The following is a 54294-nucleotide window of genomic DNA, read 5'->3' as shown; positions in this document are numbered from 1 at the left end:
ACCGCCGGAGTTGTTGTTTCCGTCGGTGACCGACTTGACGTACGCGATGATGTCTTTCTTCTCTTCCGGCGTGAGCTGCCGCTCGCCGAACTTCGGCATGTTCTGCGGCCCGGTCAGCATCGCCGTGTAGATCTGGTCCTCGGTCACGCCGTCGAGCGTCGGCGCGAACTTGCCGGACGACAGCGCGCCACCACGGCCCGTGAAGTTGTGGCAGCTGGCGCAGTTGAGGCGGAAGAGCTCGCCACCGCGCGCCGGGTTGTCGCCGCGCAGGGCCTCACCGGACTCGGAAGGCTTCTTCGGGCCCTCTCCGCCGTTGGTGGTGATGTAGGCCATCAGCGCGTTGATCTCCTCGGGGGAGAGCTTCGCGGGCTTGCGGATGGCCTGCGCCTCCTGCCGCGCCATGGGCATGCGGCCGGAGGAAGTCTGGAAGTAGACCGCGGCGTCGCCGACGCCGATCAGGCTCGGCCCGCGGTCCTTGACACCCTCCAGGGACTTGCCGTGGCAGCCCATGCAGGTGTTCAGGTAGATCTGCTCGCCCTGGCGAACGAGGGCGTCCTGCTGCTGCGCCTGCGCGGTCTGCGCCGTGGGCGCGAACGCGGCGAACAGCATGCCGGCGCTCAGCAGGCCGAAGCCCAGCGCGAGCAGGCCGGCGACCCTGCGACGCAGCTTCGTGCGGGCGCCGCGGGGGCGTTTCGTAGTGGTGGTCATGGTGTGCGGCAACCCTTGCTGTCAGTTCGGGAGCTCGTGGCTGGGGAGCAGGTCAGGGCACGATGTAGATGATGGCGAACAGCCCGATCCACACGACGTCGACGAAGTGCCAGTAGTACGACACGACGATCGATGCGGTGGCCTGCGCCGGCGTGAACTTGCTGAGCTTCGTCCGGATCAACAGGAAGACGAAGGCGATCAGACCGCCGATGACGTGCAGGCCGTGGAAGCCGGTCGTCAGGTAGAAGACCGTGCCGTAGGCCGACGACGGGATCGTCGTGCCCTCCTGGACGAGGTGGTAGTACTCGCCAGCCTGGCCGCCGACGAAGATCGCGCCCATGATCAGCGTCACGATGTACCAGCGACGCAGACCGAAGACATCACCCCGCTCCGCGGCGAACACGCCCCACTGGCACGTGAACGACGACGCCACGAGGATGATCGTGAAGAACGACGCGTAGGGGACGTTCAGCTCGGTGGGGGGCGGAGGCCAGTGCCCCGTGCTGTTCTGGGCCTTCACCGTGAAGAACATGGCGAAGAGGCCAGCGAAGAACATGAGCTCGCTGGACAGCCAGACGATCGTGCCGACGCTGACCATGTTCGGGCGGTTCAGCGAGTGCACGCGCTGGCCGATTGAAGGCGCTGCCGTGGTCACGGGCAGCATTATTGCTTGCGCTATTTCCGTCCGCCCATCGGGTCCTGGGCGGATCATGGGTCGGCTGGGTCACACAGCCGGTGATCGCGAGGAGATCAACGGATGGGCTTGCTGAGCCGATTGCGCGACAGGCTGCGCCAACGGGACGAGCCGTCGCTGTCGATCGACGACCCGGCGCTCGTCGTGGTCGTCGAGGCGTTCGACATCGCGGAGGCGGATTCGGCCGCTCTGGCCCGTTCCCCGCAGTGGCGAGCGGACGAGCCCGCCGTGTTGCGGCACCACCTGCGCATCCCGTCTGACCAGGTAGAACGTGCGCGTGAGCTGCTGGCGCCGGACGGCTGGGTGATCATCGCCGGTGATATATCGCATATCAGTCGCGTGCAGAAGCTGGACGCTCTGCACTGCGCCCAGGAGCGGTCGCGGATGGCGTCGCTCGCGCAACGGCTCGGCGGGGAAGCCCTGGGGTGGGACGCCCTGCAACCGGCCCGATAGCATCGCGGCGACCTTGGTCACGTTCGCAGCGGAGGATCGCGAGATGAGCACGCAGACCACGAAGATCCTGGTGTTCAGCCACCGCCCCGAGGTGCGTGAGACGATCATCACTGCCGTCGGCCGCCGCCCGGCGCCGGACCTGCCGCGCGTCGACTACGTCGAGGCGGGCGCGATCGCCGACGTCCTCTACGAGGTGGACAACGGCACCGTCGACCTGCTGATCCTCGACGGCGAGGCGCAGCCGACCGGTGGCATGGGCCTGTCGCGCCAGCTCAAGGACGAGATCACGAACTGCCCGCCGATCGTCGTGGCGGTGCGCCGCAAGGACGACCGCTGGCTCGCGACCTGGTCGCAGGCCGACGCGGTGCTCGTGCACCCGCTGGACCCGCTGGCCGCCGCCGAGACCGTGGCCGAGGTGCTGCGGGGCTCGGCTGTCCCCGTCGTCAAGGGCTGAGCTGACGATGAGCGAGCGCACCTGGCCTTCGCTGCTCAACAGACTTCTCGACGGCGTCGACCTGACCGCCGACGACACGTCCTGGGGCATGGACCAGGTCATGTCGGGCGAGGCGACGCCCGCGCAGATCTCGGCGTTCATCGTCGCGTTGCGCGCCAAGGGCGAGACGCCGGAGGAGGTCGACGGCCTCGCGACCATGATGCTCAGCCACGCGCGCCGCTTCACCGTGGGTGTGCGGGCGACGGACATCGTGGGCACCGGCGGCGATCACTCCGGTTCGGTGAACATTTCGACGATGGCCGCGATCGTCACGGCCGCCGCGGGTGTGCCGGTGGTGAAGCACGGCAACCGCGCGGCGTCGTCCCAGTGCGGCACGGCCGACGTGCTGGAAGCGCTGGGCGTGGCGATCGACCTGCCGCCGGAGGGCGTGCAGGAGACCGTGCGGGAGCTGGGCATCGGCTTCTGCTTCGCGCCGGTGTTCCACCCCGGCTTCCGGCACGCGGGCCCGGTGCGGCGCGAGATCGGTATCCCCACGTCGTTCAACCTGCTCGGCCCGCTGACGAACCCGGCCCAGCCGACCGTGGGCCTGATCGGCTGCGCGCGAGCGGCCGCGGCGCCGCTGATCGCCGGGGTCTTCGCCCGCCGCAACAACACCGCCCTGGTGGTGCGGGGCGACGACGGCCTCGACGAGATCACCACGACCACGACGACCTCGGCCTGGCTCGCCCAGGACGGTGTCGTGCGCACGGAGACGATCGACCCGGCCGTGCTCGGCGTGAAGCCCGCGCGCGAGGAGGACCTGAAGGGCGGCGACGCGTCCGTCAACGCCCAGGTGGTCCGCGACCTGGTGGCCGGCAAGACGGGTTCGGTGCGCGACGCGGTGCTCGTGAACGCCGCCGGGGCCATCGCGGCGCACGGCGGGTTCTCCGACGACCTGCACGCCGACCTGACGGCCTCGCTGAGCCGCGCGGCGGACGCGATCGACTCCGGGAAGGCGGCTTCGCTGCTGAGCCGCTGGGTGGAACTTTCAACGGCGCTGAAGGGCTGACCGGCGTTTTCGGTCACGCGTCGTCGTGGACGCGTGACCGTTCTCGCACGGCCGCCGCATCGGCGTAGTCCGAGCGAGTGACGGGCCGGAGATGCGCACCACGTGGTAACGCCTCGGCAATCGGCACCTGGAATGCTTGAGGCATGGTCCTCTACCCGGTGATGAAACATGTCGTCGCGCGCGCAGCCCGTCTTGTCTACCGCCCGGTGGTCGACGGTCTGGAGAACATCCCCACCGACGGCCCCGTCATCCTGGCGGCCAACCACCTCAGCTTCATCGACAGCGTCGTGATCCCCATGGTCGTGCCGCGGCGGGTGTCGTTCCTCGCCAAGGCGGAGTACTTCACCGGTACCGGGGTGAAGGGCTCGCTGTCGCGCTGGTTCTTCTCGTCGCTCGGGCACGTGCCGGTGCACCGCGGCAAGGGCCGGGACGCCCGCGCCGCGCTCGACACGGCCGCCGAGATCCTCGCGCGCGGTGAGGCGTTCGCGATCTACCCCGAGGGCACCCGTTCGCTCGACGGCAAGCTGCACCGCGGCCGCACCGGCGTGGCCCGGATGGCGCTCGAGTCCGGTGCCCCGGTCGTGCCGGTCGGCATCATCGGCACGGACAAGGTGCAGCCCGTCGGCAGCAAGATCCCGAAGATCGTGCCCGTGACGGTCCGCTTCGGCGAGCCGCTCGACTTCAGCCGCTACGACGGCATGCAGGAGTCGCTGCCGGTGCTGCGCAGCGTCACCGACGAGATCATCTACCGCATCCTGGACCTGAGCGGCCAGGAGTACGTCGACGCGTACCAGAAGACCCCAGTCGCCGCCTAGCGCCTCCACAGCGCTCTGAGGACCCTCGAAGGGCCCTTTCCGCCATGACGGCGGGAAGGGCCCTTCGCCTTGCATGCGATATATCGGACACGGCACTGATATATCGGATACCGGATAGCGGGCTGATATATCGCATACGGGATATCGCGTGCTTGTCGGTCGGCTCGTCGACGCCGGAGCGATATCCCATATGCGATACATCACATGTTGGATATCGGCCGCGAACGGCCGCGAACGACTGAGGCCCCCTCCGCTGCGGAGAGGGCCTCAGGGCCGAGCGATATCCGATATACGGGATATCAGTCGTGGTTGGGGCCGGTGTGGTACTCGAACACCAGGCCGCCGACCATGATCAGCACCATGACGATGGCGATCACCAGCAGCCACACGTGCCAGAACGCCACCGCGACACCGGCGGTCGCCGCCGCGGCCGCGAGGCCGACCGGCCAGTACGAGCCAGGGCTGAAGAAGCCCAGCTCACCGGCGCCGTCGGAGACCTCGGCCTCGGGGTTGTCCTCCGGCCGCACCTCGATGCGACGGGCGACGAACCGGAAGTAGGTGCCGCTGATGAGGGCCAGGCCACCGGTCAGCGCGAGCGCCACCGTGCCGGTGGGCTCGACGTGGCCGGTCGCCGCGTGCGTCCAGAAGCCGTACACGACGGCCATCAGGAACGAGAAACCCATCACCAGGTCGAATACGCGAGCTTCGATCTTCATCGCGGGGCTGTCCCTACTTCTGACCCGCGCCGGAGGCCTCGCGGGCCTTCCGGTCGGTGTTGAACGGGGTGGTCGTGGTGGCCAGCGGCGCGCACAGCTCACCGCAGTTGACCTGCGAAAGCGCCTCGGCCGTGGTGTACGGCTTGCCCGTCTTGGAGTTGATCTCCTTGCGGAGCTCGATGTACTTGTCGAAGTCGGCCTCGTTCAGGGCGCGGACCTCGAAGTTCATCACCGCGTGGTAGGAGCCGCACAGTTCGGCGCAACGGCCGACGAACGCACCGGGACGGTCGATCTGGTCGATCTGGAAGACGTTGTCCTGGTTGTTCTTCTCCGGCATCGGGAAGACGTCCCGCTTGAAGTGGAACTCCGGCACGAAGAACGAGTGGATGACGTCCGTCGAGCGCAGCGTGAACTGGATGCGCTTGTGCGCCGGCAGCACCAGGATCGGGATCTCACCCGAGGTGCCGACCGTGCTGACGACGTTGCCCTCTTGCGTCTTGTGCTCCGGGTACTGGAACTCCCAGTTCCACTGGAACGCGATCACGTCGACGTTCACGTCGGGCTTGCCCGACTTGTCCGTGACGTAGTTCTGCGTGATGGCGGTGAAGTAGAACAACACCGCCACGATCACCGTCGGCACGACGATGAGCACGATCTCCAGCGGCAGGTTGTACGCCGTCTGACGCGGCAGCTCCTCCGACTTCTTGCGGTGGAACACCACCGACCACAGGATCAGGCCCCACACGATGACGCCGACGACGAGCGCGGCGATCACGGACCAGGTCCAGAGCTCGCGCATCCTCTCGGCCTGCGGCGTGACGGCCACTGGCCAGCCGAAGCGCAGCACCTCGTCCGTGGAGCAACCGGTGGCCCCGATACCGACCAGGCCGACCAGCCCGGCGGTCTTCGCCAGCCGGGATGCCCTGGTGCCCTCCTTCAGGCCCACTGCTCGCCCGCCTCCTCGTTCCATGCCAACGGATCAAGCGGGAGCGTAGCCCAGCGCAACCGCGCTCACCCCTTGGGGGCACCGCCCTTGCGGTGCAGTTTCGGTCACACAGAGCAGCTTCGGCATACTGAGGCCTTCCCCGTCGCTTTTTTGAGAGGTGCGAGAGCCTTGTGCGGCCTGGCAGGACTGGTATGCCCTAGCGAGAACGAGGCCGAATCCGCCCGCCCGGCTGTCGAGGCCGCGCTGCGCTGCATGCGCCACCGCGGGCCGGACGAGAGCGGCACCCGCCGGGTCGACGAGGTCGTCTTCGGCTTCAACCGCCTCGCCATCATCGACATCGAGCACTCCCACCAGCCCCTGACCTGGGGTCCGCCGGAGTCCCCGAACCGGTACACGATCAACTTCAACGGCGAGATCTACAACTACCTCGAGCTGCGGGCGGAGCTCACCGAGAAGCACGGCGCGGTCTTCCACACCGACGGCGACACCGAGACCATCGTCGCCGCTTACCACTACTTCGGCCCCGCGGCCATCACGAAGCTGCGCGGCATGTTCGCGTTCGTCATCTGGGACGCCGAGCGCCGGATCGTCTTCGGCGGCCGCGACCCGTTCGGCATCAAGCCGTTGTACTGGGCCCAGGGCCAGCTCGGCGTCGGGTTCTCCAGCGAGAAGAAGATCCTGCTGGAGATCGCCCGCACCATCGGCATCAACCCCGGCATGAACGTCAAGGGCCTGCAGCACTACCTCACGCTGCAGTACGTGCCGGAGCCCGCCTCGCTGCACGACCAGGTCTTCCGCGTCGAGTCCGGCCACTCGTTCACGCTGGAGCCGGGCGGGACGCCGGTGTTCGAACGGTACTTCCCGGCGGACTTCAAGGTCCGCACGGTCCGCAGCGAGGCCGAGGCGGACGCGCTGTACGACGAGATCACCGCCGCGCTGCGCGACTCGGTCGCCAAGCACATGCGCGCGGACGTGACGGTCGGCTCGTTCCTGTCCGGCGGCATCGACTCGACGGTGGTCGCGGCGCTGGCCAAGGAGCACAACCCGGACCTGATCACGTTCACCACGGGGTTCGAGCGCCAGGGCTTCTCCGAGGTCGACGTGGCCGCGGAGTCGGCGGCGCTGATCGGCGTGAAGCACGTCGTCCGCACGGTCAGCGCGCAGGAGATGATGGACTCGTTGCCGCTGATCACCTGGTACCTGGACGACCCGGTGGCCGACCCGGCGCTCGTGCCGTTGTGGTTCATCGCACGTGAGGCGCGTCAGCACGTGAAGGTCGTCCTGTCCGGTGAGGGCGCGGACGAGCTGTTCGGCGGGTACACGATCTACCGCGAGCCGCTCTCGCTGGCGGCGTTCGAGAAGGTGCCCGGCGCGCTGCGCAAGGCGATGGGCGTGGTCTCGACGAAGATCCCGCAGGGCGTGCGCGGCAAGGACCTGCTGCGTCGTGGCGCGCTCACGCTGGAGGAGCGCTACTACGGCAACGCGCGCATCTTCCTCGACCCGCAGCTGCGCGAGGTGTTGCGCACGTACGACCCGAACGTCTCGCACATGGACGTCACGGCCCAGCCGTACCGCGAGTCGATCAACTGGGACCCGGTCACGCGCATGCAGCACGTCGACCTGTTCACGTGGCTGCGCGGTGACATCCTGGTCAAGGCCGACAAGATGACCATGGCGAACTCGCTGGAGCTGCGGGTCCCGTTCCTGGACCCCGAGGTCTTCAAGATCGCTTCACAGATCCCGAGCGAGTTGAAGATCACAAAGGACACGACGAAGTTCGCGCTGCGCAAGGCGATCCGCGACATCGTGCCCGCGCATGTGCTGAACCGCCGCAAGCTGGGCTTCCCGGTGCCGATCCGGCACTGGCTCAAGGACGAGATGCACGACTGGGCCGTCGACGTCGTGCGCTCGTCGCAGACCGACCAGTACCTCGACAAGCACGCGGTGCTGCGCCTCATCGAGGAGCACCGGTCCGGGATCATCGACCACAGCCGCCGCATCTGGGCGCTGCTGGTGTTCATGATCTGGCACGGCATCTTCGTCGAGGACCGCATCAAGCCGGTGGTGCCGGAGCCGCACTACCCGGTCAAGCTGTAGCGAAAGGGCCCCTCCGCGGAGGGGCCTTTCGCTTCACCTGCGGCCTTGCGCGCTGCAGATCGCATACGAGCTGATGACGGTCTCCGGCGACGCCATCAGCTCCAGGTAGCGGTCGAACTCGTCGTCGGACAACGGCAGCTTCGCGCGAACGTGACGCGCGGTCGCCGCGAGCAGGCGGCAGCCCGGTGAGCCGCCCTGCCACTCCTGCACCTCGCGGGAGCCGCTGACGTCGTTCAGACCGGTGTCGAGCAGCGCCTTCTCGATGCGCGCGCCCCACGCCAGTTCCGCGCCGGCCTGGTCGAGCAACGTCAGCAGGGCGTTCTTCACCCGCATGATCAGTTTCGCGTCGTCGGGGGCGGCCCTCAGCACTTCGAGTGGAAGACAGTCGAACTCGTCGAGGACGAGCCATCCGCCGGGTCGCAACGCGTCGCGCAGCTTGCGCAGGACCGCCTCGCGGGCGGGGAGGTGGAACAGCACCAGGCGGGCGTGGACCAGGTCGAACGCGTTGCCCGGCAATATATTGGATACTACATCGTGTTCCAGGACCGTCACGTTGTGGCGTTCCTCGAGCCGCGTGACGTCGATGTCGGTGACCGTCACGTGCCCGGACGGCGCGACTACGTCGGCGAGCCAGTTCGCCACCGATCCCCCGCCGCCGCCGATCTCCAGGCAGCGCCAGCCGTCCGCGATGCCCAGCTGCTCGACGCGGGCGAACGTGCCCGCGTCGAGCAGGGAGCTCAGCGCTTCGAACTGCGGATCGAGCAACTCACCGGTGCCGCCGAACAGGTACGTGCCCATTGTTCGATCATGGCAGGACGGGAGCGATGTCCTCAGCAGCTTCGTCACCGAACGCGCCGCGAATGCGGGCGAGCGCCGCGTCGCGGTGCAGCACCCACTCCTGCGTGCCCACGGTCTCCAGGACCTCGACCGCGATCAGGGAACCGAGCTGAGCTGCGCGTTCGATGCTCAGGCCGGCGGTGATGCCCGCCAGGAAGCCCGCGCGGAAACCGTCGCCGACGCCGGTCGGGTCGGTCTTCGCGACCTCGGCGACCGCGGGGACGTGCAGCGAGAAGCCGTCCCGGTCGACGATCTCGACACCCTTGGCGCCGAGCGTGGTGACCCGCTTGCCGACGCGGGCCAGGACGTCGGCCTCGGACCAGCCGGTCTTCTGCAGCAGCAGTTCCCACTCGTAGTCGTTGCTGAAGAGGTACTCGGCACCCTCGACGAACGCGCGCGCCTGCTCGCCCTCCATGCGGGCGAGCTGCTGCGACGGGTCGACGGCGAACTTGTAGCCGCGCTGACGGCACTCCTCGGCGTGCCGGAGCATCGCCGCGGGGTCGTCGGGGCTGATGACGACGAGCTCGATGCTCTCGACGCGGTTCGCGATCGGCGCGAGCTCGATGTTGCGGGCTTCGGCCATCGCACCGGCGTAGAAGGAGGCGATCTGGCACATGTCGTCGTCAGTGGTGCAGACGAACCGCGCGGTGTGTGCGACCTCGGACACGTACACGCCGGACGTGTCGACGCCGTGCCGTTCGAGCCACGAGCGGTAGTCGTCGAAGTCCTTGCCGACGGCGCCGACGAGCACCGGCCGCACCCCGAGGACGCCGAGGCCGAACGCGATGTTCGCGCCGATGCCACCGCGGCGGACCACGAGGTCGTCGACCAGGAAGCTGAGCGACACACGGTCGAGACGCTCCGCGACCAGCTGATCCGCGAATCGACCCGGAAAGTGCATCAGATGGTCGGTCGCGATGCTGCCGCACACGGCTACCGGCACGTCGGCTCTCCCTTACGTTGTTGCTCAAGGTGACTGATCACCCGGACGAGTGCAGCTGTGAAGACTACCGTTTGGTAGGGCTACCGCAGGTCAGACCGCCGTCATACGGTCGGGGCGTGACGATCCCTGAGGCGACCACGATGAGCGAGCTGATCGAGGACTGCGCGCAGCTCCCCTTCGCTCTGACGCACCCCGAGCACCCCCTTCCCGCCCCGCGCGCGGCCGCGCCCTGGGAGGTCGACGAGCGGTGCACCCACCAGGTCGAAGGCCTGGCCGAGTACGGCGCCTGACCGCCTGGGCCGATCCCCGGTCCGGTTCCCGGTTCACACAGCGAAAGGCCGCGTTCCCGTGCGGGAACGCGGCCTCGCGCGTCTGGTCGCCTTAGTGGAACGAGTCGCCGCAGGCGCACGACCCGCCGGCGTTCGGGTTGTCGATCGTGAAGCCCTGCTTCTCGATCGTGTCCACGAAGTCGATGACAGCACCTTCGACGTACGGGGCGCTCATCCGGTCAACGGCGACCTTCATGCCGTTGAAGTCGCGGAACGCGTCGCCGTCGAGCGTGCGCTCGTCGAAGAACAGCTGGTACCGCAGGCCCGCGCAACCACCGGGCTGGACGGCGATGCGCAGGTGCATGTCGTCGCGGCCCTCCTGGTCGAGCAGCGCCTTGGCCTTGACAGCGGCCGCGTCGGTCAGCGTCACGCCGTGGGTGGGCGCCTCGGAGGTCGAAGCGGCATCCTGAGCGGTCGTCATGGCACTCCTAAGAGGTCCTTGCGGGCGGTTCGCCCTTCAACAACACGGGCGTCTCCCGCTTTGTTCCACTTCCATGGTCCCACAGCACGCACGCATGTCGAACGTCACGTGGACCACCCCTGGACGAGCCAACCGATATATCAGTTGCCCCGAAAAACGGCCCGCACCTCCTCAGCGCGACCACTGCCGCGCCACGTGCTGCGCCGTTGCAATGAGACTGTTGCGGGCGTCCGCAATCGACTTTTGCACAGAGCCGACGTGGTCGGAGACGGAGTACGCCTCCCCGACGCCGGCGGCGGCCATCTCGCGGCGGCCGACGGTGACCTGGCCGGCGATGGCGACGCAGGGGATGCCGCGCTCGGCGGCGCCGCCGGCGACAGCGGTGATGAGCTTGCCGCGCAGCGACTGCCAGTCGAAGCTGCCTTCGCCGGTGATGACCACGTCGGCGTCGTCCAGGGCGGCGTCCAGGCCGGTGAGCTCGCGCACCAGGCCGGCGCCGGATTTCACCGCGGCGCCGAGGGAGAGGAGTGCGGCGCCCAGGCCACCCGCCGCGCCGGCGCCCGGTACATCGGATACCGGTTTGAGGACGTCCATCGCGGCGAGCTTGGCTTCGAGGCGTTCGACGGCTTCCGGAGACGCGCCCTTCTGCGGGCCGAACGTGCGGGCGGCACCGTGCGGGCCGAGGAGCGGGTTCTCGACGTCGGACGCGGCCACGAGCGATATATCAGTCAGGGAGATGCCTGCGTCGGCGAGTGCGGTGAGCATGCCGGCACCGCCGTCCGTGGTGCCGGAGCCGCCGAGACCGACGGTGATGACGTCCGGGATGACATCGTTGTCATCAGCCGCTGCCGCGATCAGCTCGCCGAGGCCGCGCGTTGTCGCCGTCTCGCAGGACTCCGCGCGGAGTTCCACCGGGATCAGATGCAGTCCACATGCGTCCGCGGACTCGATGTACACGACGTGTTGACCGTCAACATGGACGCTGAGCCAGCGCGCCTCGACCGGTTCGCCGAGCGGGCCGGTCACGGTGATATATCGGATATCACCACCGAGAGCGGCGTGCAGGACGTCGACGAAGCCGGGGCCGCCGTCGGCCAGCGGGCGTTCGGTGACGGTGTCGTCGGGCTTGGCCTCGCGCCAGCCGGTGGCGATGGCGTCGGCGGCCTCGCGGGCGGTCAGGGTGCCGCCGAAGCAGTCCGGAGCGATGAGTACGCGCACCTCGCGAAAGGTACAGAAGAGCCGCTGTCCTACCCTGTTGTCGTGAGGTTCCTGCGCCGCAACTCCGCCGCTACCGAAGCCCCGGCCCCCGAGACGGTCCCCGAGGTCGTCGAGTCCACCCGCACGGCGGGCAAGGGCAGGCCGACGCCGAAGCGGCGTGAGGCGCAGGGCAGGCGGACCGGTCCGGTGCCGCCGCCTCCCCGCACGCAGCGCGAGGCGTTCAAGCGCATGCGCGGCAACAAGGTCAGCAAGGAAGAGCGCCGTGCCGCGGCCGTCGAGCGCCGTCAGCGCATGATGGCCGGCGAGGACAAGTACCTGCTGCCGCGCGACCGCGGTCCGGTGAAGGCGTACATCCGCGACCTGGTCGACTCGCGCCGCAACCTCATGGGCCTGTTCATGCCGCTCGCGATCCTGGTGTTCGTGGCGCTGCTGACGCCGTCGATCGCCGTGCAGCGGTACGCGACGCTGGCGACGACGTTCATGCTGATCGCGATGATCATCGAGGGTCTCGTGCTCGGCCGGATCGTCACGCGGCGGGTGCGGGCGAAGTTCCCGACCGAGCCGATCAAGGGTCTGTCGATCGGCTGGTACGCGTTCATCCGCGCCAGCCAGCTGCGCAGGCTCCGCGTGCCCAAGCCGCGGGTCAAGCCCGGCGAGGCCATCAAGTAAGTGCGCGAGAAGCAGCGCAAGCTTCAACTGCCGGAGAAGCTGCGGTGGAACCACAACGAGTGGTATCGCCGCTGGCTGCTCCGGCAGTTGCCGTCCCGTGTCGGCTCGGCGCTCGACGTGGGCTGCGGGCTCGGTGATCTGGCGCGGTCGCTGCCGGCCGACGAGGTCACCGCGATCGACGCCAGCGCGCGCATGATCGAGCGTGCGAGCGCCACGACAGACAGGGTCCGCTGGATCCACGGTGACGTGCTCACACACGACCTCGGGCAGTACGACCTCGTCACCGCCGAGGCGAGCCTGCACCACCTGCCGTTGCGCGAAGGCCTCACCAGGCTGGCCGAGCTGACCGGGCCGGGCGGGTCGCTGATCGTCATCGGGTTGTACATGACGTCGACGCGGGCGGATCGGGCGATGGAGCTGGTGACGTTGCCCGCGAACGCCGCGGTGGGGCTCGCCAAAGCGATCAAGGGCACCGGCGGCAAGCCGCACGACGCCGAGATGCCGGTGGTGATGACAGCTCCGACGTTGCCGGAGATCCGCGCGGCGGCCGCGGAGATCGTGCCGGGCGCACGCATCCGCAGGCACGTGTTCTGGCGGTATTCACTGGTCTGGCGAGCACCCGAAGTTCATTAGCAGCACGAACGATTTCGGTTTAAGCTCCGATGTATGAAGTTCCGTCGACTCGGCCGCAGCGGCCTGTCCATCAGCGAGATCTCGTACGGCAACTGGCTCACCCACGGTTCGCAGGTTGAGGAAGAGCAGGCGCACGCCTGTGTGAAGGCGGCGCTCGAGTCGGGGATCACGACCTTCGACACCGCCGACGTCTACGCCAACACCGCCGCGGAGTCGGTGCTCGGCCGGGCGCTCAGGGGTGAGCGGCGCGAGTCGCTGGAGATCCTGACCAAGGTCTACTGGCCGACCGGTCCCGGCGGCCCCAACGACCGCGGGCTCGGCCGCAAGCACATCATGGAGTCGGCCAACGCGTCGCTGAAGCGCCTGCAGACCGACTACGTCGACCTGTACCAGGCCCACCGGTACGACCACAGCGTTCCGCTGGAAGAGACGATGCTGGCGTTCGCCGACCTCGTCCGCCAGGGCAAGGTCCTCTACGTCGGTGTCTCCGAGTGGACCGCCGAGCAGATCACCCGCGGTGCCGCGCTGGCCCGTGAGCTGCAGGTCCCGTTCGTGTCGCACCAGCCGCAGTACTCGATGCTGTGGCGCGTCATCGAACCGCAGGTCATCCCGACGTGCGAGCGCGAGGGCCTGAGCCAGATCGTCTTCTCCCCTGTCGCGCAGGGCATCCTGACCGGCAAGTACCTGCCGGGCGCCGAGGTGCCCGAGGGCTCGCGTCTCGCCGACGCGCGTGGTTCGCAGATGATCGCCCGGTGGATGCGCGACGACGTGCTGAACGCCGTGCAGCAGCTCAAGCCGATCGCCGAGGAAGCCGGCGTCACGATGGCGCAGCTCGCCGTCGCGTGGGTGCTGCGCAACCCGAACGTCGCGTCCGCGATCATCGGCGCGTCACGTCCGGAGCAGGTCTTCGAGAACGTCAAGGCCATCGACATCACGCTCGACGACGACGTGCTCAAGCAGATCGACACCGTCCTCGACGGCGTCATCACCGACGACCCGAGGCTCACCGCTCAGGGCTGAGCTGTTGCACGGGGTGCAGGCTCATCGGGCCGTACACCTCGGATTCCGAGCACAGCAGCGTGACCTGGTCGACCCCGGCGTCGAGCAGGTCACGCCACTCGGCGTTGAACCACTGCTCGGCCTCGGTCTGGTCGGCGAACGCCACGTCCGGGCCCGCGACGTCGCGGCCTTGTGCATCCTGGTAGCGCCAGCGGAACTCCATGGACGAAGGCTAACTCTTGTCATCTCGGACTCTGGTGCTCGGCGGAGCACGTTCAGGCAAGTCGGCGCACGCGGAGGGGCTGCTCACCGACGCGACCGTGACGTACGTCGCAACCGCGCGCCGCTACCCCGACGACCCGGACTGGGACGCGCGGATCGCGCTGCACGTCGCCCGGCGTCCGTCCACCTGGCACACGGTCGAGGCGCCGGCGCCGAGCGATCTGCCCGCGTTGCTCACCGCGACGTCCTACGAGGACCCGCCGATCCTGGTCGACGACCTCTCGACGTGGCTGGTCGGAGCGCTGGACGACGCGGACGCCTGGGAGGGGCACGGCCTCGGGGCCGTCGAACGCGACATCGACGAAATCGTCGGCGCGGTGGCGAAGTGCCGGACCCGACTCGTGCTGGTGACGGCGGAGGTCGGCCTCGGCGTCGTCCCCTCGACGCGCTCAGGCAGACTCTTCCGCGATCACCTCGGTGCGCTCAACGCGCGCATCGCCGAGGTGTGCGACGAGGTTCTGCTGCTCGTCGCCGGCATTCCACTGCGACTGCGTTAAAGGAGCGACCAGGTGAGCACCGAGTTCCCGCCGGTTGAACCGCCGGACGAGACGGTTCTGCGCGAGGCCGAAGCCAGGCACGCGGTGCTGACCAAGCCGGTCGGCTCGCTCGGCCGGCTCGAAGAGCTGGGCAACTGGATCGCGGCCTGCCAGGGCGTCGTGCCGCCGAAGCCGTTCGTGCGGCCCCGCGTCGTCGTGTTCGCGGGCGACCACGGCGTCACGGCTCAGGGCGTGTCGGCGTTCCCGAGCGAGGTCACCGGCCAGATGGTCGCGAACTTCCTCACCGGCGGCGCCGCGGTGAACGTGCTCGCGCAGGTCGCGGGTGCCACCGTGCGGGTGGTCGACATGGCGGTCGACTCGGACACCCCCGCCGCCGTGAGCACGCACAAGGTGCGGCGCTCGTCGGGCTCGATCGACCGCGAGGACGCGCTCACCCGTGAGCAGTGCGAGCAGGCGATCGCGGCCGGTCGCGCCATCGCGGACGAGGAGGTCGACGCGGGCGCCGACGTGCTCGTCGCCGGCGACATGGGCATCGGCAACACCACTCCGGCGGCCGTGCTGATCGCGTCGCTGACCGGCTCGGAACCGGTGGCGGTCGTCGGGCGCGGCACGGGGATCGACGACCAGGCGTGGATGCGCAAGACCGCGGCGATCCGGGACGCGCTGCGCCGCGCCCGGCTGGTGATCAGCGACCCGATCGCGTTGCTGGCCACCGCCGGTGGTGCCGACCTGGCCGCGATGGCCGGGTTCCTGGCGCAGGCCGCGGTCCGGCGGACTCCGGTCGTGCTCGACGGCGTCGTCGTCGGTGCCGCCGCGGTCGTCGCCGAGGAGCTGGCGCCGGGTGCGCGCGAGTGGTGGGTGGCCGGGCACCAGTCGGCCGAGCCCGCGCACGCGATCGCGCTCGGGCACCTCAACCTGAAGCCGCTGCTGGAGTTCGAGATGCGGCTCGGCGAGGGCTCCGGTGCGGTGACGGCGCTGCCGTTGCTGATCTCGGCGGTGAAGGTGCTCGCGGAGATGGCGACGTTCGAGAGCGCCGGCGTGACCAACAAAGAATGAGACTGGCACTGTCGTGGCTGACCGTCCTGCCGCTGCGCGTTGACGACGTTGATCGCAAGGCGGCGGGACGGGCCATCGCGTGCACGCCGATCGTCGGCATTCTGCTGGGTGCGTTCGTGGTGGGCGTGCTCAAGCTGTTGGCGATATCCAATATATCGGCGCTGGTGGCAGGGTTTCTCGTCGTCGGCGTTGTCGCGTTGTCCACGCGCGGTATGCACCTCGACGGCCTTGCGGACACCGCAGACGGTCTGGGTTGCTACGGACCGCCGGAGCGCGCGCTTCGAGTCATGAAGGACGGCGGAGCCGGGCCGTTCGGGGTCGTCACGCTGATCGCCGTGCTGGGCGCGCAGGCCGCCGCACTCCCCCACGCTCACTGGGGTGCCGTCGTGCTCGCGTTCGCGACCAGCCGGGCGGCGTTCGGGATCTGCTGTGTACGAGGTGTTTCCGCTGCGCGCCCCGAGGGACTGGGTGCGCTCGTGGCCGGCACACAACACCCAATGGTGGTCATCGGGACCTGGGTGGTGCTGGCCGCGGCGGCGGTCCCGCTCGGATGGCGGGCGGTCGTCGCCGTCGTCGTCGCGGCCGTGCTGGTGTGGTTGCTCGTGAAGCACACCGGAAAGCGGTTCGGCGGCATCACCGGTGATGTGCTCGGTGCTGCCGCCGAAATCGCGCTCCTGGCCGTGCTGGTGATCGCTTAGCCCAGCTTGGTCATCCAGCCGTGGGTGTCGGCGACGTGGCCGTGCTGGAGGCCGGTCAGGCGCTCGCGCAGCTTCATCGTCACCGAGCCGGTGCCGCCGTCGGCGACGTCGAACTCGCCACCGGCGTGCTTGACGTGGCCGACCGGCGTGATGACCGCGGCCGTGCCACAGGCGAAGACCTCGGTGAGCTCACCGGAGGCGTTGGCCTTCTCCCACTCGTCGGTGGAGATCCGGCGTTCCTCGACGGTCAGGCCGAGATCGGAGGCCAGCTGCAGCAAGGAGCTCCGGGTGATGCCGGGCAGCAGCGTGCCGGTCAGCTCCGGGGTGACGACCTTGTCTCCGAAGACGAAGAACAGGTTCATCCCGCCCATCTCCTCGACCCAGCGGCGTTCCACCGCGTCGAGCCAGACGACCTGGTCGCACCCCTTCTCGGCGGCCTGCGCCTGCGCCACGAGGGACGCGGCGTAGTTGCCGGCGAACTTGGCCGCGCCGGTACCACCGGGGGCGGCGCGCACGTACTCGGTCGAGAGCCACACGCTCACCGGGCGGACGCCACCGGCGAAGTAGGAACCGGCGGGCGAGGCGATCAGCACGTAGAGGTACTCGGACGCGGGTCGCACGCCGAGGCCCTTCTCCGTGGAGATCATGAACGGCCGCAGGTAGAGGGACTCCTCCTCGGCCGACGGCACCCAGCGGCTGTCGACCGCGAGGATCTGCCGGACGGACTCCAGGAAGAGCTCGTCGGGAAGTTCGGGCATCGCCATGCGGCGGGCCGAGGCGCGGAAGCGCTCGGCGTTGGCCTCAGGGCGGAAGGACGCGATCGACCCGTCGGGCTGGCGGTAGGCCTTGAGCCCTTCGAAGATCGCTTGGCCGTAGTGCAGCACCATTGCCGCGGGGTCTAGTGAGAGAGAGCTGTAGGGTCCGACTTGAGCGTCGTGCCAGCCCTTCTCGCGGTTCCAGCGGATCGTCACCATGTGGTCGGTGAAGTGCTGCCCGAAGCCCGGCTTGGCAAGTACCTCCGCTACGCGCTCCGGGGTCGCCGGGTGCGGGTGGGGAGTCCGGGTGAAAGGCAACTCGCTCGTCATGTGAGCACGGTAACCCGCTGGTCGGGATACGGAAAATCGTCTTCTCAAAACTCGGACGTCCTACTAAGTCGGGCTCGATAGAGTCCCCGGCCATGACCGAGGGGGAACGATCTTCGAGGGGTGCGGACGTCCGCACCGTGCTGCAGGCCGCGCTGCTCGTTCTGGGCACCGGGATGACGCTCATGGACGGGTGGGTGCTCGGCGGTGTCGGCGGGGTGGTCGGCGCCGTGGTCGCCGCCGTCGTGTTCCTGGTCGTCTACCGGGCGCTCACGAAGGACAGCGAGTCCACCAACGGCCGCATCATCGGGCTTGCGGTGTGCGTTGGCGTGACTCTGCTCGTTTTCCTTTCAGTGACCCTCTCAGGGACGCAGTGAGTCCGATCAGGCCCGTCCCGGCGCCCAGTCCGACGAGTGAGATCAGCAATGCGGGGATCGGCATGCTCATCGCGAGCAGCACCGAGAGCCCGAGGCCGAGGCAGGCCGTGCGCATCGGCCACGTGCGGTCGTTCTGCAGCAACAAGCGAGCCGACGCGTTCGTGAAGGCGTAGTAGAACAACGTCGCGCACGCCGCCACGCCCAGTGCGGTCGCCATCGGCATGAAGACGATCGCGAGAGCGGAACCCGCGACCACGGCCAGAGTGAGCACGCTCGGCTTGAGACGCGTCGGCAGGTCGCCGTCCTCGGCGAGTCCGGTCAGCGTGCGGTGCGCGGACAACAGCACGAAGTGCAGTGCGGCCACACCGGCGACCGCCGCGGCGATCTGCACGAACGACACCAGCGCGGAGGCGTCTGCCGCGATGAGCGCGTCCCGCAGCGGCGCCGGTGACAACGCGAGGCGAGCACTGCCGAGTTGACGGAGCACACCGGCTCCCACGGCCAGAGAGACCACGAAGGACAGTCCGATGAGGACTGGAATCGCGATCTTCAACACAGCCGGCGAGTGCGGTCGCTCACCGCGATGGGGCGCGGTGATGCGTTCGAACCCGGTGAACGCCATGAGCATCAGGCCCGCGACGCCGACGAGCTCGTTGACCGAGCCCGTCTCCCCCGCCGACGACACGGGTGCGATCGAGAAGGCCGACGCGATCACCAGTGCCAGTGCACCGAGGACCACAAGAGACACGAACACGCTGACACCCGTGTCGAAGCGGAATCCGGACAGGCCGAGCAGCGCCGTGCCCGCCAGCAGAACGAGGGCACCGATCACGGGCTGGTCCGGCACGACGTAGGCGCCGAACATCAACGCCACCGCCGCCGCCATCGCAAACCGGCCGAGCAGGTGGACGCTCGCTGCCATTCGTGCGGGCCACACGCCGAGCTGCGCGCGCACGTAGCCGTAACCGCCGCCGACGTCCGGATAGGCGCGGGACTGGTCAGCGGTCGAGAAGGCCGAGCACAGGGCGGCGACCGCGGAGATGGCCAGTGCCGGGAGCAGCCACCAGCCCGCAAGGCCTGCGGCAGGAGCGAATCCGGCGAAGATCCCCGCACCGAGCACCGCGGGGAGACCGAGCGCGACCGTGACAACGATCTCGCGAGGCGTGTGGGTCACGGGTACACATTCGCAGATGCGGCATCCGGCCGTAACCACCCGGTCGGCTGATGCGCGAAATGGGCGAATCGCCACTGTGCGCAACTGTCAACGTCACTGATTGCCGCCGAACGTGGCGGGCCTCGGCATTGGTGCGCAGGTGGACCTTTAGCATAGGTCACGATTCCGAGCACCCCTACCACGTACAACCCTGGAGCAGCACGTGACAGCCCCGAAGCTGGCCCTCACCGAAGGTGACCTGAGCACCACCGCCGCGGACGCAGTCGTCGTGGGCACCCTGCAGGGTGCGGACGGTCTGGAGCTCGCCCCCGGTGCCGAAGCTGTCAGCGCCGCGTTCGACGGCGCGCTGCTCGACGTGCTGGGCACCCTGCGCGCGACCGGCAAGGCCGACGAGCTGGTGAAGGTGCCGACGTTCGGCAAGATCGCCGCCCCGCTCGTGCTGGCCGTCGGGCTCGGCAAGGCCGCCGGCGAGGAGCAGGTGCGCCGCGCGTCCGGTGTCGCCGCCCGTGCGCTGGCCGGCAAGAAGCGCGCGGTGAACACGCTGGCTTCGCTGCACGTCGCGGCCGCCGCCGAGGGCACGCTGCTGGGTGCCTACGCGTTCACCGAGTACAAGTCCGACAAGGGCGAGGGCCCCGTCGCGAAGGTCGACCTGCACGCCGCCGGTTCCAAGGAGAACAAGGCCGCGCTGAAGGCCGCCGTCGCGATCTCCGAGGCCGTCACCATCGCGCGTGACTTCGTGAACACGCCGCCGAACGACCTCTACCCCAGCTCGTTCGCCGACCGCGCCGCCAAGCTCGCCACCGCCGCCGGGCTCGACGTCGAGGTGCTCGACGAGAAGGCGCTGAAGAAGCAGGGCTTCGGCGGCATCCTGGGCGTCGGCGGCGGTTCGTCGCGCCAGCCGCGGCTCGTGCGCATCTCCTACAAGGGCGCCAAGGCGGTCAAGAAGGTCGCGCTCGTCGGCAAGGGCATCACGTTCGACACCGGCGGCATCTCGATCAAGCCGGCCGCGGGCATGGACGAGATGACCTCCGACATGTCCGGCGCCGCCGCGATCGTCGCGACCATGGTGCTCGCCGCGAAGCTCAAGTACCCGCTGGAGATCATCGCGTCGATCCCGATGGCGGAGAACATGCCGTCCGGGGACGCCTACCGCCCCGGCGACGTGCTGACCATGTACGGCGGCAAGACCGTCGAGGTGCTCAACACCGACGCCGAGGGCCGCCTGATCCTGTCCGACGCGATCGTGCGCGCGTGCGAGGACGGTCCCGACTACCTGATCGAGACCGCGACCCTGACCGGCGCGCAGGTCGTGGCCCTGGGCAAGCGCACCGCGGGTGTCATGGGCTCCGACGAGTTCCGCGACCGCGTGGCGGCCATCGGCACCGCGGTCGGCGAGTCGGCGTGGCCGATGCCGCTGCCCGAGGAGCTGCGCGCGGACCTCGACTCCCGGCTCGCCGACCTGGCCAACGTGACCGGGCACCGGTGGGGCGGCATGCTGGCGGCCGGGCTGTTCCTGCGCGAGTTCGTGGCCGAGGGCGTGCAGTGGGCGCACATCGACATCGCGGGCCCGGCGTACCACACCGGTGGCGCGTACGGATACACGCCGAAGGGCGGCACCGGTGTTCCGGTGCGGACCATCGCGGCCGTGCTGGCGGACATCGCGGCCAACGGCTGATTTAGTTTCCTCCACGCGGGCGGAGTTCCTTTCGGGGGCTCCGCCCGTTCCATTTCCGGCAGGTGCTCCTCACCGTTGTCCGGTGCCTCGTCGACCGGCCTTTGCAACGGCTCGTTTGCGAACGAAGTCCAACGAGTCATTGCAATGGCGCAGGTCAGAGCCGTTCCAGGCGCGCCGGAACTGATATATTAGTGCTGGAGGGGTGGTGGCGCGGTTGACTCACGGGGTGACGGACGCTGTTCGGGAATTTTTGAAGGGGGTACGCAAAGGCTCTGTGGTGAGCGGGATCGTGGGGGCGGTGCACGACTTCGGGGTGTTCGTTCATCTCGACGGAGAGCCGGATTCCGAGGATCCGATCGGGTTCGTGCGGATTCCTGAGATCAGCCGGCGGCATTTCGACGAGTTGGGCGAGGTGATCGCCACGGGTGACCGCGTGCGCGGGGAGGTGCTCGACGTCGACGAGCAGCGCGGGCAGGTGTCCGTGTCGCTCAAGGCGGTGCAGCCTGATCCGTTCGTGCCGCTGGCCGGCCGGGCCGGCGAGGTGGTGCGCGGGCCGGTCACGAAGATCTTCGGGGAGCTCGGGGTGTTCGTGCGGGTCGCCGACGGTGCCGAGGCGCTGGTGCCGCGCGCCGAGCTGCGGGGCGAGGTGCGCGAAGGCGACGAGATGGCGGTCGAGATCGCCGAGGTCGACCTGGTCCGGCGGCGGGTGTCGGCCAGCCGGGTGGCCGTGGTGAACAGGTTCCTCACGAGCCTCACCAAGGGGGCGGTCGTGGAGGTGACGGTCGCCTCGATCCACAACTTCGGGGTGTTCGTCCATCTCGGCGGGGAGCCCGGTCCCGGGCCGTCCGGGCTCGTCCGGATTCCTGAGGTCGCCTGGCCGCCGGTGGCGCATCCGAGTGAGGTGCTGTCGGTCGGCCAACGGGTGCGGGCTGTGGTGGTACACGTCGATCACGAGCGGGAGCAGGTGTCGCTGTCGATCGCGCAGGCGCGTGACTCGCGGGGCTAGGACGACGGCTCCGGCGAGAGGAGTATTTCCACATGGGGACGCATCAGTACGAGGTCGACGTCGTCTGGACCGGGAACACCGGGAGCGGGACGTCCGGGTACAAGGCTTATGAACGCGCGCACGAGGTCCGGGTCGAGGGCAAGGAGACGATCCCCGGGTCGTCCGACCCGTCGTTCCGCGGTGACCGGAGCCGGTACAACCCCGAGGAGCTGCTCGTCGCGTCGCTGTCGCAGTGCCACATGCTCTGGTACCTGCACCTGGCCTCGGTCAACGGGGTGGTCGTCACCGACTACCGCGATCACGCGACCGGGACGATGGCCGAGCACCCGGACGGGTCCGGGCGGTTCACCGAGGTGGTCCTCAACCCCGTCGTGACGGTCGCCGATCCGCAGACCCGGGAGACCGCGCAGGCCTTGCACGAGAAGGCGCACTCGATGTGCTTCATCGCGGCGAGCGTCAATTTTCCCGTCCGCCACGAGCCTTCGGTGAAGGCTTAGCGGTCACCCGCGGCCTTTTTGCGCGCGGTGTAGTCGCGCATGCGCTTCGGGTAGCCGACGATGCCGGCGTCGTAGATCGGCATGCCGAGTTTGCGGGCGAACGAACGGGCGGCTTCCGGGGAGGCGACGCGGCGGCGGGTCCACTCGCCGTCGTGAGCGACCAGCACCACAGTGGTTTCGGTCACCGTGGTCCTGGGCTCCACATAGGCCTCGACGCCGTGCCGGCTCGCGGCCCACTGCGCCAGGTGGCTCGTGTCCTGGTTGGAGGCGGTCCGGAGCACGCCGGGACGCGACTTCCTGCGAAAACGATCGAACAGCCCCATCGAGCACCTCCACGGATTCCCGCCACCATGGTGCCAGGTGAGGGCGTCAGGAGTAGGTGAATGATCAGAACAGGGCGTGGTGTCCCATGCCGGATCACCATGCTCCGGCAACTAGTGACAAGATGGCCGCGTACCTCGCGCGCACCCGCGCGTAGTAAGTAATCCCGAGGAGATCCGAAGTGACTTCGCCGGAACTGGATTCGGCCACCAACGCCGACCTCGTGATCCTCGGCGGTGGTTCGGGGGGCTACGCCTGCGCGTTCCGCGCGGCTGAGCTCGGCCTGTCCGTCGTCCTGGTCGAGAAGGACAAGCTGGGTGGCACGTGCCTGCACCGCGGCTGCATCCCGACCAAGGCGCTGCTGCACGCGGCAGAGGTCGCGGACAACGCCCGTGAAGGCGACCAGTTCGGCGTGAAGAGCTCGCTCGAGGGCATCGACATCGCCGGCGTGAACTCGTACAAGGACGGCGTGATCTCGCGGCTCTACAAGGGCCTGCAGGGACTCGCGAAGGCCAACAAGGTCACCCTGGTCGAGGGCGCGGGCACGTTCGTCGGCCCGAACACCGTCGTCGTGAACGGCCAGCGCTACGTCGGCAAGAACGTGGTGCTCGCGACGGGCTCGTACGCCCGCAGCCTGCCCGGCCTGGAGATCGGCGGCCGCGTCATCACCAGCGACCAGGCGCTCAACCTGGACTTCATCCCGGAGAAGGTCGTCGTGCTGGGCGGCGGCGTCATCGGCGTGGAGTTCGCGAGCGTGTGGCGGTCGTTCGGCGCGGACGTGACGATCGTCGAGGCCCTGCCCCGCCTGGTGCCGGCCGAGGACGAGTACGCGTCCAAGCAGCTCGAGCGCGCCTTCCGCAAGCGCGGCATCAAGTTCAAGACCGGGGTGAAGTTCACCGGCGCCACGCAGTCCGACTCCGGTGTGTCCGTCACGCTGGAGAACGGCGACGTCCTCGACGCCGACCTGCTGCTGGTCGCGGTCGGCCGCGGCCCCAACAGCGCGGGTCACGGCTACGAGGAGGCCGGCATCACGATCGACCGCGGGTTCGTCATCACCGACGAGCGCCTGCGCACGAACCTGCCGAACGTCTACGCCGTCGGCGACATCGTGCCGGGCCTGCAGCTCGCGCACCGCGGTTTCCAGCAGGGCATCTTCGTGGCCGAGGAGATCGCCGGCCAGAACCCGAAGGTGATCGACGAGGCGGGCATCCCGCGCGTCACCTACTGCAAGCCCGAGGTCGCCTCCGTCGGTCTCTCCGAGGCCGCCGCGAAGGAGAAGTACGGCTCCGCCGAGGTGTTCGTCTACGACCTCGCGGGCAACGGCAAGAGCCAGATCCTCAAGACCGCCGGTGGCGTGAAGCTGATCAAGGCTCCCGACGGCCCCGTCGTCGGCGTCACCATGGTCGGCGAGCGCGTCGGCGAACTCATCGGTGAGGCCCAGCTGATCTACAGCTGGGAGGCTTACCCGGAGGACGTGGCTCCCCTGATCCACGCCCACCCGACCCAGACTGAAGCCCTCGGCGAGGCCTTCCTCGCCCTGGCCGGCAAGCCGCTGCACGTGCACGGCTGACCGTTCCCCATCCAAGTCAGCCACACGAGAGCACGAGGAGTCAGCGAACAATGGCCTTCTCCGTCCAGATGCCCGCACTCGGTGAGAGCGTCACCGAGGGCACGGTCACCCGGTGGTTGAAGCAGGAAGGCGACCGGGTGGAGGTGGACGAGCCGTTGCTCGAGGTGTCCACCGACAAGGTCGACACCGAGATCCCGTCCCCCGCGGCGGGCGTCCTGCAGAAGATCGTCGCGCAGGAGGACGACACCGTCGAGGTCGGCGGCGAGCTCGCCGTCATCGGTGACGGTGACGCCGCTCCGGCAGCCACGCCCGCCCCCGCCCAGGAGGCGCCCCAGCAGACGCAGCCGACCGCCGCTCCGGCCGAGGCCGTCCAGGAAGCCGCCCCGGCACCGGCTCCGGCCCAGTCCGGTGGTTCGGCCCAGGGCACCGACGTCACGATGCCCGCGCTCGGCGAGTCCGTCACCGAGGGCACCGTCACCCGCTGGCTGAAGCAGGTCGGCGACAGCGTCGAGGTCGACGAGCCGCTGCTGGAGGTCTCGACCGACAAGGTCGACACCGAGATCCCGTCGCCGGTCGCGGGCACGCTGCTCGAGATCAGCGCCGGTGAGGACGAGACCGTCGAGGTCGGCGGCAAGCTCGCCGTCATCGGTTCGGGCAGCCCGGCTCCGGCCGCCGCTCCCGCCCCGGCCCCGGCACCCGCTCCCCAGCAGGCTGCTCCGGCCCCCGCGCCCGCTCCGGCTCCGCAGGCCGCTCCGGCTCCGGCTCCGGCCCCCGCCGCTCCGGCTCCGCAGGCCGCGCCCGCCGCGTCTTCTTCCGACGACGCGAACGGCACGCCGTACGTCACTCCGCTCGTGCGCAAGCTCGCGTCGGAGAACGGCATCGACCTGGGCTCGCTGAAGGGCACCGGCGTCGGCGGACGCATCCGCAAGCAGGACGTGCTGGCCGCGGTCGAGGCCAAGAAGGCCCCGGCTCCCGCGCCCGCCGCCGCTGCTGCTCCGGCTGCCACCGCTCCCGCCGCCCGCACCGCGACCGCCCCGGCGGTCGACAACTCGGGCAAGCGCGGCACCGTGCAGAAGCTCCCGCGCCTGCGTCAGATCGTCGCGCAGCGCACGCGTGAGTCGCTGCAGATGTCGGCCCAGCTCACCCAGGTGTTCGAGGTCGACGTGACCAAGATCGCCCGGCTGCGCAACCAGGCGAAGAAGGCGTTCGAGGCGCGTGAGGGCGCGAAGCTCACGTTCCTGCCGTTCTTCGCCAAGGCCGCCATCGAGGCCCTCAAGGCCCACCCGGTGCTCAACGCGTCGATCGACGAGGAGCGCAAGGAGATCACCTACCACGGTGCCGAGCACCTCGGTCTGGCGATCGACACGGAGCGCGGCCTGCTCAACGCCGTGATCCACAACGCCGGTGACCTGAACCTGTCGGGCATCGCCCACAAGATCGGTGACCTGGCCGCGCGCGCCCGTTCGAACAAGCTCACGCCGGACGAGCTCACCGGTGGCACGTTCTCGCTGACGAACCTGGGCAGCAACGGCGCGCTCTTCGACACCCCGATCATCCAGCAGCCGCAGGTCGGCATCCTGGGCGTCGGCGTCGTCAAGAAGCGTCCGGTCGTCATCACCGACGAGAACGGCGACGACACCATCGCGATCCGCTCGATGATGTACCTCGCGCTCACCTACGACCACCGCCTGGTCGACGGTGCCGACGCGGGCCGCTTCCTCACGACGGTCAAGAACCGTCTGGAGGAGGGCGCGTTCGAGGCCGACCTCGGCCTGTAACCCGCCTGAGCTGCACTGATATCCGATATATTGGATTTCGCCTGAAGGCCACCCCGGTTCACCGGGGTGGCCTTCAGCACATCCAGGGCCCGGTGCGCGACGTGTGGCTGTGCACGAGATGGTTGAGTGCGGAACGATTCAGGCATGCGGGTTGTCATCGCGGGATCGTCGGGCCTGATCGGAACGAGCCTGGTGGCGTCGATGCGCGCCGCCGGTCACGAGGTGCTGCGGCTGGTGCGCCGCAAAGCCGCCGCGCCGGACGAACGCGGGTGGGACCCGTACGCCGGGCGCATCGACGACGGCACGTTCGACGGTGTCGACGCCGTCATCAACCTGTGCGGCGCGGGCATCGGCGACAAGCGGTGGGACGACGCGCGCAAGCAGGTGCTGCACGACAGCCGGATCGTGCCGGCCGAGGTGCTGTCGGCGGCGGTCGTCGAGCACGGCGTGCCGGTGCTGGTGAACGCGTCGGGCGCCCACTTCTACGGCGACACCGGGTCGCGGCTCGCGGACGAGGACGCGCCGGGCGGGTACACGTTCATGTCGCGGCTCACCCAGGATTGGGAGGCGGCGACGTCGGTGGCGCAGAAGGCCGGCGTGCGCGTGGTGCTGATGCGCACCGCCGTCGTCATCTCACCTTCTGGCGGTGTGCTCGGCCGGTTGAAGCCCGTCTTCCAGTTCTTCCTGGGCGGCAAGCTCGGCACCGGCGAGCAGTTCTTCCCGTGGGTGTCGCTCGACGACGTCGTGTCGGCGTATCGGTTCGTCGTCGAGCACGACGACATAAAGGGGCCGGTGAACGTCGCCGGGCCAACCCCGGTGACGAACGCCGAGTTCACCCAGGCGGTCGGGACGGCGCTCAACAGGCCGGCCCCCTGGACGGTGCCGGCGTTCGCGTTGAAGGCGTTGCTCGGTGGCGAGATGGCCGAGGAGCTGCTGCTGAGCGGACCCGGTCTGACGCCGAAGGTGCTGGAGAGCCACGGCTTCCACTTCATGCATCCGGCCCTTCCGGCGGCGTTGAACGCGGCGGTCGCATGACCCGTGCGGTCGCGGCCGTCTTGGTGATCTCGTGGGTGTTGCTGGGAATGCCCGAGGTCACCGGCCTCGACGTGTGGGTGCAGAACGAGCTGCCGCGGCCGGAGTGGCTGCGGGAGGTGGCGTTCGCGGTCAGCCTGGTGCTCGGACCGACGCTCGGGTGGGCGTTCGCGGCGGTGCTGTTCGCGCTGGCGTGGCGACGGCGTGACGTGCGGTTGTGGAAGGCGTTGGTGTTGCACGCGCTGTGTTGCGCGACGGTGCTGACGCGGTGGTTGTTCGACCGGGTGCGACCAGTCGAACACCATCTGCCGAGTTATCCGAGCGGGCACACGGTGGCGGTCGCGTCGGTCGGCTTCACGCTGGTCGTGCTGCTGAAACGCGGCGTGTTGTGGGCGGCGCTCGCGGTGCTCGTGTGCGGGTTCGCCAGGGTCGTCCTGGCGATGCACTGGGTCACCGACGTCATCGGTGCGGTGCTGGGTGTGACGGGCGTTGGGCTCTTGGCCGCACTAGCTCTGGGGTTGGTAACGTCGGGTCGTGAACTCGTGCCGCACCTCGTCAGACCCCGTCGTCGTCCGTGAGCTGGGGCTCATCGACTACATAGCGGCGTGGGACCTCCAGAAGGAGATCGCGGAAGAGCGCGCCAACGGCACCGGCCCGGACACGCTGCTCCTGCTCGAGCACCCGCCCGTCTACACGTGCGGCCGGCGCACCCTCGACGAGGAACGCCCGCGCGGCGGTGACACCCCGGTCATCGACGTCGACCGCGGCGGCAAGATCACCTGGCACGGCCCCGGCCAGCTGGTCGGCTACCCGATCGTCGGACTGACCGAACCGATGGACGTCGTGCAGTACGTACGGCGCATCGAGCAGGGCCTGATCGACGTGTGCGACCGGCTCGGCGTGCACACCGGGCGGGTCGAGGGCCGCAGCGGCGTGTGGCTGCCCGCCGACGACCGCGGCCCCGAGCGCAAGGTCGCCGCGATCGGCATCCGCGTGCAGCGCGGCGTGACCATGCACGGCTTCGAGATCAACTGCAACGCGAGCCTCGACGCGTTCGGCGACATCATCCCGTGCGGCATCAAGGACGCGGGCGTCGCTTCGCTCTCGCACGAGCTCGGCCGGGACGTCACGGTGGCCGAGGTGCTGCCCATGGCCCGTGACTCCGTGCTCGCGGCCCTGGACGGCACGCTCCCCTTGACGGACCGCACTTTGGCCCGAACTGGCCCCGTCGCCCCGGGAATCACCTTCGCTAGCATTCCGTAGCCCCGCGCGGGGATCGCGGGTTCGCGGAGGAGGGTGCGTCGTGAGACTTTCTCGACGCCAGTTGTTCACGGCTGCCGGTGTCACGGCGCTCGCGACATCAGGAACGACACGAAACGCTTCCGCGTCCGGGCCGGTGGCGGTGGCCGCGCCCGTGCGCACGTGGGCCGGGGAGATCCGGGTCGGTGACTGGGAGCAGTTCTACCTCGGCCTCGACGGTGGCGCGCACCAGAAGGCACTCAGTGCGTTGGGGATCTTGCATCGCGACGGTGCCCGTGCCGACGAGCCGGAACTGACGGTGCCGGTCGAGTCCGTGCGACGGGCGGCGCTGGAGTTCGGTGACCACGCGGCAGCCGACGTGTTGCGCGACCGGTTCGCACTCGACTCGCCGTCGATGCTCGGACGCGGGCTCAAGCTGGTGCTCGGCGAGGACGGGCTGGAACGCCGCTACCTCGACGACCCCGGACTGCAGCTGCGATATATCGGATATCGGCGGCGCTTCGCGAACTACGCGATGCCGATGCCAGCGGCTGTTCGCCACGCACTCGCCTGATATCCGATATATCACCCTCGTCGGACTTCGACATCGGCGACACTCCGCGAACTACGCGGCGCCCATGTCGGCGGCCGTTCGCCAAGCAGCCGATATCCGATACGCGATATATCAGCCCAGTTGCGGGGCGACGTCCGCGGCGATCTCGGTGAGGTGGTCGAGGTCGGACAGGTCCAGCATCTGCAGGTAGACGCGCTGGACGCCGGTCGCCTCGCGCCACTGCCCGATGCGCTCGACGACCTCGGCCGGAGTGCCGCAGAGGCCGTTCTGCTTCAGCTCACCGACCTCGCGGCCGATCGCGGCGGCACGGCGGGCGATGTCGGCGTCGGTGCGGCCGACGCACGCGACCAGAGCGACCGAGCGGGTGATCTCGCGGGGGTCGCGGCCGATCTCGGCGCACGCGGCGTCGACGCGGGCGTACTGCTCGACCGCGGCGTCGATGCCGACGAACGGCAGGTTGAACTCGGTGGCGTAGGACGCGGCCAGCGCCGGGGTCCGGCGTGCGCCCATGCCTCCGATCAGCACCGGGATGCGGTCCTGGGCCGGCTTCGGCAGCGCCGGGGAGTCCGTCAGCGTGTAGTGCTTGCCCTCGAACGAGAACGTGCCGCCGAGAGGTGTCTCCCAGAGTCCCGTGATGACGGCGAGCTGCTCCTCGTACCGCTCGAAGCGGACGCTGAGCGGCGGGAACTCGATGCCGTACGCGGTGTGCTCGGCCTCGTACCAGCCGGCGCCGATGCCGAACTCCACCCGGCCGCCGGACATCTGGTCGACCTGGGCGACGCTGATGGCGAGCGGTCCCGGGTAGCGGAACGTCGCGGCTGTCATCAGCGTGCCAAGGCGGATCGTGCTGGTGTCGCGGGCGAGGCCGGCGAAGGTGATCCACGGGTCCGTCGGGCCGGGCAGACCGTCGACCGATCCCATCTTGAGGTAGTGGTCGGAGCGGAAGAAGGCGCCGTACCCGGCGTCCTCCGCGGTCCTGGCCACCCGGAGCAGGTCGTCGTAGGTCGCCCCCTGCTGGGGCTCGGTGAAGATTCGCAGTTCCACGAAAAGCAATCTACTCAACGGAAAACCGCGGCGCGGGAGTGGCGGCGCCTTCAGCGGTGAACACCCCGCGCGCGACGAGATGCGGATGCGAGGCCGCTTCCGCCAAGGTCAGCACGGGTGTCACGCACGCATCGGACGACGCGAACACCTCCGACCACTCGTCGCGGGTCCTGGTCAGGAACACCTCGGCGAACGTCTTGCGCAGCAACGGCCAGCCGTCACGGTCCATTTGAGACGGAAGCTCGTCCGCGGACAGCCCCAAACCGGACAACAACAACGCGTAGAACTGCGGTTCCAACGACCCCACGGCAACGGAACGACCGTCAGCGCACTCGTAGAGCGCGTAGAACGGGCATCCGCCGTCCAGCAGGTTCGAGTCCGGCGCGTCCTCCCACACCGACTGCGCCTTCATCGACCAGATCATCTGCGCCAGGGACGCCACACCGTCGACGATCGCCGCGTCGACCACCTGTCCTCGCCCGGTGCGCCGGCGTTCCCACAACGCGGCCAGCACGCCCAGCACCAGGTACAGCGAACCACCGCCGAAGTCGCCGACCAGGTTCAGCGGCGGCTTGCCGATCGCGTGCAGCACCCCCGTCAGCGCCAGGTAGTTGATGTCGTGCCCGGCCCGGTCGGCCAGCGGACCGGTCTGGCCCCACCCGGTCATCCGCGCGTAGACCAGCCCGGGGTTGACCGCGAGGCAGTCGGACGGCCCGAGCCCCAGCCGTTCCAGCACACCGGGGCGGAAGCCTTCGATCACCACGTCGGCGGCGGAGATCAGCGACAGCACCGAAGCGCGCCCGGCAGCGGACTTCAGGTCCGCCGACACCGAACGCCTGCCGCGCAACAGGAAGTCGCGGGAGGCGTCCGGCACCACGGACAGCCCGCCGGACGGACGCTCGACGCGCACGACCTCCGCGCCGAGGTCCGCGAGCAGCATCGCGCCGTGCGGACCGGGACCGATGCCGCCGAACTCGACGACCTTCAAGCCCTCCAGCGGAGCCATCAGGCTTCGAAGGAGAGGCGCGGGCTGAAGATCGCGCCGTGCGACTCGGCCAGGCCGCGCATCGCCTTGGCGTGGGCGCCGAAGTCCGGGTGTGCGAGAGCTGCGCGCAACGCGTCCGCGCTCTCCCACAACGCGATGTTCACGTACGAGGCCGGGTCGTCCAGCTGGCGTGAGAGCGTGTACTTGATCAGGCCCGGTTGCGCGCGCAGGAACGCCGCCGTCTCGTCGAAGGCCTTCTCGAACTCCTCGGGGTCACCGGTGAGCGTGAAGCGGTTGACGAAGGTGATCATGGCCCCTCCAGAAGCGGTGTCAGCTGGAGAGAACCATGCACACCGCGTCTTGAGACGTGCTCAAGGAACGCCCGCCAAGCTCGCAACCATGCGCATCATCGATCTGTCTTCCCACATTGACGCATCCGTGTACGAAGCGGACCCGGTGACGCACGAGGTGCTCACGGCCGCCCAGGGTGCCGAACACATGGCCGAGCAGCTCAAGAAACGGCTGGGCATCGAGTTCGACGTGTCCGTGCTGCGGGACTCGGAGTTCCTGACGCTGGACCGGATCAGCCTCACCTCCCACACCGGCACGCACGTCGACGCGCCGTCCCACTACGGCTCGAAGACCACGTACGGCAACGGAATCCCGCGCCACATCGACGAGATGCCGCTGGAGTGGTTCCACAACCCCGGCGTGAAGCTCGACGTCCGCGGCCACGGCACCGGCGTCATCGGTCCCGAGGTGCTGGAGAAGGAGTTCGCCCGCATCGGGTACACGCCGAAGCCGATGGACATCGTCATCCTCGACACCGGCGCCGCGCAGCACGCCGGCACCCAGACCTACTTCACCGACTACACCGGACTCGACGGCCCGGCCACGAACCTGTTGCTGGACCTGGGGGTCAAGGTGATCGCCACCGACGCGTTCAGCCTCGACGCGCCGTTCCCGGACATCGTCAAGCGCTACCTGGCGACCGGGGACCAGAGCGTGCTGTGGCCCGCGCACTTCGCCGGCCGCGACCGCGAGTACTGCCAGATCGAGCGCCTGAGCAACCTGGAGGCGTTGCCGGACTTCGGGTTCACCGTCGTCGCGTTCCCGGTCAAGATCAAGGGCGCGGGTGCGGGTTGGACCAGGGCCGTCGCGCTCCTGGACGACTAGCGTTCAAGTGAGAGCTGAATCACCGAACCTACCGTGAAAAGCATGGACAGCAACGAAACATCGCCACCCGAGAACGAGGACCACATCATTCGCGGTATCGACTAGAAATCCGCCAAGGGCCGCCCTCACCGCGAGGGCGGCCCTTTATACGCGCTACACCAACCGCGAACGAGCAGCCTCGACGGAGTCCGACGCGTCCAGCAACGGCAGCACCTGGGAAGCACCGTGCCGCACGGCCTTGGTGCGGCGCGCGAACGACGTCAGCGTCTGCCCCGGCCCCGCCTCCACCAGCAGCACGTCGTACATCGCCAGCAGGTCGTTCAGCGCCGGTCCGAAGTAGACGGCGTCGGTCAGCTGCCGCGTCCAGAACCGCGGGGACAACGCGTCGTGCTCGGTCATCAACGTGCCCGTGTAGCCCGAGTACACCGGGATCCGGGGCGCGCGCGGCGAGACGTTCCACGCCGCCAGCGCCTCGTCCACGGCGGGCTGCATCGCCGGGCTGTGGAACGGCGTGGTGGCGGGCACGGTCACCACGACGAACTCGTCCGCCTCCAACCGGGTGCGCACCGCCGCCAGCGGCTCGTCCGGGCCGGCCAGCATCGTCTGCCGGGCGGAGTTCACCGCCGCGATCGCCACGTCGCCGGTCAGATAGGGCATCAGCTCGGCCTCGGACGCCGCCACCGCCAGCATCCCGCCGGACGGGATCGACACGGCCGACACGACCCGGTCCCGCACCAGGGACACCGCGTCCCGCAACGAGAAGACACCCGCTAGGGTCGCCGCGACGACCTCACCGGCCGAGTGCCCGATCAACGCGACGGGCTCGACGCCCCACGACAGAACCATGCGCCCCAACGCGTAGTCGACGGCGAACAGCAACGGCTGCGCGCGCGACACGTGATCGATGTCCGCCCCGGCCAGCCAGTCCTCGCAGGCGACGGAACCGACCTCGCCGAACAGCTCGAACACCTCGTCCACCACCGAGGTGAACACGGGCTCCACGCCGTACAGGGACGCCGCCATCCGCGGGTACTGCGACCCCTGTCCGGGAAACATGAGTGCCACATCCACAAGAAGCCTCCAGAAAAGCGACAGGGGCCGCGAGGAACGACCTCACGACCCCTGTGCGGGTGACATCACCGGTACTCGCGAACCACCATGGCGGAGTTGAACCCGCCCTTGCCGCGCCCGAGCACCAGGGCGGCCTTCACCTTGCCGTGCCGCGCCTCGTTCATCACGAGGTCGATCTCGTACTCCGGCACGGGGTTCTCGACGTTGACGGTCGGCGGGATCGCGCTCCAGTAGATGGAGAGGATCGCCGACGCCACGTCCAGCGACCCACCGCCGGCGAACAGGCGGCCGGTCATGGTCTTCGGCGCCGTGACCGGCACGCCGAACGGCCCGAAGATGCCCTTGATCGCCTCGGCCTCGGCCTTGTCGAGCTCGGGAATCCCCGCCGCGTCGGCGAAGACGACGTCGATCTCCGAGGCGTCCATGCCGGCGTCGCGCAACGCGAGCTCCGCCGCCCGCTTCAGCCCCGGCTCCCGCGAGGGCATCCGCGAGTCGAACGTCGAGGCGTACCCGACGATCTCACCGTAGATCCGGGTGCCAGGACGCCCGGCCGCCGACTCCGGCGTCTCGAGCACCATGATCGCGCCGCCCTCTCCCGCGACGTACCCGGAGGCGTCGCGGTCGAACGGCAGGTAGGCGCGCTTCGGGTTGTTGCTGCGGGACAGGCAACCCGAGGCCTGGTGCGCCACCCAGGCCCACGGGCACAGCGACGAGTCCATGCCACCGGTCAACGCCAGCTGGACACCCTTGCGCAGCTGGCGCCGGGCGTGCCCGATGGAGTCGATGCCACCGGCCTGCTCGGACACGACGACCGCGCCGGGACCGCGCGTGCCGTGGCGGATGGAGATCTGGCCCGTGTTGACCGCGTAGAACCACGCGAACGACTGGTACGCCGAGACGTACTCGGGGCCCTGGTGCCACAGCTTCTGCAGCTCCCGCTGGCCGAACTCGTACCCGCCCGCCGTCGCCGCGGTGATCACCGCGATGTCGGTGTCCGGGATGTCGTTGGGCTGCACGCCCGCGCCGCGCAACGCCCAGTCCGTGCCCACCAGCGTCAACCGCGTCATGTGGTCCGTCTGCGGCAGCAGCCGGCCCTGCAGGTGCCGGCCCGCCTCGAAGCCCGGCACCTCACCGGCGATCTTCGCCCAGTAGTTGGCGCTGTCGAACCGGGTGATCGGCTTGATCGCCGCTTCCCCGTGCAGGGTCGCCCGCCAGTACGCGGTCGGCCCCAGCCCGTTCGGCGACGCGATGCCGATTCCCGTCACCACCGCCCGAGTCACCGGCCTGCCCCTTCCACCTTCTTGAGCACCATGGCGCTCTGGAATCCACCGAAACCGCTGCCGACGGTCAGCACCGTGTTGACCTTCTTCTCGCGCGCGACCAGCGGTGTGTAGTCGAGGTCGCACTCGGGGTCCGGCTCGTGCAGGTTGGCCGTCGGCGGGATGAGGTCCTGCTCGAACGCCAGCAGCGAGCCGACGATCTCCAGGGACCCGATCGCGCCGAGCGAGTGCCCGATCATGGACTTGAAGCCCGACACCGGCACCTTGTAGGCGTGCGCACCGAGCGAGCGCTTGAACGCCGCCGTCTCGTGCAGGTCGTTCTGCTTGGTGCCGGAGCCGTGCGCGTTGATGTAGCCGACGTCCGTGACGTCCGCCCGCGCCTGCTTGAGCGCGATGTTGATGGCGTCGGACATCTCGATGCCCTCGGGGTGCAGGCCCGTCATGTGGTAGGCGTTGCACCGCGAGGCGAAGCCGGCGACCTCGCCGTAGATGTGCGCACCGCGGGCGCGGGCGTGCTCCAGCTCCTCCAGCACGATGATCGCGCAGCCCTCGCCCAGGACCAGTCCGTCGCGCGTCTTGTCGAACGGGCGGCAGGCGGTGGCCGGGTCGTCGTTGCGGGTGCTGGACGCGCGGATGACGTCGAAGCACACCACGGTGATCGGGGAGAGCGGAGCCTCGGTGCCGCCGGTGACGACGACGTCCGCGGAACCCTCCATGATCAGCTCGGCGGCGTAGCCCACCGAGTCCAGGCCGGACGTGCAACCGGTGGAGACGACCGAGACCGGACCCTCGGCGCCCACGACCCACGCCAGCTCCGTCGCCATCGAGGACGGCGTGAAGTAGTCGTAGAGGTGCGGCACCGCGTAGGACTGGTCGACCTCCCAGTACTTGCCCCGGTCGGAACCGACGATGAACTCGCGCTCCAGCGAGGTCGTGCAGCCGACCGCGGTGCCGAGCGAGACACCGATGCGGCCGGGGTCGAGCTGGTCGAACTCGATGCCCGAGTCGGCCATCGCCTCGCGGCCCGCGACGACCGCGAACTGCGCGGCGCGGTCGAGCCTGCGGATCTCCTGCGGCGTCAGGCCTTCGCGCACGGGGTCGAAGTCTGCTTCACCCGCCATGCGGGAGCGGTACGGAGACGCGTCGAAGTGCGTGATGATGCGAGTCGCCGTACGCCCTTCGGACAGCAGTTTCCAATACGCCTTCGTTCCGATGCCACCAGGTGCGACCACGCCCACCCCGGTGATGACGGCGCGACGACTCATCGGACACCTCCAATCGCCTTCTGTGCGGACACGGTCTGCTCCAATCTCGGACAGGGCACGGGAGCGACACCTGTCTCTGCCGAATGAACCGATGGTGAGACGGCCCGATCGAGGCCACCTCGAACGACGGCGTAGGACCCCTGTACGAGTCCGGCCCCCGCATCGGCCGCGAACAGCTGTTTCGCCGCCGAGCCGCCGTCGTCACAACCGAACCCCAGGGGCACACCGGTGTCCGCGACGGCGGCGACGATCTCGCCCACCTGGTCGGGCCACAACGCGCCCGCGGTGTCGTGCAGGATCACGGTTTCCGCCCCGGCCTCCGCGGCTGTCAGCACGACCTCCAACGCGTGGTCGGGGTCGATCAGCCAGCTGTCGAAGAAATCCCGCGCCTCGACGATCACTCGCCGTTCGGCGCGCACGAGTTGACGCACGGCTTCGCGGAGGACCGAGAAGCCGTGCCCTTGCACAACCATTGCCACCGCGGGGGTTTCCGCCGCGAGCAGTGCGGTGAGGTCCTCCGCACCACCGGAAGCGATGAGAGTAGCGGTCCGCAACGAGAGCTCGATCGCGGCGCGGCGGTAGAACGACCGGCCTGGCCGGCCTCCGTCGACGAACGCGACTCCGAGCGCGTCGAGCCGCCGCACCGCGACCAGTCTGTCCGAGATGGACAGACCGGTGCGACGCAGCGAGATGTCGTAGAGCCGCATCCAGAACCCCTCGCGCTCTGATCAGAACCCCGACAGCAGTACGCGAGAAGCCTCGATCTCGTAGGCGCAGTGGCCCACTTCGGACGGGCAGCCCCTGCGCTGGTGCTCGACCGCGGCCTTCTCCAGGTACATGGAGACCACGTACAGGCCGTTGCGGCCCGCGGCACGGGCCGCGGCGGTCAACAGGTCCACACCGTCCAAGGCCATCGCCACCACCCCGAATCAGGTTCAGCCGTTCTCCGCGAACTCCTTGGCGTGCCGCAGCGTCGTGAGGCTGTTCGTGCCCAGCGCGTGGCGGATCAGCTCCCTGGCGCGCTCGACCGTCCCGTCCGGACCGAGCACCTCCGTGACGACCTCCGGGCGGATGACCACGGTGTGGTGCGAGGTCGCCACGACCCCTGCCTCGATGCCGTCACCGATGTCCCTGAGCGTCCACCGGCCGACGTGCGCGGCCATGATCGGCGGCGTCCTGGTCTGCTTGTAGACGATCGTGTCGTGCGGGGTGCACACGCGCACGGAGTGCGTCGTGTGGATCGAGCCGTCCGGGCTGCGCGTGTCCATCTCCATGGACTGCACCCCGGTGACGGCCTCGGTGAGGTCGAGCCGGGCGACGTGGGGCAGCCGCTGCGGCCACAGGTCGGACCGGTACAGGAACTCGTAGACGTCCTTGCGCGTCGCGTGGATCGTGATGCTGTCGGAGAACGACAACACCATCCGGTCGTAGTCGTCGCCGAGCTCGGCAGCGCGCTTGAGCGCCGCGAGCTCGGCGTCGCTGTTGTTGTTCACCGCCCTCAGGACGAGGTCGACCGCCTCCGGCTGCGCGGTGGTGAAGTGGTGCAGGAGGTCGACGCGCGTCGCCGAGTCGGCGATCGGCACGATGCGCCACTCCCCTCCCATCGACTTCACCGGCGCCGCCGAACGCTCCTGCTCGAACTTGACGTGCAGGTTCGCCGAGTCCAGCTCACGGCGAGACGTCCACGTGCGCACGTCACCGTTGGCGAAGGCGTGCAGCCGCAGCCGCTCGGTCGACCCGTCGGTCTCGAACACCTCGGCGTGCACCGTGGGCCCGAAGGTGTACGGCCAGCGCGTCACGTCCGCGATCAGGTCGTACACCACCTTGGCGGGGGCACCGATCATGACCGTGTGCGTGGTGGTGTGCGTCATGTCCCCGTGTCTCCGTTCTCGGCTCGCCGGCGGTCAGGCCGCGAGGTCGCCGTTGACCTTGGCCAGCAGTTCGCGCGGGGTCTCGATGTCCGCGAGTTCGTCGTCGCCGACACCGACGCCGTACCGGCGCTTGATCAGCGCCACCGTCTCCAGCAGGGCCAGCGAGTCGAAGCCCAGCTCGAGGAACGGAGTGTCGAGAATGTCCTGGCCGGCCTTGAACGAGTCGTCCTCGCCGGCGGCCTCGTTGAGAATCTCCTTGAGACCCTCGATGGTCAGTGCGCTCACGGCTTCTTCCTTTCCTCACCTGGGCGTTTCCGCGCGCCCACAAAGCGAGGTTGGCAGGGCGCACTGGTAGTCCGGTGGAGGTTTCCTCGAACAAACCCTTGGCGTACAACGAAAAACGGCCCCCGCCACAGTGTGGCGGGGGCCGCTGGAGCTCGGGTCAGGCCAGGAGTCCTTGCAGCTGGCGGGCTTCCGCGCGGTCCAGCCGCGGGTCCGAGGTGACGATCGCGTGCTGCAGCTGCTGCAGTCGTGCCGACGGCTCGACGCCGAGCTCGTCGACGAGCGTGCGCCGCAACGCCCTGAACGCGTCCAACGCCTGCCACTGCCGCCCCGCGCGGAACAGCGAGATCATGTACTGCGCACAGAGGTGCTCGTTCATCGGGTGCTGCACGGTCAGCACGGCCAGCTCGCTCAGCAGCGACTTGTGCTTGCCCATCCGCATCTCCGCCTCGATGCGCGTCTCCAGCACGCCGAGCCGTGCCTCCTCCAGGCGCACGACCTCGATGCCCAGCGGCATGCCCGGCCGGACGTCGACGACGGCGGGTCCGCGCCACATCTCCAGCGCCGAGCGCAACAGCCGGGACGCGGCCGCGTGGTCGTCGGCGTCGAAGGCGTGCTGGCCGGCGCGGGCGAGGCGCTCGAACTCGTGCACGTCGACGGCCTCCTCCGGCACGTCGAGCAGGTAGCCGCCGTAACGGGTGACGAGCACCTCCTTGGCGCCGCTCTCGCCCGACGCGGCCAGCGCGTCACCGATCAGCCTGCGCAGCTGCAGGATGTAGGTCTGCAACGTGGTGCGCGCGCTGCGCGGCGGGCGGTCGTCCCACAGCTCCTCGATCAGGGTCGGCACGGACACCACCGAGCCGGAGTGCAGGGCGAGCAGCGCCAGGATCTGCCTCGGCTTGGCCGCCGTCGGCGTCACCGAGCGACCGTTCACCTTGGCCTCGACCGGCCCCAGGACCTTGATCTGCATCGCCGTCCCTCCTTCTGCTCGAACCATTGGATCAGTGTGGTCCGCCGGTCAGGAGGGCGTTAGTGCGTCAGCCATCGATGTCGGGTGAGTTCTCCCCGGCGCGGGTATGAGAACTTCATACCCGCGCGCATTAGCCGGTAACTACCGGTGCATTACCGCTGGTCGGCACGATTACCCACACCAATCGAACCGCAAACATCGGAGATGCGCATGTACCCCACCGTCACCGTGGAGCACCTGGCTTCGGTCCCCGCCGCGGACGACTCCGACGACCTGAAGATCTACGAGCTCGACCGTGAGGCCTCGATGGACTGGAGCGCGTGGATCACCAGCTGCGGCTGGACCATGCCCGGCAGCCGCTTCAAGGTCCAGGAAGAGGTCCTCGCGGCATGAGAGACGACGTGGCCGAACTGGGTGCGCAACGCATCGGGTTCAAACGACACCTCCGGCCGCAGATAGTGCGGGGCGAAGCCGTCTACCTCTTCGGGGAGTCCGGGGTCACGGCCATCGCGGGCAGCCACGTCGAGTCACTGGCGACGTTGCTGGACGGCACCCGTGACCTGGCCGCACTGCTGCGCGACGCTCCCACCGATCTGACCGCCGACAAGGTGCGGCGCATGCTCGTGCGGCTCGCCGCGGCGGGCCTGATCGGCAGGCGCGGCACGGAGGACGGTTCGGCCACGACGGAGGCCTCGCTCGCGTACTGGGACGCGGCCGGGGTCGATCCCGCGGACGCGGTGACGGCGACAACGACGTCGCTCGTCTCCGTCGTCGCGATCGGCGACATCGACCGCGACTCGCTGGTGGAATCCTTGCACCGCAACGGACTGACGGTCACCTCGGGGAGTGGTGACCTCACGGTCGTGGCGTGTGCGGACTACCTGGCACCCGATCTCCGCGACGTCGACGCCGCCCACCGGGCGGCCGGCACGCCGTGGTTGCTGGTCAAGCCGGTCGGGGCGCAGGTGTGCGTGGGCCCGTTCTTCACCCCGGGCGACGGCCCGTGCTGGCGTTGCCTGGCCACCCGCCTCTCGGCGAACCGCAGGGCGGAGGCGCACGTGCGGGCGCGGTGCGGACAGAGCGGTCCCGCACCGCGCCCCGTCATCGGGCTGCCGTCGTTGCAGGCGACGGCGCTCGACCTCGCGTCGGTCGAGGCGACGAAGTGGCTCGCGGGAATCCGGCACGAGGCGCAGCGGTCGATCTGGAACTACGACAGCCTGACCATGAAGGTCACGCAGCACGAGGTGCGGCGCCGTCCGCAGTGCTCCGGCTGCGGTGACCCGCAGATCGTCGCACGCAGGGCGTTCGAACCGGTCGAGCTCACCAGGCGCGTGAAGCGCTCCTGCGAGGGCGGCGGCCACCGGTCGGCGTCCCCGCAGGAGGTGCTCGACACCTACCGGCACCTCATCGGACCGCTCACCGGTGTCGTGCGGGAGATCCGCCGCAACGAGCGCGGGCCGGCGTTCTTCAACTCGTTCATGTCGGGCTCGAACGTCGCGGCCGCGGGCGAGGGCGTGGAGGGACTGCGTTCGTCGCTGCGGGCCGACACCGGCGGCAAGGGCGTGACGCCGCTCGACGCCCAGGTCGGCGCGCTCTGCGAGGCCGTGGAACGACGCAGCGGCACCTGGTTCGGCGAAGAGGCCCGGGTGAGCGGCAGCTACGCCTCGCTCGGCAACCTCGCGATCCACCCCGGCACCGTGCAGCAGTACCACCCGCGCCAGTTCGACGACCGCGAGGCCTGGAACGCGGCCCACTCGGCGTTCCAGCACGTCACCACCCCGTTCGACGAGAACGAGGTGATGGACTGGAGCCCGCTGTGGTCGCTCACCGAACGACGGCACAAGTTGCTGCCGACCGGCATGCTCTACTTCGGCGCCCCCTGTCCGCCGAGCATCACGTCCGACTCCAACGGCTGCGCCGCGGGAAGCAGCCTGGAAGACGCGCTGCTGCAAGGACTTCTGGAGCTGATCGAACGCGACTCGGTCGCCATCTGGTGGTACAACCGCACTCCGATGCCGGGCGTGGACCTCGACTCGTTCCACGACGCGTGGATCGACGAGTGCCGTGAGGTGCACGCGGGCCTCGGCCGCGAGCTGTGGCTGCTCGACGTCACCGCCGATCTCGGCGTGCCGGTGATGGTGGCCCTGTCCCGCCGCACCGACGGACCCCGCGACGACATCATGCTCGGCTGCGGTGCCCACCTGGACCCGCGGATCGCCGCACGCCGGGCGCTCACCGAGCTGAACCAGTGCATGCCGCTGGTCTGCGGGCAGGTCCAGCTGGACGCGCTCGACGTCGACACGCGGAACTGGTTGGAGCACACCCGCCTCGACGAGCAGCCGTGGCTGGCGCCCGACCCCGCCGAGCCGCCGCGCGACGTGTTCCACCACGGCTTCCAGCACCGGCGCGACATCGCGGACGACATCCGCGCGATCCAGGACACGCTGGAGGCCCGCGGGATGGAGCTGCTGGTGCTCGACCAGACCAGGCCCGACATCGGGCTTCCGGTGGTCCGGGTGGTCGTGCCGGGCCTGCGGCACTTCTGGTCGAGGTTCGCTCAAGGGCGCCTCTACGACGTCCCGGTACAACTGGGTCGCCTGGATCGGCCGCGCAGGTACGAAGAGCTCAACCCGATCCCGTTGTTCATGTGACCCCACCTGCCCGGAGTGGAGGCGCCGTGGTGCCCGCCCAGTCGCACATCCCGACGGGACGCCCGCTGTGGTCGTTGCTGGAGGACGCCTTCATCGACGAGGGCGCCGAGCACCTGACCGTGCACGGCAGGTGGGGCGCGATCGAGCTCACCGACCCCAGCCCGGTCGTGCGGGAGGCGTTGCACCGCATGAGCCTCGGCCCCGTCGCGCTGGAGAACATCTCCGCGTTGCACGAGAACTTCGTGCGCTGGAAGGCCGGCAGCGGGCCGTGCCTGGTCTGGCGCAGGCTCAAGAACACCCTCGACCAGCTGGGTGGCTGCGTCGTGCCGTCACTCGGCCTCGACGACGGTGCCGGGCCGATCCTGTCGGTCGTGGCGGTGACCGGTGACGCCGTGTTCACGTTGCCGCACGTCGAGGACGAGGAGATCGTCTGCATGCGGCCGGGCACCGAGATCGAGCGGCTGAACGGCGACCAGGCGCTGACGTGCCCAGGTCAGCAGTACCAGGTGATCCTGCACAGCGCGCCCGCGACGGAGATCGCGAAGATGTTGCTCGAAGGCGAGACCACGATCGCGCAGATCGCGGAGTCGTTGCAGATCAGCAGGACGCTGGTCGCGGACGTCGTCGCCTACCTCGCCGGTGCGCAGCTCGTCGTCGCGAGGTGTTGAGACGTCGTCATGTTGCTCCGAACGAGGATCGCAAAACACGGGACTTCCCAGGAAGCGCCCGTATCATGGCCGCGTCCCGACCCTCGCGTGGGAGCTGCTGTGACAATGCGACAGGAACGCTCATCGGTGTCCCGTCGCTTGGCGTACGTCGTGATCAGCGTGGTGTTCGCCAACTACCTCGGCAACGCCTTCATCTACGTGGTGCAGGCCGGCGCCACACCCGTGCGGATCGTGAGCTCGCTGGCCTGCCTGCTCGCGATCGGGTACCTGCAGTTGCGGGTGTTCTCCCGGCCGAGCGCGAACGTGCGGTCCGCCAAGGCGTATCTGGCGCTGGGCGCGATGGCGTTGCTGGTGTTCGCGCCGGTGCCGTTCTTCGCCTACGCGTGGGGTGGCATGCCCGGTTTCCTCGCGGGCAGCGCACTGCTGGTGCTGCCCGGCCGCGTGCGGTGGTTCGTGTTCGCCGGGGTGGCGATGGCCAACGCCGCGACCAAGGTCACCTCCGGCATCACGCTCGGAGTGCTGGCCTACTCGATGGCGGCGACGCTGGTCGCCGGCCTGGTCGTCTACGGTCTGTCCCGGCTGCCCTCGCAGGTCTACCAGCTGGAGAGCGCCCGGTCGGAGCTCGCCGACCTCGCGGTGTCGCAGGAGAGGCTGCGGTTCGCCCGTGACGTGCACGACCTGCTCGGGTTCAGCCTGTCCGCGATCACGCTCAAGGTGGAGCTCGCCCGCAAGCTGATCGGTGACCACACCGACCGCGCGGTGCGCGAGCTGACGGAGATCCTCGGCATCGCCCGCGAGGCGTTGACGGACGTTCGTGCGGTCGCGTCGAGCTACCGCGAGCTGTCGCTGACCGACGAGATCAACTCGGCGCGGTCCGTGCTGACCGCCGCCGGAGTCGCGGCCACGATCGAAGCGGACCACGCCGAGCTCTCCCCGCGGTCCCGGACCGTCCTCGCGACGGTGCTGCGCGAGGGCGTGACGAACCTGCTGCGGCACAGCAAGGCCACCCGCTGCTCGATCACCGTCAGCGGCAAGGGCCGGACGGTGTCGATCGACATCGTCAACGACGGCACCCCCGCCGAGGTCAGCGGAGACCACGGCAGCGGCCTCACCAACCTCGCCACGCGCACCAGCGCCATCGGCGGTTCCCTGCTCGCGAAGGCCTACCCGGACGGCACCTACCGGCTGCACGCCGAGGTACCGGCCGATCCGGCACCCGAACAGCCGGCCAGCGGCCCCCGCCCGTTCGGCCCGTCGATCCCCACGCGGTTCGCGCAGGTCCTGCTGACCGCGGTGGTGATCGGGTACGGCGTGATGGCGACGGCGCTGGCGACCTACAGCGTCCCCGTCGGGTCGGCCGCGTTCGCCTCGGCCGCGGTGAGCAGCGCGGTGACCGCACTGCTGGTGCTGGGTGTCGTGAGCCACCCGCGCGTCCGGACGAACCCCGCGCTCGGCCACGCGGCGCTGGCGGGGCTCGCGGTCTGCGTCTACGTGCCCCAGTTCCTGTTCCACAACCCGAACCTCGGCGGTGTGCCGGGCTTCCTCGCCGGCTCCGCGGCGCTGATCCTGCCCCGGTGGTTCGGGTGGGCGGGGTTCGCGGCGGTCGTCGCGGGCCAGGGCGTCATCCAGGCCACGTTCGGCTATCCCGCGGTCGACATCGCCTACGGCGTGATGGCCGCGATGAACCACGGCCTGGTGCTGTACGCGTTGACGCGGCTGCGGTCCATGGTGGTCGAGCTGCACGAGGCACGCGAGGAGCTCGCGACGGCGGCGGTGACGCAGGAGCGGCTGCGGTTCGCGCGCGACCTGCACGACCTGCTCGGGTACAGCCTCTCGGCGATCACGCTGAAGAGCGAGCTCACCCACCGGCTGGTCACGATCGACCCCGACCGCGGGCGGCAGGAGCTCACCGAGGTGCTGGACATCTCCCGGCAGGCACTGGCGGACGTGCGGTCGGTGGCGTCGAGCTACCGCGAGCTGTCGCTGAACGAGGAGACCCAGTCGGCGCAGGCGCTGCTGTCCGCCGCCGACATCGACGTGACCATGCGGATCGACGCGTGCGAGGAGCTGCCCACGGACGTGCGGGTGACGCTGGCGACGGTGTTGCGGGAGGGCGTGACGAACCTGCTGCGGCACAGCAAGGCCGAGCGCTGCGAGATCGTGCTGTCCAGTTCACCGCAGCTGGTGACGATGGACATCATCAACGACGGGCTTGCACCGTCGGACCGGGACTCGCGCAGCGGCAGCGGCATCGGCAACCTCACCACCCGCGTGTCCGCGCTCGGTGGCAGTCTCGACGCCGGTCCGACGGCGGAGCGGACGTTCCGGCTGCACGCCGAGATCCCGCTCTAGTGCCGTGACCGGCACTAGAGCCAACCGGCTTCCTCGGCGATGCGGATCGCGTCGACGCGGTTGCGGCCGTTCAGCTTGGTGATGATCGTCGTCATGTAGTTGCGGACGGTCCCGGTCGACAGCGACAGGGCGACCGCGATCTCCGGCGCGTCCGAACCGGCCGCGGCCAGCCGCAGGACCTCCAGCTCCCGGTCCGTCAGCGGGCACTCACCCCGGTCCCACGCGGCGAGCGCCAGCTGCGCGTCGACCACCCGTTTGCCGGCGGCCACGTCGCGGATCGCGTCGGCGAGCTGGTTGGGCGGGGCGTCCTTGAGCAGGAAGCCGTCCACGCGGGCCGCCAGCGCCTTGCGCAACGTGCCCGGCCTGCCGAGCGAGGTGAGCATCAGCGTGCGGACCGACGGCATCGTCTCGCGGATCTTCGCGGCGGCGGTGAGGCCGTCGAGGATCGGCAGGTCGATGTCGATCACCGCGACGTCCGGCATCAGCTGCCGCGCCGTGGGAACGATCTTGTCCCCCGAGCTCACCTCGGCGACGACCTCGATGTCCGGTTCGAGGTTGAGCAGCGCGATGAGGGCACCGCGCACCATGTGCATGTCCTCGGCCAGCAGAACCCTGATCATCGCGCCCCTCCGGCCGACACAATATCGTCCGGCGTTCAGGCCGCGCTCGACGCCGCGTCGAGGTGTACCGGCAACGGTGGTGGGGACCTGCCTTGCGAAAGGGATCCCGCCATGGAACGCAGCGTCAACGTCACCGTCGTCTACTACTCGTCCACCGGGACGATCCACCGCATCGCCACCGAGATCGCCGAGACGGCGGAGAAGGCGGGTGCCGAGGTCAGGCTCGTCAGGGCGGCCGAACTCGCGCCACGCGCCGCCGTGGAGTCGAGGCAGGCGTGGGCCGACCACCTCGCGGCCACCGAGGACGTTCCCGTCGCCCAGGTCGAGGACGTCCTGTGGGCCGACGCGGTCCTGTTCGGGACGCCCACGCGGTTCGGCAACATCTCCGCCCAGCTCAAGCAGTTCATCGACACGCTGGGGCCCGCGTGGTTCCAGGGCCGGCTGGTGCACAAGGTGTACAGCGCTTTCACGTCGGGCGGCAGCACGCACGGCGGTATGGAGACCACGCTCGTCTCGATCTACAACATGGTGTGCCACTTCGGCGGGATCATCGTGCCGCCGGGGCTGAACGAGAACCCCTACGGCACCTCCCACGTGCTCGGCTCGGACAACAAGCCCGTGAGCGAGATCGCGTTGCAGTCCGCCCGCGTGCAGGCCGAACGGGTCGTGCGCGTCGCCCGTGCGCTGAAGGAGGCCTGAGTGCGCGTCGACGGCATCTACGTGCGGGGCAACGGGATCCGCCTCCCCGCGACGCTGAACGTGCGGGACGCGATCGACTCCGGCGAGTGCGAACCGAAGCTGGTGGCGCGCACGGACGTCGTCAGCGTCGCGTACTCGCCCGAGGAGTCGGCCGCCGAGATGGGCGTCAAGGCCGCCCGGCAGGCACTCGCGCGGGCCGGCAGCACCGGCGAGGACGTCGAGCTGATCCTGCACGCCACGACCTACCACCAGGGCCAGGACCTGTGGCCGGTCGGCAGCTACATCCAGCGCGAGACCGTCCGCAACAGCTGCCTCGCGCTGGAGATCAGGCAGATGTCCAACGGTGGCATGGCCGCGCTGGATCTCGCCGTGCGGTACCTGAGCCCCGGTCGCGACGCTCTGCTGACCACGGCCGACCGGTTCTGCCTGCCCGGCATCGACAGGTGGCGCACCGATCCCGGAACCCCTTACGCGGACGGGGCGAGCGCCGTCGTGCTGTCCCGGCGCGGCGGGTACGCGCGGTTGCTTTCATTGGCCATCAACGCGGATTCGGACCTGGAGCCGTTGCACCGCGGCGACGAACCGATGGGGCTCGCACCGTTCGAGCACCGCATGCCGGTGGACTTCGAGGCCGCCAAGCACGCGTTCGCCAGGAAGTTCGGGCTGTCCTTCGGCATCAACCGGGCGAACGCCGGCCAGGCCGCGGCGGTCGACGAAGCACTGGCCGACGCGGACATGAAGCTCGGCGACGCGGACTGGGTGGTGCTGCCGCACTTCGGCAGGCGCCGGCTGGACGTGAACTACCTGCGGCCCTACGACATCGACCCCGCCCGGACCACGTGGGAGTGGAGCCGCACGGTCGGGCACCTCGGCGCGGGCGACCAGTTCGCGGGGCTCGGCCACCTCGTCGACACCGGAAAAGCCCGTCCGGGCCAGCGGGTGGTGCTGTTCGGCGTCGGCGCGGGCTACAGCTGGGGCTGCGCGGTCGTCGAGATCGACGCGAAGCCGTCCTGGGCGGCCTGAGCGCGGTTCAAGCGGGATCCCAGACAGTTTTGGCTGGATGTAGGCGACACCCGGTGGCTTTTCGAAAGGAACCCTGACCATGTCCGACCAGCCGTTTGAAGGCCAGCGAGTCGTCGTCACCGGTGGTGGCACCGGGATCGGCAAGCACGCGGCCGTCGAGTTCGCGAAGCTGGGCGCTGCCAGCGTGATCATCACCGGCCGCCGCAAGGAGCGCCTGGACGAGGTCGCCGAGCTGCACCCGAACATCGTCCCGGTCGCCGCGGACGTCACCACGGCCGAGGGCGCGCAGGCGGTGGCGGACGCCGTGGAGACCAACGGCGGCAAGCTGGACGTGCTCGTGCACAACGCCGGCATCTTCCGCAACACGCTCGCCGAGTACTTCGACGAGAAGGCCAGCAACGAGCTGCTCAACATCAACCTGCTCGGCCCGGTCCGCCTCACCGGTGCGCTGTACCAGTACCTTTCCAAGCCGGGTGGCAACATCGTCTTCGTCTCGTCGGTCGCGGGCCACAACCCCGAGCCCGGCGCCGCCCTGTACGCGGCCAGCAAGGCCGGCATCCACAGCCTCACGCTGACGTGGGCCCGTGAGCTCGCACCGCTCGGCATCCGGGTCAACGCCGTCGCCCCGGCCGGCGTGCGCACCGAGGTCTACGCGGCCAACGGCCTCAACGAGGAGGAGACCGACGCGATCTTCGCGACGCTGGCGGACATCATGCCGCTGGGCCGCACCGGCACGGTCGAGGACATCACCCCGTGGATCACCCTGCTCGCCAGCCCCGCGAGCTCCTGGGTCACCGGCCAGATCATCACGATCGACGGCGGCCAGGACCTCACGGCGGGCACCGACCACCTGTTCATGTCGTGGTTCCGCTCCCGCCTCGAAGGCAACGCGGCCTGATCAGCACCGTCACCTCAGCGGTCGTCACCGGTAACCTCCGGTGACGGCCGCATTCACGCGTTTGACCCGAAAGGCCATCACCGTGCTCGACCGCCGCGCGATCAACCGAGCAACGCTCGCGCGCCAACTGCTGTTGCGCCGCCACGACCTGAGCGTGCTCGAAGCCACCGAGCAGCTCGTCGGGCTGCAGGCGCAGCTGCCGTTCCCGCCCTACATCGGGTTGTGGGCGCGTTTGGAGGACTTCGACCGCGACGAGCTGTCGAAGCTCATCCTCGACCGGCAGATCGTGCGGTCGTCGCTCATGCGCTACACCATGCACCTCGTGACCACACCGGACCTGTTGTGGCTGCGGCCGTTGCTCCAGCCGGTGCTGGACCGCGCCCAGAAGGGCTTCTTCGGCCGCGAGACCCAGGGCCTGGACCTCGGCGAGATCGCCGCGCACGGCCGCAAGCTGCTGAACGGCAAGGCTCTCACCCAGGTTCAGCTGCGCGAGGCGATGAGCGAGCGGTTCCCCGGCCGCGATCCGTTGTCGCTGGCCTATTCCGTGCAGTACCTCGTGCCGCTGGTGCACGTGCCGCCGTGGGGCAAGGGCGGGTCGGTGCCGTCGACGCTCGCGGAACCGTTCGTCGACGGGAAGTTCGCGAAGGAGGCGGACCCGAAACGGCTGGTGCGCCGCTACCTCGCCGCGTTCGGACCGGCCACCGTGAAGGACCTCCAGGCGTTCAGCGGGCTCACGTTCATGGCCAAGGTGTTCAAGGAGATGGGTGACGAGCTGGAGGTCCTCACCGCGGACACCGGCCAGGAGCTCTACGACCTGCCGGGCGCGCCGCGGCCGGACGGCGACACACCGGCGCCCGTGCGGTTCCTGCCGGAGTACGACAACCTGATGGTGTCGCACTTCGACCGCAGCCGCGTGATGGACGACGACATCCGCAAGAAGGTCTGCGTGGGCGCGGGCATCGCGGCGACGCTGCTGGTCGACGGGTTCGTGCGCGGGATCTGGAAGCTCAAGGAGCAGAAGAAGACCGCGACGCTGACCCTCACCCTCTTCAAGCCCCTGTCCAAAAAGGATCTGAAGGCGGTCGAGAAGGAAGCCGACGGGGTCCTGCGGTTCGCCGCACCGGACGCGACGACGCGGGAGCTCGTGGTCGGGTGAAGCTCAGCGCACGGAAGCTCAACCGGGCTCTGCTCGCCCGGCAGTTCCTCCTGGAACGCACCGACAGGACCCCTCTGCAGGTCGTGGAACACCTGCTGGGCATGCAGTCCCAGGTCCCGCTGTCGCCTTATGTGGGCCTGTGGTCGCGTGTCAGCGGTTTTCAGCACGCCGACCTCTCTCAGGCCCTGGAAAGCCGCGAAACGGTCCGCATCGTGCTGATGAGGGGCACCATCCACCTTGTGAGCGCCCGCGACGCACTTCTCTTGCGGCCGTTGATGAAACCAGTGCTGGACCGCACGAACTTCACCGGTTACAACGGGAAGCAGATCGAGGGCGTCGACCCTTCCGAACTCGCACAACGCGGTCGGGAACTGCTCGAAGAAGAGCCGCGCACCCGCGAGGATCTCGGCAAGTTGCTCAAAGAGCGCTGGCCGGACCACCAGGCGACCGCGCTGGCCTATGCGGTGCAACTGCTCGTGCCGCTCGTCCAGATCCCGCCACGGGGCGTCTGGGGCGTTGCGCAGGGCCGTGGGGCGCACGCCACCCTCAACACCTGGCTGGGCGCCGAATCCCTGCCGGCACCGTCGATCACCGAGGTGGTTTCCCGTTACCTCGGAGCGTTCGGTCCGGCGAGCGTCCAGGACGTGCAGACCTGGTCAGGACTCACGAGGTTGTCCGAGGTGGTCGAACGGCTGCCGCTGCGCAGGTTCATCGACGAGAACGGCCGCACGCTCTTCGACCACGAGGACGCGCCGAGGCCGGACGAGGACATCCCCGCGCCGCCGCGGTTCTTGCCCGAGTTCGACAACATCGCGCTGTCGCACGCCGACCGCACGAGGATCATCTCCGCCGGCTTCAACGGTTCTTCGACGCGTGGCAGCTTCACCGTCGACGGGTTCATCAGCGGCACTTGGAAGATGGAGAAGAACACCCTGCTCATCGCGCCCTACCGGCGGCTGCTCAAGCGCGACGGCGCCGAGGTCGAGGCCGAGGGCCACCGGCTGCTGGAGTTCACCGCACCGGACGCCGACCACGCCGTGGTGTTCGAGCAAACCTAGAGCACCCTGCGGTTTTCTTGCCGGTATGACGACGATCGCGCTGCCGGACGGATTCCGGCCAGAGTCGATGACGATCGGGCCCGGTCCGTTCGCGTACTTCGGTTCGCTGGCCGACGGGTCCATCTACCGCGCGGACCTGATCACCGGCGAGGGCCGGGTGATCCACCCGGGACCCGGCACCGCCTCGGCCGGGGTGAAGATCGACCGGAGGGGCCGGCTGTTCATCGCGGGCGGCTTCGCGGGCGACGCCCACGTGATCCACGCCGCCTCCGGTGCCACTCTGGCGTCCTACCCGCTCGCGGGCCTGGTCAACGACTTCGCGCTCACCCCGACGGCGGCGTGGGCCACCGACTCGGTCATCCCGGTGCTGTGGAAGCTGCCGCTGGGCGGCAACGGCGAACTGCCGGAACCGGAGCAGGTCGAACGCCTGGAGCTCACCGGCGACATCCACTACCTGGAGGAAGGCTTCAACGCCAACGGGATCTGCCGCACCCCGGACGGCACGGCGTTGCTCGTCAACCAGTCCAACACCGGCGGACTGTTCCACGTGGACACCGCCACCGGCCGCGCCACGAGCGTCGACCTCGGCGGCGAGGACCTGATGGACTGCGACGGCATGGTGCTCGACGGCGACCTGCTGTACGTGGCGATGGGCGTGCGCAACGAGGTCGCGCTCGTGCGGCTCAACCACGAGGGCACCGTGGGCAAGGTGCTGCGGCGGGTGAGCGACCCGCGGTTCGACATCCCCAGCTCGCTCGCCCTGCACGACGACCTGCTGTACGTGATCAACGGCAGGTTCACCACGGAGGCCACACCGGAGACGTCGTACACGTCCGTGGCGATCCCCCGGCCCAGATAGCAGGAGGAAGGCCCCCGCCGAAGCGGGGGCCTTCCTCGTTCAGCCGATCAGGCGGCGGACACGACCTCGTCGTACTCCAGCCGCGGCGACCGCGGCCACCAGGCGTTGTCACCGGGCTTGCCGATGTTCATGACCAGCAGCACCTTCTGCTTGCCGTCCGGGAAGAACTCGCGGTTCACGGCGTCGGCGTCGAACCCGATCATCGGGCCCGCGCACAGGCCCGCGGCGCGGACGCCGAGCAGGAAGTACGCGGCCTGCATCGTGCCGTTCTGGATCGCCGACGCCTCGCGGATCACCGGGTCCGCGAACATGTCCTTGGCCTCGGGGAAGTGCGGGAACAGCTTCGGCATCAGCTCGTGGAACTCCAGGTCCGCCGCCAGGATCGCGACCAGCGGCGCCTGCGCGACCTTCGCCCCGTTCGGTCCGTACATCGTCTTGACCAGGCGCTCGCGGGCGTCGTCGGAGCGGACCAGCACGATGCGCAGCGGCTGCTGGTTCATCGACGTCGGCGCGTACTTGACGAGGTCGTAGATGGCCTGCACGGTCTCGTCGGAGACCGGTTCGGACGAGAACGTGTTGGCGGTGCGGGCCTCCCTGAACAGCAGGTCCTGGGCGGCGGCGTCCAGCTCAAGCGACATGGCGCGACTCCTCGATCAGTACCGCGGAGATGCGCTCCGCGAGCATCATGGTGGGCAGATTCGTGTTGGCGGCAGGCACTTCCGGCATGACGGACGCGTCGGCGACCCACAGCCCGTCCACGCCGAGCACCTGTCCGTCCGGCGACACGACGGATCCCATCGCGCACGTGCCGACCGCGTGGTGGTACGTGCCGACGTTGGCGAAGATCCACCGGTCCAGGGCCTGGTCGTCGGACAGGTCGGCCGGCGGGCTGTTGAGCGGCGGACCGTCGATCTCCTCCGCGAACGGCTTGGTGCCGATCAGGCGCAGCAGGTCGCGCACACCGGACCGCATCAGCGCCCTGTCCTCGTAGGACCGGAGCAGGCCGAGGTCGATGTGCGGGGCGTCGGTCGGGTCGGCCGACCGCAGCCACACCCGTCCGCGCGACGACGGCTTGAGCAGCGCCACCGAGATGATCAGGTTCGCACCGGTCGTCTCGGCGGGTGACGGCGTGCCGGGCAGGAACTGCAACCCGGTGTCCGTCGTCGCGACGGCCTGGTACAGCGCGGGACCGCGGCCCATCAGCTTCACCGTGACGAGCGGGTGGTCCTGCAACCGGAGTCCCACCGGCAGGTCCGCGACGACGGAGATGCCCAGCGCCGACAACGCCGTGGCGGGCCCGACACCGGACCGCATCAGCACGGCGGGCGAACCGTACGCCCCCGCGGCGACGACGACCGTCGAGGCGGACACCGTCTCACCACCGAGCAGCACCACGCCGACGGCCCTGCCGTCCCGGATGAGCACCTTGCACACCAACGAGTTCGGCCGGATCGTCAGGTTCTCCCTGGACCGCGCGGCCGCGAGGTAGGTGACGGCGGTGCTCTGCCGCACGCCGTCGATCTCGTTCAACGGCACCGGCCCGGCACCGATCGCCCCCGGCGCGTTGTGGTCCTCGACCCGGTCGATTCCCAGGGAGACGGCGGTCTCGATGAACGCCCGGTTGGTGGACGTCATGTCCTCGGCGGGCCTGCGGATCGGCACCACCGACTCCACCGCCTCGAAGTACGGCACCGCCAGGTCGAACGACCACGGATCGGGCCACGCGTCGTAGTCGGAAGGCGCGCCGCGCAGGGCGATGCACGCGTTGACCGCGGAACACCCGCCGACGATCCTGCCGCGCGGCAGGTTCAGCGGCTCGCCGCCGATCTGCGGCTCGGACCGGTACATCCAGTTGTGCATCGGGCCGGCGACGGGGTCGTCCGGCCCGGCTTCGAGCAGCAGCACGCGACGGGACGGGTCCTCCGACAGCCGTGCCGCCAGAACGCCGCCCGCCGAGCCGCTGCCGACCACGATGACGTCGAAGTCTGCCATGGCTCCCAGTCAGCCAGGTCGTCCTGCAACCGCGCTCGTGCGTGCCTTGAGGTGGCTCAGGTTCCTCTCAAGGGACGCAAAGCCGTTCTCCGGGACGGTGAAGACCCCACTGTGACTGTCCAAAGGAGATCCGTATGAGCGCCGAAGCGATTCCGACGACGTCGCGGGAGCTGCGCCTGGTTTCGCGTCCGGCGGACCGGCTGACCCAGGAGAACTTCGAGCTGGTCGAGGTGCCGACGCCGGTGCCGGGCGACGGCGAGGTGCTCGTGCGCAACGAGTGGATGTTCCTCGGTTCGGTGTACCGCGACCTGATGAACGCCGAAACCAGTCTGCCGATCCCCAACTACGAGATCGGCGCGACCCCGTGGGGCACCACCGTCGGCACGGTCGTGGTGTCCAACAACGAAAGCCTGCCCGTCGGCACCTTCGTGCTGCACTACAACGGCTGGCGCGAGTGGGCGGTCGTGAGCCCCGAGTTCGGCGTGAAGAAGCTCGACCGCTCGCTGCTGCCCGGCGCGGAGTACTTCCTGGCCAACGGTCCGACCGCGTGGCGCGGCATCGTCGAGATGGCCGGCGCCGGCGAGGGTGACGTCGTGTTCGTCTCCGGCGCGACCGGTGCGGTCGGCTCGCTGGCGGGTCAGATCGCGAAGGCCCGCGGCGCCAAGCTCGTGATCGGTTCCACCGGCAGCAAGGAGAAGGTCGACTTCCTGATCAACGAGGCGGGCTTCGACGCGGCGTTCGACTACCACGACGGCCCGGTGCTGGACCGGCTGCGCGAGCTCGCTCCCGACGGGATCACCGTGTGCTTCGACAACGTCGGCGGCGACCAGTTCGAGGCCGCCGTCGAGCACGCCCGGCCCGGCGCCCGGTTCGCCCTGTGCGGCGCGCTCAGCGGCCAGATCGGTGGCACGGACGGCGACCACCCGCGCCTGGCCCTGATGCGCGCGATCGCGAAGCAGCTGACGTTCCGCGGGTTCGCCACGTTCGACACCGAGGAGCAGCTGGCGGCGTGGAACCAGACCTTCGCGGGCTGGCTGAACGAGGGCAGGATCTCGTTCGCCCACACCGTCGTGAAGGGCGGTGTCGCGGCTGCGGCGGAGGCGTTCATCGCGTTGCTCGACAAGAAGTACGCGGGCACGGTCGTGCTCCAGCTGAACGACTGAACGCCCGTCACGAGGAAGCCCCGGCCTCCAGGAGAGACCGGGGCTTCCTCGTGTGCCACCCTGCTGGAAAGGGCGTCTGCAAGTACCGCACCAAGCGCGCGACCTCAGGTGGATGAAGGGCGCCTTCATCCACCTGGTGTTTTAACCAGGGGTGAGTTCCTTGGGGCGGGTCGCCGCGTCAGCGGCGGCCCGTTTCTTGTTGTGTGTCTTGGGTTTGGGTGAGCTGCGGTGTTTGCGGATGACGGGGTGGCGGGGCGCGGGTGTGGAGGTGCGGCCGTGTGGGCGGCCGGGGCCTGGCCGGAAGGGTTTACGGGACTTGGCCGGGGTGCCCAGCTCGGGCTGAAGTACCCGGAATCCGCGTTTGACCCGTAAC

General features: G+C 69.3%; 60 protein-coding genes (1 of these 60 only partly in view). 34 read left to right on the top strand and 26 right to left on the bottom strand.

What is annotated here, in order from left to right; all coding sequences use genetic code 11:
* Both ABZV40_RS21230 and ABZV40_RS21225 read right to left on the bottom strand, forming a co-directional pair.
* A protein-coding gene (locus ABZV40_RS21230; protein WP_355443942.1) for a c-type cytochrome crosses the window boundary here: on the bottom strand, positions 1–708 show its 5' portion. It extends 105 nt beyond the left edge of the window; only the first 708 of its 813 coding nucleotides appear in the window; its start codon is at positions 706–708; the stop codon falls past the left edge of the window.
* 52 nt (positions 709–760) lie between these two features.
* Positions 761–1372 (bottom strand): heme-copper oxidase subunit III, encoded by a 612-nt coding sequence (locus tag ABZV40_RS21225; protein WP_355443939.1) that lies wholly within the window; start codon positions 1370–1372, stop codon positions 761–763.
* 93 nt (positions 1373–1465) lie between these two features.
* On the opposite strand from ABZV40_RS21225, the gene ABZV40_RS21220 reads away from it, so the two are divergent.
* The 4 genes from ABZV40_RS21220 to ABZV40_RS21205 all read left to right on the top strand — a co-directional run bounded on the left by ABZV40_RS21220 (position 1466) and on the right by ABZV40_RS21205 (position 4172).
* Positions 1466–1855 (top strand): hypothetical protein, encoded by a 390-nt coding sequence (locus tag ABZV40_RS21220; RefSeq protein WP_355443936.1) that lies wholly within the window; start codon positions 1466–1468, stop codon positions 1853–1855.
* Between the two features lie 43 nt (positions 1856–1898).
* Positions 1899–2309 (top strand): hypothetical protein, encoded by a 411-nt coding sequence (locus tag ABZV40_RS21215; protein ID WP_355443933.1) that lies wholly within the window; start codon positions 1899–1901, stop codon positions 2307–2309.
* A 7-nt stretch (positions 2310–2316) separates the two neighbouring features.
* Positions 2317–3357, top strand: coding sequence for an anthranilate phosphoribosyltransferase (gene trpD / locus ABZV40_RS21210; protein ID WP_355443930.1), 1041 nt, complete (start codon positions 2317–2319; stop codon positions 3355–3357).
* Positions 3358–3500: 143 nt separating this feature from the next.
* Complete coding sequence (locus ABZV40_RS21205; protein WP_355443927.1) at positions 3501–4172, top strand: lysophospholipid acyltransferase family protein; 672 nt, start codon at positions 3501–3503, stop codon at positions 4170–4172.
* A gap of 299 nt (positions 4173–4471) precedes the next feature.
* Here ABZV40_RS21205 and ABZV40_RS21200 read toward each other — a convergent pair whose 3' ends face one another.
* Both ABZV40_RS21200 and coxB read right to left on the bottom strand, forming a co-directional pair.
* Positions 4472–4888: a cytochrome c oxidase subunit 4 gene (locus ABZV40_RS21200; protein ID WP_355443926.1), complete on the bottom strand. Its 417-nt coding sequence runs from the start codon at positions 4886–4888 to the stop codon at positions 4472–4474.
* Positions 4889–4901: 13 nt separating this feature from the next.
* A complete protein-coding gene (gene coxB / locus ABZV40_RS21195) occupies positions 4902–5834 on the bottom strand; it encodes a cytochrome c oxidase subunit II (protein ID WP_355443923.1) in 933 nt (310 codons plus the stop codon).
* Between the two features lie 168 nt (positions 5835–6002).
* Here coxB and asnB point away from each other — a divergent pair, with 168 nt between their 5' ends.
* Positions 6003–7931 carry an asparagine synthase (glutamine-hydrolyzing) gene (gene asnB, locus ABZV40_RS21190; RefSeq protein WP_355443920.1) on the top strand — a complete coding sequence of 643 codons (1929 nt, stop codon included), beginning with the start codon at positions 6003–6005 and terminating at the stop codon, positions 7929–7931.
* A gap of 33 nt (positions 7932–7964) precedes the next feature.
* On the opposite strand, the gene ABZV40_RS21185 is transcribed toward asnB, so the two are convergent.
* Both ABZV40_RS21185 and ABZV40_RS21180 read right to left on the bottom strand, forming a co-directional pair.
* Positions 7965–8729: a methyltransferase domain-containing protein gene (locus tag ABZV40_RS21185; protein ID WP_355443917.1), complete on the bottom strand. Its 765-nt coding sequence runs from the start codon at positions 8727–8729 to the stop codon at positions 7965–7967.
* Positions 8730–8736: 7 nt separating this feature from the next.
* Positions 8737–9669, bottom strand: a complete 933-nt coding sequence (locus tag ABZV40_RS21180; RefSeq protein WP_355444202.1) for a carbohydrate kinase family protein — start codon at positions 9667–9669, stop codon at positions 8737–8739.
* A gap of 158 nt (positions 9670–9827) precedes the next feature.
* Between ABZV40_RS21180 and ABZV40_RS21175 the strand changes: the two genes are divergently transcribed.
* Positions 9828–10001, top strand: a complete 174-nt coding sequence (locus ABZV40_RS21175) for a hypothetical protein (protein ID WP_355443915.1) — start codon at positions 9828–9830, stop codon at positions 9999–10001.
* 91 nt (positions 10002–10092) lie between these two features.
* On the opposite strand, the gene ABZV40_RS21170 is transcribed toward ABZV40_RS21175, so the two are convergent.
* Positions 10093–10461, bottom strand: coding sequence for an iron-sulfur cluster assembly accessory protein (locus tag ABZV40_RS21170; protein ID WP_189258501.1), 369 nt, complete (start codon positions 10459–10461; stop codon positions 10093–10095).
* A 171-nt stretch (positions 10462–10632) separates the two neighbouring features.
* Positions 10633–11679: a glycerate kinase gene (locus tag ABZV40_RS21165; protein ID WP_355443912.1), complete on the bottom strand. Its 1047-nt coding sequence runs from the start codon at positions 11677–11679 to the stop codon at positions 10633–10635.
* Between the two features lie 42 nt (positions 11680–11721).
* Between ABZV40_RS21165 and ABZV40_RS21160 the strand changes: the two genes are divergently transcribed.
* Genes ABZV40_RS21160 through ABZV40_RS21150 form a run of 3 tightly spaced genes read left to right on the top strand, consistent with a single transcriptional unit; the run spans position 11722 to position 14001 of the window.
* The gene (locus ABZV40_RS21160; RefSeq protein ID WP_355443910.1) at positions 11722–12348 is read left to right on the top strand and encodes a DUF3043 domain-containing protein; all 627 of its coding nucleotides are present in this window, start codon (positions 11722–11724) and stop codon (positions 12346–12348) included.
* Positions 12349–12981 carry a class I SAM-dependent methyltransferase gene (locus tag ABZV40_RS21155; RefSeq protein ID WP_355443907.1) on the top strand — a complete coding sequence of 211 codons (633 nt, stop codon included), beginning with the start codon at positions 12349–12351 and terminating at the stop codon, positions 12979–12981.
* Between the two features lie 33 nt (positions 12982–13014).
* Complete coding sequence (locus ABZV40_RS21150) at positions 13015–14001, top strand: aldo/keto reductase family protein (protein ID WP_355443904.1); 987 nt, start codon at positions 13015–13017, stop codon at positions 13999–14001.
* On the opposite strand, the gene ABZV40_RS21145 is transcribed toward ABZV40_RS21150, so the two are convergent.
* Complete coding sequence (locus ABZV40_RS21145; RefSeq protein WP_355443901.1) at positions 13985–14203, bottom strand: hypothetical protein; 219 nt, start codon at positions 14201–14203, stop codon at positions 13985–13987. The two genes, ABZV40_RS21150 and ABZV40_RS21145, sit on opposite strands and share 17 nt — an antisense overlap.
* A 16-nt stretch (positions 14204–14219) precedes the next feature.
* Here ABZV40_RS21145 and cobU point away from each other — a divergent pair, with 16 nt between their 5' ends.
* Genes cobU through cobS form a run of 3 tightly spaced genes read left to right on the top strand, consistent with a single transcriptional unit; the run spans position 14220 to position 16513 of the window.
* Positions 14220–14759: a bifunctional adenosylcobinamide kinase/adenosylcobinamide-phosphate guanylyltransferase gene (cobU, locus tag ABZV40_RS21140; protein WP_355443898.1), complete on the top strand. Its 540-nt coding sequence runs from the start codon at positions 14220–14222 to the stop codon at positions 14757–14759.
* Positions 14760–14771: 12 nt separating this feature from the next.
* Positions 14772–15815 carry a nicotinate-nucleotide--dimethylbenzimidazole phosphoribosyltransferase gene (gene cobT, locus ABZV40_RS21135; protein WP_355443896.1) on the top strand — a complete coding sequence of 348 codons (1044 nt, stop codon included), beginning with the start codon at positions 14772–14774 and terminating at the stop codon, positions 15813–15815.
* A complete protein-coding gene (gene cobS, locus ABZV40_RS21130) occupies positions 15812–16513 on the top strand; it encodes an adenosylcobinamide-GDP ribazoletransferase (RefSeq protein WP_355443893.1) in 702 nt (233 codons plus the stop codon). The genes cobT and cobS overlap by 4 nt, the downstream gene beginning before the upstream one ends.
* Here the strand turns inward: cobS and ABZV40_RS21125 are convergent.
* Positions 16510–17598, bottom strand: coding sequence for a branched-chain amino acid aminotransferase (locus tag ABZV40_RS21125; protein WP_355443890.1), 1089 nt, complete (start codon positions 17596–17598; stop codon positions 16510–16512). The two genes, cobS and ABZV40_RS21125, sit on opposite strands and share 4 nt — an antisense overlap.
* A 92-nt stretch (positions 17599–17690) precedes the next feature.
* Here ABZV40_RS21125 and ABZV40_RS21120 point away from each other — a divergent pair, with 92 nt between their 5' ends.
* The gene (locus tag ABZV40_RS21120) at positions 17691–17972 is read left to right on the top strand and encodes a hypothetical protein (RefSeq protein WP_355443887.1); all 282 of its coding nucleotides are present in this window, start codon (positions 17691–17693) and stop codon (positions 17970–17972) included.
* Here the strand turns inward: ABZV40_RS21120 and ABZV40_RS21115 are convergent.
* Complete coding sequence (locus tag ABZV40_RS21115; RefSeq protein WP_355443884.1) at positions 17899–19146, bottom strand: amino acid permease; 1248 nt, start codon at positions 19144–19146, stop codon at positions 17899–17901. The two genes, ABZV40_RS21120 and ABZV40_RS21115, sit on opposite strands and share 74 nt — an antisense overlap.
* A gap of 202 nt (positions 19147–19348) precedes the next feature.
* On the opposite strand from ABZV40_RS21115, the gene ABZV40_RS21110 reads away from it, so the two are divergent.
* From ABZV40_RS21110 to ABZV40_RS21100, 3 genes are all read left to right on the top strand, one after another.
* On the top strand, positions 19349–20821 hold the full coding sequence (locus ABZV40_RS21110; RefSeq protein WP_355443881.1) for a leucyl aminopeptidase: 1473 nt from the start codon (positions 19349–19351) through the stop codon (positions 20819–20821).
* Between the two features lie 202 nt (positions 20822–21023).
* Complete coding sequence (locus ABZV40_RS21105) at positions 21024–21827, top strand: S1 RNA-binding domain-containing protein (protein ID WP_355443878.1); 804 nt, start codon at positions 21024–21026, stop codon at positions 21825–21827.
* A gap of 32 nt (positions 21828–21859) precedes the next feature.
* Complete coding sequence (locus ABZV40_RS21100; RefSeq protein ID WP_355443875.1) at positions 21860–22324, top strand: OsmC family protein; 465 nt, start codon at positions 21860–21862, stop codon at positions 22322–22324.
* Here ABZV40_RS21100 and ABZV40_RS21095 read toward each other — a convergent pair.
* Positions 22321–22647 carry an oxidoreductase gene (locus ABZV40_RS21095; protein ID WP_355443873.1) on the bottom strand — a complete coding sequence of 109 codons (327 nt, stop codon included), beginning with the start codon at positions 22645–22647 and terminating at the stop codon, positions 22321–22323. The two genes, ABZV40_RS21100 and ABZV40_RS21095, sit on opposite strands and share 4 nt — an antisense overlap.
* Before the next feature lie 179 nt (positions 22648–22826).
* On the opposite strand from ABZV40_RS21095, the gene lpdA reads away from it, so the two are divergent.
* From lpdA to ABZV40_RS21065, 6 genes are all read left to right on the top strand, one after another.
* Positions 22827–24215, top strand: coding sequence for a dihydrolipoyl dehydrogenase (gene lpdA, locus ABZV40_RS21090; protein ID WP_355443870.1), 1389 nt, complete (start codon positions 22827–22829; stop codon positions 24213–24215).
* Between the two features lie 50 nt (positions 24216–24265).
* On the top strand, positions 24266–25993 hold the full coding sequence (gene sucB, locus ABZV40_RS21085) for a 2-oxoglutarate dehydrogenase, E2 component, dihydrolipoamide succinyltransferase (protein WP_355443867.1): 1728 nt from the start codon (positions 24266–24268) through the stop codon (positions 25991–25993).
* A 144-nt stretch (positions 25994–26137) separates the two neighbouring features.
* Positions 26138–27028 (top strand): TIGR01777 family oxidoreductase, encoded by an 891-nt coding sequence (locus tag ABZV40_RS21080; RefSeq protein ID WP_355443864.1) that lies wholly within the window; start codon positions 26138–26140, stop codon positions 27026–27028.
* Positions 27025–27603, top strand: coding sequence for a phosphatidic acid phosphatase (locus ABZV40_RS21075; protein WP_355443861.1), 579 nt, complete (start codon positions 27025–27027; stop codon positions 27601–27603). The genes ABZV40_RS21080 and ABZV40_RS21075 overlap by 4 nt, the downstream gene beginning before the upstream one ends.
* Positions 27560–28288: a lipoyl(octanoyl) transferase LipB gene (lipB, locus tag ABZV40_RS21070; protein WP_355443858.1), complete on the top strand. Its 729-nt coding sequence runs from the start codon at positions 27560–27562 to the stop codon at positions 28286–28288. The genes ABZV40_RS21075 and lipB overlap by 44 nt, the downstream gene beginning before the upstream one ends.
* Before the next feature lie 40 nt (positions 28289–28328).
* The gene (locus tag ABZV40_RS21065) at positions 28329–28838 is read left to right on the top strand and encodes a hypothetical protein (RefSeq protein WP_355443855.1); all 510 of its coding nucleotides are present in this window, start codon (positions 28329–28331) and stop codon (positions 28836–28838) included.
* A 111-nt stretch (positions 28839–28949) separates the two neighbouring features.
* Here ABZV40_RS21065 and ABZV40_RS21060 read toward each other — a convergent pair whose 3' ends face one another.
* Genes ABZV40_RS21060 through ABZV40_RS21050 form a run of 3 tightly spaced genes read right to left on the bottom strand, consistent with a single transcriptional unit; the run spans position 28950 to position 31178 of the window.
* Entirely contained in the window at positions 28950–29882 is a 933-nt protein-coding gene (locus ABZV40_RS21060; protein WP_355443852.1) for an LLM class F420-dependent oxidoreductase, read from the bottom strand.
* 10 nt (positions 29883–29892) lie between these two features.
* Positions 29893–30891: a CaiB/BaiF CoA-transferase family protein gene (locus ABZV40_RS21055; RefSeq protein WP_355444200.1), complete on the bottom strand. Its 999-nt coding sequence runs from the start codon at positions 30889–30891 to the stop codon at positions 29893–29895.
* Positions 30888–31178 (bottom strand): antibiotic biosynthesis monooxygenase family protein, encoded by a 291-nt coding sequence (locus tag ABZV40_RS21050; RefSeq protein WP_355443849.1) that lies wholly within the window; start codon positions 31176–31178, stop codon positions 30888–30890. The genes ABZV40_RS21055 and ABZV40_RS21050 overlap by 4 nt, the downstream gene beginning before the upstream one ends.
* Positions 31179–31266: 88 nt before the next feature.
* On the opposite strand from ABZV40_RS21050, the gene ABZV40_RS21045 reads away from it, so the two are divergent.
* Positions 31267–32043, top strand: a complete 777-nt coding sequence (locus ABZV40_RS21045) for a cyclase family protein (RefSeq protein WP_355443846.1) — start codon at positions 31267–31269, stop codon at positions 32041–32043.
* A gap of 153 nt (positions 32044–32196) precedes the next feature.
* On the opposite strand, the gene ABZV40_RS21040 is transcribed toward ABZV40_RS21045, so the two are convergent.
* The 8 genes from ABZV40_RS21040 to ABZV40_RS21005 form a co-directional block, all read right to left on the bottom strand.
* Positions 32197–33099 carry an acyltransferase domain-containing protein gene (locus ABZV40_RS21040; protein ID WP_355443843.1) on the bottom strand — a complete coding sequence of 301 codons (903 nt, stop codon included), beginning with the start codon at positions 33097–33099 and terminating at the stop codon, positions 32197–32199.
* A gap of 80 nt (positions 33100–33179) precedes the next feature.
* Entirely contained in the window at positions 33180–34394 is a 1215-nt protein-coding gene (locus ABZV40_RS21035; RefSeq protein WP_355443840.1) for a ketosynthase chain-length factor, read from the bottom strand.
* Entirely contained in the window at positions 34391–35659 is a 1269-nt protein-coding gene (locus ABZV40_RS21030) for a beta-ketoacyl-[acyl-carrier-protein] synthase family protein (protein WP_355443837.1), read from the bottom strand. The genes ABZV40_RS21035 and ABZV40_RS21030 overlap by 4 nt, the downstream gene beginning before the upstream one ends.
* On the bottom strand, positions 35656–36366 hold the full coding sequence (locus ABZV40_RS21025) for a hypothetical protein (RefSeq protein WP_355443834.1): 711 nt from the start codon (positions 36364–36366) through the stop codon (positions 35656–35658). The genes ABZV40_RS21030 and ABZV40_RS21025 overlap by 4 nt, the downstream gene beginning before the upstream one ends.
* A gap of 21 nt (positions 36367–36387) precedes the next feature.
* On the bottom strand, positions 36388–36573 hold the full coding sequence (locus ABZV40_RS21020; protein WP_355443831.1) for a hypothetical protein: 186 nt from the start codon (positions 36571–36573) through the stop codon (positions 36388–36390).
* 21 nt (positions 36574–36594) lie between these two features.
* On the bottom strand, positions 36595–37530 hold the full coding sequence (locus ABZV40_RS21015) for an aromatase/cyclase (protein ID WP_355443828.1): 936 nt from the start codon (positions 37528–37530) through the stop codon (positions 36595–36597).
* A 33-nt stretch (positions 37531–37563) separates the two neighbouring features.
* The gene (locus tag ABZV40_RS21010) at positions 37564–37815 is read right to left on the bottom strand and encodes an acyl carrier protein (RefSeq protein ID WP_030465059.1); all 252 of its coding nucleotides are present in this window, start codon (positions 37813–37815) and stop codon (positions 37564–37566) included.
* Positions 37816–37972: 157 nt separating this feature from the next.
* Positions 37973–38782: an AfsR/SARP family transcriptional regulator gene (locus tag ABZV40_RS21005; protein ID WP_355443825.1), complete on the bottom strand. Its 810-nt coding sequence runs from the start codon at positions 38780–38782 to the stop codon at positions 37973–37975.
* 210 nt (positions 38783–38992) lie between these two features.
* Between ABZV40_RS21005 and ABZV40_RS21000 the strand changes: the two genes are divergently transcribed.
* From ABZV40_RS21000 to ABZV40_RS20985, 4 genes are all read left to right on the top strand, one after another.
* The gene (locus tag ABZV40_RS21000; protein WP_355443822.1) at positions 38993–39175 is read left to right on the top strand and encodes a hypothetical protein; all 183 of its coding nucleotides are present in this window, start codon (positions 38993–38995) and stop codon (positions 39173–39175) included.
* Positions 39172–41433: a TOMM precursor leader peptide-binding protein gene (locus tag ABZV40_RS20995; RefSeq protein ID WP_355443820.1), complete on the top strand. Its 2262-nt coding sequence runs from the start codon at positions 39172–39174 to the stop codon at positions 41431–41433. Before ABZV40_RS21000 ends, ABZV40_RS20995 begins: the two co-directional genes overlap by 4 nt.
* 26 nt (positions 41434–41459) lie before the next feature.
* A complete protein-coding gene (locus ABZV40_RS20990; protein ID WP_355443817.1) occupies positions 41460–42101 on the top strand; it encodes a hypothetical protein in 642 nt (213 codons plus the stop codon).
* Positions 42102–42227: 126 nt separating this feature from the next.
* Entirely contained in the window at positions 42228–44453 is a 2226-nt protein-coding gene (locus ABZV40_RS20985) for a histidine kinase (protein WP_355443814.1), read from the top strand.
* 14 nt (positions 44454–44467) lie between these two features.
* On the opposite strand, the gene ABZV40_RS20980 is transcribed toward ABZV40_RS20985, so the two are convergent.
* A complete protein-coding gene (locus ABZV40_RS20980) occupies positions 44468–45073 on the bottom strand; it encodes a response regulator transcription factor (protein WP_355443811.1) in 606 nt (201 codons plus the stop codon).
* A 111-nt stretch (positions 45074–45184) separates the two neighbouring features.
* On the opposite strand from ABZV40_RS20980, the gene wrbA reads away from it, so the two are divergent.
* From wrbA to ABZV40_RS20950, 6 genes are all read left to right on the top strand, one after another.
* Entirely contained in the window at positions 45185–45772 is a 588-nt protein-coding gene (wrbA, locus tag ABZV40_RS20975) for an NAD(P)H:quinone oxidoreductase (protein WP_355443807.1), read from the top strand.
* Positions 45773–46795: a ketoacyl-ACP synthase III family protein gene (locus ABZV40_RS20970; protein ID WP_355443804.1), complete on the top strand. Its 1023-nt coding sequence runs from the start codon at positions 45773–45775 to the stop codon at positions 46793–46795.
* Positions 46796–46874: 79 nt separating this feature from the next.
* A complete protein-coding gene (locus tag ABZV40_RS20965; RefSeq protein ID WP_355443801.1) occupies positions 46875–47693 on the top strand; it encodes an SDR family oxidoreductase in 819 nt (272 codons plus the stop codon).
* A 40-nt stretch (positions 47694–47733) separates the two neighbouring features.
* Complete coding sequence (locus tag ABZV40_RS20960) at positions 47734–48849, top strand: winged helix DNA-binding domain-containing protein (RefSeq protein ID WP_355443798.1); 1116 nt, start codon at positions 47734–47736, stop codon at positions 48847–48849.
* On the top strand, positions 48846–49907 hold the full coding sequence (locus ABZV40_RS20955; protein ID WP_355443795.1) for a winged helix DNA-binding domain-containing protein: 1062 nt from the start codon (positions 48846–48848) through the stop codon (positions 49905–49907). Before ABZV40_RS20960 ends, ABZV40_RS20955 begins: the two co-directional genes overlap by 4 nt.
* Before the next feature lie 25 nt (positions 49908–49932).
* Complete coding sequence (locus ABZV40_RS20950; protein WP_355443792.1) at positions 49933–50766, top strand: superoxide dismutase; 834 nt, start codon at positions 49933–49935, stop codon at positions 50764–50766.
* Positions 50767–50813: 47 nt separating this feature from the next.
* Here the strand turns inward: ABZV40_RS20950 and ABZV40_RS20945 are convergent, their stop codons facing one another.
* Both ABZV40_RS20945 and ABZV40_RS20940 read right to left on the bottom strand, forming a co-directional pair.
* Positions 50814–51404, bottom strand: coding sequence for a malonic semialdehyde reductase (locus tag ABZV40_RS20945; RefSeq protein ID WP_355443789.1), 591 nt, complete (start codon positions 51402–51404; stop codon positions 50814–50816).
* The gene (locus ABZV40_RS20940) at positions 51394–52758 is read right to left on the bottom strand and encodes a GMC family oxidoreductase N-terminal domain-containing protein (protein WP_355443786.1); all 1365 of its coding nucleotides are present in this window, start codon (positions 52756–52758) and stop codon (positions 51394–51396) included. Before ABZV40_RS20940 ends, ABZV40_RS20945 begins: the two co-directional genes overlap by 11 nt.
* A 134-nt stretch (positions 52759–52892) precedes the next feature.
* Here ABZV40_RS20940 and ABZV40_RS20935 point away from each other — a divergent pair, with 134 nt between their 5' ends.
* Entirely contained in the window at positions 52893–53921 is a 1029-nt protein-coding gene (locus ABZV40_RS20935; protein ID WP_355443783.1) for an NADP-dependent oxidoreductase, read from the top strand.
* The last annotated feature ends 373 nt before the right edge of the window (positions 53922–54294 follow it).

The organism is Lentzea sp. NPDC004782 (assembly GCF_040609115.1).
Classification (GTDB): Bacteria; Actinomycetota; Actinomycetes; order Mycobacteriales; family Pseudonocardiaceae; genus Lentzea.
The sequence above is the reverse complement of the archived record's forward strand: the minus strand, read 5'-3'. Positions and strand labels throughout refer to the sequence as shown.

What these genes read in the sequence shown, in the direction of transcription:
- ABZV40_RS21205 (WP_355443927.1), top strand. Translation starts at nt 3,501, where the DNA reads ATGGTCCTCTACCCGGTGATGAAACATGTCGTCGCGCGCGCAGCCCGT.
- ABZV40_RS21030 (WP_355443837.1), bottom strand. Translation starts at nt 35,659, where the DNA reads ATGAGTCGTCGCGCCGTCATCACCGGGGTGGGCGTGGTCGCACCTGGT.
- ABZV40_RS20940 (WP_355443786.1), bottom strand. Translation starts at nt 52,758, where the DNA reads ATGGCAGACTTCGACGTCATCGTGGTCGGCAGCGGCTCGGCGGGCGGC.
- ABZV40_RS21180 (WP_355444202.1), bottom strand. Translation starts at nt 9,669, where the DNA reads ATGCACTTTCCGGGTCGATTCGCGGATCAGCTGGTCGCGGAGCGTCTC.
- ABZV40_RS21045 (WP_355443846.1), top strand. Translation starts at nt 31,267, where the DNA reads ATGCGCATCATCGATCTGTCTTCCCACATTGACGCATCCGTGTACGAA.
- ABZV40_RS21000 (WP_355443822.1), top strand. Translation starts at nt 38,993, where the DNA reads ATGTACCCCACCGTCACCGTGGAGCACCTGGCTTCGGTCCCCGCCGCG.
- ABZV40_RS20935 (WP_355443783.1), top strand. Translation starts at nt 52,893, where the DNA reads ATGAGCGCCGAAGCGATTCCGACGACGTCGCGGGAGCTGCGCCTGGTT.
- sucB (WP_355443867.1), top strand. Translation starts at nt 24,266, where the DNA reads ATGGCCTTCTCCGTCCAGATGCCCGCACTCGGTGAGAGCGTCACCGAG.
- ABZV40_RS21075 (WP_355443861.1), top strand. Translation starts at nt 27,025, where the DNA reads ATGACCCGTGCGGTCGCGGCCGTCTTGGTGATCTCGTGGGTGTTGCTG.
- ABZV40_RS21020 (WP_355443831.1), bottom strand. Translation starts at nt 36,573, where the DNA reads ATGGCCTTGGACGGTGTGGACCTGTTGACCGCCGCGGCCCGTGCCGCG.
- ABZV40_RS20945 (WP_355443789.1), bottom strand. Translation starts at nt 51,404, where the DNA reads ATGTCGCTTGAGCTGGACGCCGCCGCCCAGGACCTGCTGTTCAGGGAG.
- ABZV40_RS20950 (WP_355443792.1), top strand. Translation starts at nt 49,933, where the DNA reads ATGACGACGATCGCGCTGCCGGACGGATTCCGGCCAGAGTCGATGACG.
- ABZV40_RS21050 (WP_355443849.1), bottom strand. Translation starts at nt 31,178, where the DNA reads ATGATCACCTTCGTCAACCGCTTCACGCTCACCGGTGACCCCGAGGAG.
- ABZV40_RS21100 (WP_355443875.1), top strand. Translation starts at nt 21,860, where the DNA reads ATGGGGACGCATCAGTACGAGGTCGACGTCGTCTGGACCGGGAACACC.
- ABZV40_RS21080 (WP_355443864.1), top strand. Translation starts at nt 26,138, where the DNA reads ATGCGGGTTGTCATCGCGGGATCGTCGGGCCTGATCGGAACGAGCCTG.
- ABZV40_RS21025 (WP_355443834.1), bottom strand. Translation starts at nt 36,366, where the DNA reads ATGCGGCTCTACGACATCTCGCTGCGTCGCACCGGTCTGTCCATCTCG.
- ABZV40_RS21095 (WP_355443873.1), bottom strand. Translation starts at nt 22,647, where the DNA reads ATGGGGCTGTTCGATCGTTTTCGCAGGAAGTCGCGTCCCGGCGTGCTC.
- ABZV40_RS21220 (WP_355443936.1), top strand. Translation starts at nt 1,466, where the DNA reads ATGGGCTTGCTGAGCCGATTGCGCGACAGGCTGCGCCAACGGGACGAG.
- ABZV40_RS21185 (WP_355443917.1), bottom strand. Translation starts at nt 8,729, where the DNA reads ATGGGCACGTACCTGTTCGGCGGCACCGGTGAGTTGCTCGATCCGCAG.
- ABZV40_RS21200 (WP_355443926.1), bottom strand. Translation starts at nt 4,888, where the DNA reads ATGAAGATCGAAGCTCGCGTATTCGACCTGGTGATGGGTTTCTCGTTC.
- cobS (WP_355443893.1), top strand. Translation starts at nt 15,812, where the DNA reads ATGAGACTGGCACTGTCGTGGCTGACCGTCCTGCCGCTGCGCGTTGAC.
- ABZV40_RS21225 (WP_355443939.1), bottom strand. Translation starts at nt 1,372, where the DNA reads ATGCTGCCCGTGACCACGGCAGCGCCTTCAATCGGCCAGCGCGTGCAC.
- ABZV40_RS20980 (WP_355443811.1), bottom strand. Translation starts at nt 45,073, where the DNA reads ATGATCAGGGTTCTGCTGGCCGAGGACATGCACATGGTGCGCGGTGCC.
- ABZV40_RS21015 (WP_355443828.1), bottom strand. Translation starts at nt 37,530, where the DNA reads ATGACGCACACCACCACGCACACGGTCATGATCGGTGCCCCCGCCAAG.
- ABZV40_RS20965 (WP_355443801.1), top strand. Translation starts at nt 46,875, where the DNA reads ATGTCCGACCAGCCGTTTGAAGGCCAGCGAGTCGTCGTCACCGGTGGT.
- ABZV40_RS21150 (WP_355443904.1), top strand. Translation starts at nt 13,015, where the DNA reads ATGAAGTTCCGTCGACTCGGCCGCAGCGGCCTGTCCATCAGCGAGATC.
- ABZV40_RS21145 (WP_355443901.1), bottom strand. Translation starts at nt 14,203, where the DNA reads ATGGAGTTCCGCTGGCGCTACCAGGATGCACAAGGCCGCGACGTCGCG.
- ABZV40_RS21215 (WP_355443933.1), top strand. Translation starts at nt 1,899, where the DNA reads ATGAGCACGCAGACCACGAAGATCCTGGTGTTCAGCCACCGCCCCGAG.
- ABZV40_RS21120 (WP_355443887.1), top strand. Translation starts at nt 17,691, where the DNA reads ATGACCGAGGGGGAACGATCTTCGAGGGGTGCGGACGTCCGCACCGTG.
- ABZV40_RS20995 (WP_355443820.1), top strand. Translation starts at nt 39,172, where the DNA reads ATGAGAGACGACGTGGCCGAACTGGGTGCGCAACGCATCGGGTTCAAA.
- trpD (WP_355443930.1), top strand. Translation starts at nt 2,317, where the DNA reads ATGAGCGAGCGCACCTGGCCTTCGCTGCTCAACAGACTTCTCGACGGC.
- wrbA (WP_355443807.1), top strand. Translation starts at nt 45,185, where the DNA reads ATGGAACGCAGCGTCAACGTCACCGTCGTCTACTACTCGTCCACCGGG.
- ABZV40_RS21125 (WP_355443890.1), bottom strand. Translation starts at nt 17,598, where the DNA reads ATGACGAGCGAGTTGCCTTTCACCCGGACTCCCCACCCGCACCCGGCG.
- ABZV40_RS21005 (WP_355443825.1), bottom strand. Translation starts at nt 38,782, where the DNA reads ATGCAGATCAAGGTCCTGGGGCCGGTCGAGGCCAAGGTGAACGGTCGC.
- ABZV40_RS21170 (WP_189258501.1), bottom strand. Translation starts at nt 10,461, where the DNA reads ATGACGACCGCTCAGGATGCCGCTTCGACCTCCGAGGCGCCCACCCAC.
- ABZV40_RS21040 (WP_355443843.1), bottom strand. Translation starts at nt 33,099, where the DNA reads ATGTTTCCCGGACAGGGGTCGCAGTACCCGCGGATGGCGGCGTCCCTG.